We start from the raw sequence: 57,671 nt of genomic DNA, 5'->3' as shown, positions 1-57,671 counted from the left end.
GAGCAAAGATGCTTCAGCTATTTGGAGATGTAGCTACAGAACTTTTGATTAGAAATGATGGAGATGAAGGTCTTTTTAAAGCATATGACAATGTTGAGTTTTTAGCACCTGTCTATGCGGGTGACTATATAGAGGCATATGGGCGTATAGTGAGTGAAGGCAATTCTTCTAGAAAGATGATATTTGAAGCTAGAAAGGTTGCAGTTCAAAGACCAGATATAAATGATTCTGCTGCAGATATACTAGATGATCCTATAGTTGTGTGTAGAGCAAGTGGAACTTGTGTTGTTCCAAAAGATAAGCAGAGAAGATAAGGAGGTAAAATATGGATAAGTTAATTATAACTGCAGCTATATGTGGTGCAGAGGTTACAAAGGCTCATAACCCTACGGTTCCGTATACTGTTAAAGAGATAGGAGATGAAGCGCAAAGGGCTTATGAAGCTGGAGCCAGTATAATACATCTGCATGTAAGAGAAGATAATGGACAACCAACTCAAAATATAGAAAGATTTAGAGCTTGTATAAATGAGATTAAAAATAGATGCCCAGACGTTATAATACAACCGTCTACTGGTGGCGCAGTTGGTATGAGTAATGAAGAAAGACTTCAACCTATATATTTGGATCCAGAAATGGCAACACTTGATTGTGGAACATGTAATTTTGGAGGAGACGATATATTTGTAAATTCTGAAAACACGATTAAAGAGTTTGCAATTAAAATGAAAGAGATTAATATAAAGCCTGAAATAGAAGTATTTGACAAAGGTATGATAGATACAGCTATAAGGCTTTTTAAGAAAGGATATATAGATGACAATATGCATTTTAACTTTGTTATGGGAGTTAATGGAGGAATAAGTGCAAGTTGTAGAGATTTATTATTTTTAAAGGGAAGTATACCTAAAAATGCGACTTTTACTGTTGCTGGAATTGGAAGATATGAATTTGAAATGGCAGCTCTATCAATACTTTTAGGCGGTCATGTTAGAGTTGGGTTTGAAGATAATGTGTACATATCAAAAGGTGTTTTAGCTAAGTCAAATGCAGAGTTAGTTGAAAAGGCAGTTAAAATATCTAAAGTATTAGGAAGAGAGATAGCTTCTTGTGATGAAGCTAGAAAAATACTTAAACTCAAGGGGTGAGAATATGAATAAGGTAGTTGATGTAGATTCTTTAAAAAGCTTATTCAAAGATGGAATTACTATTATGATAGGTGGATTCTTAGGATGTGGAACACCAGAGAAACTGATTGATCTATTAATAGATATGAATATAAAAGATTTGACTATTATAGGTAATGATACAAGTTTTGTTGACAAAGGGATTGGAAGACTTATTGCTAATAATCAAGTAAAAAAAGTTATAGCATCTCATATAGGAACTAATGCTGAAACGGGAAGATTGATGAATGAGGGAAAAATGGAGGTTGAATTATCTCCACAGGGGACTTTGATTGAAAGAATAAGAGCTGGTGGGTTTGGCCTTGGAGGTGTACTTACTGAGACTGGGATTGGAACTTTAGTAGAAGAAAATAAGCAGAAAATAAATATACATGAAAAAGAATATTTGTTAGAGCTTCCTCTTAAGGCTGATATAGGTCTGATTAAGGGAAGTGTCGTAGATGAATTTGGGAATACATATTACAAAGGAACTACTAAAAACTTTAATCCTATGATAGCCATGGCTTCAGATAAAGTTATTGTAGAAGCACAGTCTTTAGTAGATACAGGAGAGATAAATCAAGAATCAGTAATGACACCAGGGGTTTTGATTGATTACATAGTCAAAGGAGATGAATAGATTTATGATAGATCCAAAAGAAGCTAAGGAAATAATTGCGAAAAGAGTAGCTAAGGAGTTAAATGATGGACAATTGGTGAATTTAGGAATAGGTCTTCCAACTAAGGTTGTAAATTATATACCTGATAATATTAATGTTACATTCCAATCTGAAAATGGAATGGTTGGAATGGGAAGATTAGTTAGAGATGAAGGTATAGATGAGAATATAACTAATGCAGGGGGACAGTTTGTTTCTATACTAAATGAAGGAGCATTCTTCGATAGTTCTATGTCGTTTGGATTAATAAGAGGAGGACATGTAGATGTTACTGTTTTAGGAGCTCTTCAGGTTGATGAAAAAGGAAATCTTGCAAATTGGATAATTCCCGGGAAATTAGTTCCTGGTATGGGTGGAGCTATGGACTTAGTAGTAGGAGCAAAAAAAGTTATAGTGGCAATGATACATACAGCAAAAGGAAAGCCAAAAATACTAAAAGAGTGTAGTCTTCCATTTACGGCAAAAGGAGTAGTTGATTTGATTGTTACTGAATATGGGGTTATAGAGGTTACAAATGAGGGACTTGTATTAAAAGAGATAAATAAAGATATTACAGTTGAGCAAATACAAGAATTAACTGATGCGAATCTTAAAATTTCAGAAAATTTAAAATATATGAACTAAATTAAAGGGGGATAAACTATGAAATTATGTAAATATGGAACACACAGAGTAATTGAGCCAAAAGAAGTTTTGCCACAACCAGCAAATAGAATATCTAATGATATGAATATATACGATAATGAGATACTAATAGATGTTGATGCTCTTAATATAGATTCTGCAAGTTTTACTCAAATAGAAGAAGAATGCTCAGGAAATGTAGAAAAAATAAAATCTAGAATACTTCAAATAGTAAATGAAAAAGGAAAAATGCAAAATCCAGTAACAGGATCAGGTGGAATGCTAATTGGAAGAGTTGAAAAAATAGGGGACAGTGTAAGTGATAAAGTAGATTTGAAAGAAGGGGACAAAATAGCAACACTAGTTTCACTTTCTTTAACTCCACTTAAAATAGATGAAATTATAGACATAAAGCCTGAAATAGATAGAGTTGAAATAAAAGGAAAGGCTATATTGTTTGAAAGTGGCATATATTCAGTCTTACCAGATGATATGGAGGAAACTCTAGCTCTTGCAGCTCTTGATGTAGCTGGAGCACCTGCACAGACTAGAAAATTAGCTAAAAAGGGAGAGACGGTACTTATATTAGGTGCTGCTGGAAAATCAGGATTACTTTGTTGTTATGAAGCTAAAAAAGCTGTTGGTCAAAATGGAAAGGTTATAGGGCTTGTAAGAAATCAAAAAAGCAAAGATCTTCTCAACTATACTGGATTTTGCAATGAAATAGTAGTTGCAGATGCTAAAAATCCAACTCAGGTTTTAAATGAAGTATTAAGAGTTAATGATGGAAAAGAAGTAGACATATCTATTAACTGCGTAAACGTAGAGAATACAGAAATGTCTAGCATATTACCAGTTAGAGATGAAGGTATAGTATATTTCTTCTCAATGGCAACAAGCTTTACAAAAGCAGCACTTGGGGCAGAAGGTGTAGGCAAAGATGTAACTATGATAATAGGTAATGGATATACCAAAAAACATGCTGATATAACATTAGAAGATTTAAGAGAGTGTGACACACTTAGAAACATATTTAAGGATTTATATGCTTAAAGTAAATTTAAATATATATAAGGGTATAGAAGGGGGATATTATGAAAAATAGTAGAAGGTTTGAGTTATTTGAAAATGTTACAGATGAGCAGTGGAATGACTGGAAATGGCAGTTAAAAAACAGAATAGAGACAGTTGATGAACTAAAAAAATATATACCTTTAACAGAGGAAGAAGAAAAAGGTGCCATTAAGTGTCTTGGAACTCTAAGAATGTCTATAACACCATATTATTTATCTTTAATAGATATCAATGACGTGAATGATCCTATAAGAAGGCAAGCAGTTCCAACATCGCTTGAACTTCATGAATCTGATGCTGATTTACTCGACCCTCTGCATGAAGACGAAGACTCTCCTGTTGAAGGATTAACTCATAGATATCCAGATAGAGCTCTTTTATTAGTAACAGATCAATGTTCTATGTACTGTAGACATTGTACAAGAAGAAGATTTGCAGGTCAAAACGATTGTACCCTTCCTATGAAACAAATAGATAAAGCTATTGATTATATAAAAGAAACACCTCAGATAAGAGATGTATTATTATCTGGTGGAGATGCTTTATTAATATCTAATGACAAACTTGAATATATAATCAAGAGATTAAGGGAAATACCTCATGTTGAAATAGTTAGAATAGGATCTAGAGCGCCTGTTGTTATGCCACAAAGAATAACTGAAGACCTAGTAAACATGCTTAAAAAATATCATCCTATTTGGTTGAATACTCATTTTAATCATCCTAATGAGATAACTCCAGAATCTAAAAAAGCATGTGAGATGCTAGCAGATGCAGGTATACCTCTTGGAAACCAATCGGTTCTATTAAGAGGGGTAAACGACTGTGTTCATTTGATGAAAAAACTTGTAAATGAATTAGTAAAAATAAGGGTTAGACCATATTATATATATCAATGTGATTTATCTATGGGACTTGAGCATTTTAGAACTAGTGTATCAAAGGGAATAGAAATAATTGAAGGATTAAGAGGGCATACATCGGGATACTGTGTACCTACATTTGTAGTTGATGCTCCTGGAGGTGGAGGAAAGACACCTGTTATGCCAAACTATGTAATTTCTCAAAGCAATAACAAGGTAATACTTAGAAACTTCGAAGGAGTAATTACAACATACCAAGAGCCAGATAGTTATATTCCATCATGTTCATGTGATGTTTGCAAATCAGGCAAAAAAGTAGAACTGGTAGGAGTTTCAGGTCTTTTAAATAATCAAAAGATGGCACTTGAACCAGAAGGCCTTGAGAGAAAGTTAAGAGGTCATAAAAATCATGAAGAATCTAATAAAAACTCTTAAAAATTATAATAGTATATCCATAATAGGCATGGATAAAAATGTTGGTAAAACTACAACTTTAAATTATATATTGAGTAAAACCAAGGGTAAAACAACCCTTGGTCTTACTTCAATAGGTAGAGATGGAGAAGAAAAAGATGTAGTTACAAGCACTCATAAGCCACAAATATACATTTCTAAAGGTACGTTTATTGCAACTAGTAAAATGTGTTTTTTAAGTAGTGATGTAACAAAGGAAATATTAAATACTACAGGTATAAATACTCCTATGGGACAGGTTATATTATTTAAATCTTTAAGTGATGGATATATAGAATTAGCTGGAGCATCTTCTAATAAAGATATAAAGACTATATGTGATAGCCTTATAAAACTGGGGGCTGAACTTGTATTAGTAGATGGAGCCTTATCTAGAAAGACTTTTGCATCTCCATCTATTACAGATGCGACAATACTTTGCACAGGTGCTTGCGTATCTAAAAGTATGAATGACGTTGTGAATAAGACTGTACACACTGTCAAAACTCTGTCTTTAGGTATGGAAGAAGATAAGAATATATTAAAGACTGCAAATAGCATATCAAAGGTCGGGATTATATATAAAAACTTAGAATTTAAAGATTTAAACTTATTAACTTCAATAGACTCATCAAAATATATAGTACAAAATCTAAATGAAAGTGCAACTCATATAGTTATAAAAGGTCTACTTCTTGATAAGTTAATTCAAGATATAATGAAATCTACTGATTTATATAATGGGATAACTATATTAATACAAGATGCTACTAAGTCGTTTGTGAGTGAGAGTACAATGTATAGATTCTTAAAAACGGGTGGAAGTATAAAAGTTATAAACAAAATAAACTTAATAGGAATAAGTGTGAATCCTAAATCAATATATGGATATGAATTTGATAAAAATAAATTCTTACAAAAAATAAGAACACAAGTTGAACTACCTGTATTTGACGTTATCGGAGGTGGCTAATATTAGATTTTTGGATGATAGTCAAAGAGAAGTGATAGGTTTTAATTATATAATGAGAAATTTAGATGTTTCAACACCTTATGGATTACAGATGAAAAAGGATGTAAAGACTTATAAAAAAAATCAAAAAGATATTCTAATAAAAGAATTAAACTACATAGAAACTATGAAAGAAAGCTTTACAAAGAATAAAGATTATCATATGAAAATAGATAATTTACTATATAAATTTAAAGATATAAGAAAGTCTCTTAAAAGGTGTGAAAGATCAAATGTTTTAGATGAGGTTGAAATATTTGAGATAAAATGCTTTTGCATTTTGATTGAGGAGTTAATAGATATATATAAAGAAATGGATATAAATATATATGATATAAACTTTAAATCACCAGATAAGATAATAGATTTATTGGATCCAGAAAAAAGAAGAATACCTACATTTTACATATACGATTCATATAGTGATAATTTAAGAAAAATAAGATATAGAAAACGGGAAATAGAGCAGAAAATATTTAATCAAATAGATGAAGAAATAATATACAACTTAAAGGAAGAAAGATTAGGAATTGTAATACTTGAGGAAAAAGAAGAACTAAGAATAAAGAAATATTTATCAGATGAAATAAATAAATTTGTAGATGATATAAAAATCAACATAAATTCTTTAGCAAAACTTGATTTTTTGATAGGAAAAGCAAAATTAGCACTTAAGTATGAATCAGTAAAGCCTGAAATTTGTGATGATATGAATATAATCATAGAGGAGAGTATAAATCCATATGTAAAAGATATTGTTGAAAAAAACAATAAAAAATTCGTACCTATAAGCATAGATTTGAACAGCGGATCAACAGTAATAACTGGAGCTAATATGGGGGGAAAGAGTATTAGTTTAAATACTATAGTATTGAATTTGATGCTTGGACAAATGGGGTTCTTTGTATTCTGCAAAAAAGCTGTATTCCCAATACTAGATTTTATATATTTTATATCTGATGACATGCAATCTGTTACTAAGGGACTTAGTACATTCGGAGCTGAAATACATAAGTTAAAAGAAGTTGTAGAGTCTATAAAAAGAGGAAATGGATTTGTTGCTCTTGATGAATTTGCAAGAGGTACAAACCCAAAGGAAGGATCTATATTAGTAAAATCTGTTTGTGAGTATCTAGAAAATTTTAAGAGTATAAGCATAATATCTACTCATTATGATGGCGTTGTGGATTATAATACAGTTCATTATCAAGTTATAGGACTTAAAGATGTAGATTTTGATTCATTAAAATATAAAATTTATTTGAATAAATCAAGATCTATACAAATAATACAGGACAATATGGATTACAGGTTAGAAAAAGTTACAAGTGATTGTGAGGTTCCAAAGGATGCACTAAATATATCTATTCTTATGGGGCTTGAAGAATCAATAGTTAATATAGCAAAAAAATACTATTAAATAATTGCTGGGGGGATGAAAATAAATGAAAAGCAAAGTTAATTTAAACTGGGAGGTTGTAGATAAAGCTAGGCAGTGTGCAAAAAATATAGCAAATGATGTGCAAAACTTTATAAACGGTCATACTACAGTGGCAGTTGAGAGAACTGTGTGTAGGTTATTAGGAATAGATGGGGTTGATGAATACGGTGTACCTCTTTCGAATATAGTTGTAGACAGTATAAAAAGTCAGAATATGTTATCTTTAGGGGCTGCTTTATTTGTTGGAAATGCAATGTTAACTTATGAAATAAGCGCACAAGAGGTAGCAAATAGAATTAGCAAAAAGGAAATGGATATAACTAAAATTCCTATTCATGATTTGTTCGATATAAAGATGAGTTTAGTACCTACGATAAAGGCTACTATGGATAAAATAGACGCTAACAAAATGAAAAGAGAAGAGTATTTAAGTAGATTTTCAGATAAGGAAGGACCATATTTATATGTAATAGTGGCTACTGGAAATATATATGAAGATATAATTCAAGCAAAGGCTGCTGCAAAACAAGGAGCGGATATAATAGCAGTTATAAGAACTACTGGTCAAAGTCTACTCGATTATGTACCATATGGTGCAACTACTGAAGGATTTGGAGGAACTTATGCAACTCAAGAAAACTTTAGGCTTATGAGAGCGGCTCTTGATGAGGTTGGAGAAGAGCTTGGAAGATATATAAGAGTTTGTAATTATTGTTCAGGGCTTTGTATGCCAGAAATTGCGGCCATGGGAGCGATTGAAAGATTAGATGTAATGTTAAATGATGCCCTTTATGGAATATTATTTAGAGATATAAATATGAAAAGAACTATGATAGATCAATACTTCTCAAGAGCTATAAATGGATATGCAGGAGTAATTATAAATACAGGTGAAGACAATTATTTGACTACTGCTGATGCCGTAGAAGAAGCTCATACTGTACTTGCATCTCAATTTATAAATGAACAATTTGCTTTGGTTGCAGGACTATCAGAGGAACTTATGGGACTGGGCCATGCTTTTGAAATGAATCCTGATATAAAGGATGGTTTTTTACTAGAACTTGCACAAGCACAAATGGCTAGAGAAATATTCCCTAAGGCTCCGTTAAAATATATGCCACCTACAAAGTTTATGACTGGAAACATATTTAAAGGTCATATACAAGATGCTATGTTTAATATGATAACTATAATGACAAATCAAAAGATACATCTTTTAGGTATGCTAACAGAAGCGTTACACACACCTTTTATGTCAGATAGAGCACTTTCAATAGAAAATGCTAGTTATGTATTCAATGCAATGAGTTCTTTGGGGGAAGAGATAACGTTTAAAAAAGATGGAATAATAGAAAATAGAGCTAATGAGGTATTGAACAAAGCATACGAATTATTAAAAGAAATAGAAGTACAAGGATTATTTAAAACATTGGAGAAAGGAACTTTTGCTGGAATAAAAAGACCTATGGATTCAGGTAAAGGTATTGATGGAGTTATAGAAAAGGACAAAAAATATTTTAATCCATTTATAGATATTATGTTAGGAGGGAAGAGATAATGAGCGGTGGACTTTACTCGATGGATAGTAAGGAGTTTGATAAAACTCTTGATCTAACAAAAATAAAGCCTTATGGAGATACCATGAACGATGGAAAGGTTCAATTAAGCTTTACTCTTCCTGTTAAAGATGATGAAAAGGGTATAGAGTGTGCAAAGATACTTGCTTCAAAAATGGGACTTAGCGATCCATCTGTAGCTTATCATGGTAGTTTAGATAAAGACTTTACATATTATGTTGTATATGGAAGTCTAAATCATACTGTTGATTATACTAGTGTGCATGTTGAAACTGTAGAAGTAGATACAATGTCTATGAAAGAAGTAGATGAATATATAAGAGATAATATAAAGAGAAAAGTAGTGGTTGTAGGAGCTAGTACTGGAACTGATGCTCATACTGTTGGAATAGATGCAATAATGAATATGAAGGGATATGCAGGACACTATGGCCTTGAAAGATACGATATGATAGAAGCCTATAATCTTGGAAGTCAAGTTCCAAATGAAGAGTTCATAAAAAAAGCTATAGAGCTTAAAGCAGACGTGCTTTTAGTATCTCAAACTGTAACTCAAAAAAATGTACATATAGATAATTTAACTAATTTAGTAGAGATATTAGAGGCTGAGGGATTAAGGGATAACGTTGTTTTAATATGTGGAGGAGCTAGAATAGATCATGAATTAGCTAAAGAACTTGGATATGATGCTGGATTTGGTGCTGGAAAATACGCAGATGATGTAGCAACATTTGCAGTTACAGAGATGGTTAATAAAGAAATTGTATAGGGGGGATATTATGGAAAATTTATTATATGAAAAAATTAATGATAATATAGGTATTTTAAAAATAAACAGAGCTAAGTATATGAACAGTTTAAATAGAAATACTTTGACTGAGTTAAATATACTTTTAGATGAAATAGAAGCAGACAAAAATCTTCATGTTTTAATAATATCTGGAGAAGGCGAAAAGGCTTTTGTAGCTGGAGCAGATATTAATCAGATGAAAGATATGGGATGTGTTGAAGCTATGAGATTTTCAAAGCTTGGAAACAATGTATTCAAAAAAATAGAAAACTTACAAATGGTTGTAATAGCTGCTATAAATGGATATTGCTTAGGTGGGGGATTAGAACTTGCACTAGCTTGTGATATTAGAATAGGAAATGAAAAGTCTAAATTTGCTCAACCTGAGGTTGGTCTTGGTATAATTCCAGGATTTGGAGCAACTCAAAGACTATCAAATGTCATAGGGATTTCAAAAGCTAAGGAGATGATATATACAGGGAATATGATAGATTCAAAAGAGGCTTTAAGTTTAGGGATTTTAAATAAAATAGAAGAAGATCCTATAAAAGAATCAATAGAAATGGCAAATAAGATAATAAAGAAAGCTCCTATTGCTGTAAAACAGGCTAAGAAGGCTATTAACTTTGCCTATAATAAAAATCTATACACTGATTATGAGGTTGAATGCTTTGCCTCTTGCTTTAGCACAAGTGATCAAAAAGAGGGAATGGTTGCATTTGATGAAAAGAGAAAGCCAAACTTTGAAAATAAATAGGGGGTAAGTTTTATGAAGATAGGGGTAATAGGAACTGGAACTATGGGAAGTGGAATTGCACAGGTTTTTATAGAAAGAGGATACGATGTTATATTAAATGGAATTAGTGAAAGCGAAATAAAAAACGGACTTAATATTATAGATAAAAATTTAGATAGAAAAGTTAAAAAAGAAAAAATCACATTAAAAGATAAGGAAGATATACTAAAAAGAATCGACACTTGTTTAGAAATCAATGAATTAAAAGAATGTGATATTGTGATTGAAGCTATAGTTGAGAATATAGAGTTAAAAAAAGAATTGTTTAAAAAATTAGATGAAATAGTAAAAGAAGATGCAATACTTGCAACCAATACATCATCTCTTAGCATAACAGAAATAGCCCTTTCAACAAAAAGACCTGATAAGGTAATAGGGATGCATTTTTTCAACCCGGCTCCTGTTATGAAATTAGTTGAAATAATACAAGGAATAGCATCGTCAAAAGAGACTGTAGATAAGGTGAATGAAATATGCATTCAAATAAGTAAGGATTCTGTTATGGTCAAAGAGGCTCCTGGATTTGTAGTTAATAGAATATTGATTCCTATGATTAATGAGGCTATAGGTATTTTAGGTGATGGAATAGCTACTAATGAGGAGATAGATAAAGCTATGAAGCTAGGTGCTGGTCATCCTATGGGACCGCTTGAGTTGTCTGATCTTATAGGAAATGATGTTGTTTTATTCATAATGGAGATACTACATGAAGAATTTGGGGATGACAAATATAGACCACATACTCTTCTTAAAAAGATGGTCAGGGGGAATTTATTGGGAAGAAAAACAAAGAACGGATTTTATAAATATTAAGGGGGATTTTATATGAGAGAAGCTGTAGTTGTCTCGGCAGTTAGAACACCTATAGGAAATTATGGAGGATCACTTAAGGATGTAGAAGCTAAGCAACTTGGAAGTTTGGTTATTAAAGAAGCTTTAAAAAGAGCTAATGTGAGTTCAAATTATGTAGATGAAGTTATATTTGGATGTGTTCTTCAAGGGGGTCTTGGTCAAAATATAGCTAGACAGTGTTCACTAGGTGCCGGTATGCCTGATAGTATTCCTGCAATGAGTATAAATAAGGTATGTGGATCAGGCCTTAGAAGTGTATCACTTGCTGCACAAACTATATTATCAGGAGATAATGATATTGTTGTAGTAGGTGGAGTTGAGAATATGTCAAAATCACCTTATTTACTCGAGAATGCTAGATGGGGATATAGAATGGGTGATGGAAATCTAAAGGATGTTATGATAAAAGATGGACTTTGGGATGCTTTTAATGACTATCATATGGGAATTACAGCTGAGAATTTGGCTGAAAAGTACTCTATAACTAGAGAAGAGCAGGATGAATTTGCAGTTAAATCTCAAAATAAGGCTGAAAAGGCACAGTTAGATGGAAAGTTTGATGATGAAATAGTTCCTGTTGTTATTCCTCAGAGAAAAAAAGACCCTATAGTATTTGATAAAGATGAGTTTATAAAGTATGGATCTAAACTAGAAAAATTACAAAAACTAAGACCTGCATTTAAAAAGGATGGAACGGTAACAGCGGCAAATGCATCTGGAATAAATGATGGTGCAGCAGCTCTTGTTATAATGAGTAAGGAAAAGTGTGAAGAGTTAGGGCTTGAACCTTTAGCAACTATAGTTAGTTATGCATCAAAAGGAGTAGACCCATCTATTATGGGAATAGGACCAGTTGATGCTGTCAAGAAAGCTCTTGATAAAGCTAACTTAAGTATTGATGATATGGATTTGATAGAAGCTAATGAAGCTTTTGCAGCACAGTCTATAGCAGTTGCAAAAGAATTAAATCTTGATATGAATAAGGTAAATGTAAATGGTGGAGCAATAGCACTAGGTCATCCAATAGGAGCATCTGGAGCTAGAATATTTGTGACATTACTTCATGAGATGAGAAGGAGAAATTGTGGTTATGGGCTTGCTACTTTGTGCATTGGTGGTGGAATGGGTACTGCTGTTGTAGTTAAAAGATAATTCTAAATGAGGGCTTTGATGTTGCTATACATCAGAGTCTTTTTTTGTTCTTAATCTCAAAATAATACACATTAAAATGACACTACTTCGTTAACATTTTAATGTGAATTATTTTGGAATGGTGTTTTTGCACTATAAAAGTTATTTCCAAAATTTATATATCATATTTTTCCTGCAAGTTGTAGATCAGGTTTTATTCCATTTTCACCAGGTTGCCAATTTGCTGGTGTACCTTCATTACTTTGAGAATTATATTGTATTGCTTTTAATGCTCGAATTGTTTCATCAATATTTCTACCTACAGTAGAAGGATAGACTTCCCATAGTTTTATTTTCCCATTGGGATCAATGATAAAAGTAGCTCTGTAGGATGATGCACTTTTATCGTCCAAAACACCATAGGATCTAGAAATATTAAGGGTTCTATCAGAAAGCAAAGGATACATTACTTTTTTTGCACTTGGAGAAACTTCATGAAATACTTTATGAGAATAAATACTATCTGTACTGATAGCTAAAACATCTGCTCCAAGCCCAGTGATTTCAGTATATTTATCAGCAACTGCTGCCAATTCTGTTGGTCAGACAAAAGTGAAGTCACTGCCATAAAAAAAGAGTATAAGCCATTGTCCTGCATAGTCTTTAAGGGAGATCTGTTTTTGGATTCCATTTACATACCCTTGTGCTGCAATAGGTGGTGCCAACATATCTAATGAAATTTGACTCATTATATCACTCCTATGAATTATATATCTTTTAATAGTCTTTCAAGGACAAAAGAATTATATACAATAGTAAATATGTTAAATTTTTGAATAAGGCAATATAGTAAGACGTTAAATGAAAATTAGCCTAACATTTTAATGTGCATTATTTTGTAAATTACATTTTGTATTTCATTACAAAAAATTCATATATTTCATGTATAATAATGATATAGAAAAAATTAGATACATTATGTCTATCATGGGAAGCTCGATTGAACTTGTTAAATAGATTGATTATAACAAATTACTTGGTGAAGGGGCAGATAATAATGTTTAAAAAGATAATAGATGAAGATATTGAATTGAAGATCTTAGAAGAGATACATACAAAAGAAGATTACTTATTGATTGATAAGAATAGAAATTATTTAAGACAATGGCTACCTTGGGTAGATAATACCAAGAGTTGTGAAGATGTCAATAAATTTATTAAATCATGTCTTGAGCAGTTTGCTAATAATGAAGGTTTTACAGCAGGTATATGGTATAGAGGTGAGTTTGCAGGTGTAATTGGATATCATGAACTGAATCGCTCACATAAAAAAGTGAATATTGGATATTGGTTAGGTTCTGAATTTACTGGTCTTGGCATAATGATAAGATCTTGTAAAGCTATGGTTGATTATGCTTTTTCAGAGTTGGGCTTACATAGAGTTGAGATAAGGTGTGCAGAAGGGAATGTAAAAAGTAGAGCAATACCAAAGCAATTGGGATTTAAGAATGAAGGAATACTAAGAGAAGTAGAATGGCTATATGATCATTATGTGAGTCATGTTGTTTATAGTATGTTAGATATTGAATGGAATATTACTAAGTAATTGATTTGAAGTTAATTGTTAGGAGGATTCTAAAGTAGAATTTATAAAATACTGTGGTTTTCCAATAATAATTCATGCGAATTTAGACATTAACGAATTTGAAGAACATGCTCATACGCTAGTAAAGGCAGCAAAATTACTTAATAACAAAGATTTAATAATTCATCTGATTTGTGAAAGTGAAATAATTGATTCAAATACAGTGATGAAACTTTCAGGTGAAATTAGAAAAGTAGTAAAAATATTTAAAGAGAATGGAATTAGGTTATAAATGCATTTTCAAAGAAATACTGCCTGATTTTGATGGAACAATTATATTAGAAATTGTCCAAAATGATAAATCAATAATCAATTCAAAGAGCAAAATATTAAATATTGTAGAATATTAAAAGAAAATATATATCTGTAAATAAAATATTAAAGTTAAGATATACTTTTTTTATTATAATAAAAATATAGAATAATTTGGTTAGAGTCGATATAGTATTTATATAAATGATAATCTATATTGGAAGGAGTTATATTAATGAATTCAACTCTGACATATATAAGTGGAAATAATTTGTTGATAAAGATTTTTTGGACTTTTTTAGCTCTTATAGCTATTATGTTAAGTATTAAAGTTATTAATCATATTCTTTATACTAATATTAATGATAAGAATAAGTATTATTTAGTTAGAAAAAGAGTTTATTATTTTTTTAGTTCTATTTTTGTTATTGTTTGTATATTTCTTTGGTCGAATTCTACAACTAGTTTAACAACCTATTTAGGGCTTGTATCAGCTGGTATTGCTATTGCTTTAAAAAATCTATTTTCAAATATTGCAGCATGGGTATTTATCATTATTAGAAAACCATTTAAAGTAAGCGATCGAATAAGTATAAATAAACAAAAAGGTGATGTTATTGATATAAGGGTGTTCCAATTTAGTTTAATGGAGGTATCATCATTTGAAAATGGGGAGCAGAGCACAGGGCGGATTATTATTATTCCAAATTATTATATTTTTTCACACTCATTAGTTAACTACAATAAAGGATTTAAATATATTTGGAATGAAATAAAGGTTCTTATTACTTTTGAAAGTGATTGGGAAAAGGCTAAAAAGATTTTAACAGATATAAGTAATAATCATTCTTTGCACTTATCTGATGAGGCCTCTAGAATGGTAGATAAAGCAAAGAAGGATTATATGATCCATTATAAAAAACTAACTCCGATTGTATATACAGATGTTAAAGAAAGTGGTATACAGTTAACTATAAGGTACCTGTGTCTACCACGTCAAATTCGTAATACCGTGAATGATATATGGGAAGATATTCTTCGTATCTTTGGAGAGGAAGAGGATATTCAATTAGCATATCCAACAACAAGAATTACTAATAATTAGAAATTTTAACCAATTCAAAAATGAAAACATATAAATTGTTTAAAAAAATAGACAGAAATTATTTGAATGCAGTAGTGAAATTAAAAAAGTAATAAAAATATTTAGATAAAATATGTTTCTTAGCTTGATGGATATGCGACTAAGTGGTAAATTTAATATATATTAAATTCTGTATAGAAGAGAATTATAAATTTTAAGGAGTGATTTCTGTGAAAGAAATAAAATATAATGAATTATCTAAAGAACTTTTAGATCAGCTTCAAAAGGGAGCATTTTTAAATGTTAAAGATAATGAAGGAAATGTAAATACAATGACAATAGCTTGGGGAAATATAGGCTTTATGTGGAATAAGCCTGTTTTTACTGCCATGGTAAGATATTCAAGACATACATATAAATTAATAGAAAATGCTAAAGATTTTTCTGTAAGCTTTCCAATAAAAAGTCAGTTAAAGGAAGCATTGAGTATATGTGGAACTAAATCAGGAAGAGATATAGATAAATTTAAAGAATGTAATATAAATGCAGTAGATAGCAAAAATATAAATTCGCCTATAATAGAAGAATGTGACCTTCACATTGAATGTAAAATAGTTTACAAACAGGAAATGGATCCTAAATGTATAATTGATAGTGAAATAAAAGAAAAAAAATATTCAAATGATGACTATCATGTATTATATTATGGGGAAATAGTAGGGACTTATATAAATGAATAATTACTATATAATTAGTTGAAAACTTAAATTCAATAGAATCAGTAGTGTCTGAATTAAATGATTCAAAAAAACTAGATGCGAATTAAAAAGCATGTAAGAAATAAATAAACTTTGACTATATAAAAAGAAGTGGAATTCTAATATTCCACTTCTTTTTGTATCTATAATATTGACGTAGATATAATATGAGTATATCCGATTGAGTTTATTAAACAATGATTGTAGAACAATATCCAAAGATGAGAATAAATTAAAATGGGAGATTTGATGTATACTAAATAAATAATATAAATCTAATTTATTGTTTATAGAGAATTTGAATGGTTTGATTAAGGGTATATTAACATATAGTTAAATATACAAATAAGGAGAGAGGACATATGAGTTTAAGTAGAAATGATAAATGTTGGTGTGGTAGTGAGCTAAAATATAAAAAGTGTCATATGGATTTTGATGAGAAATTAAAAAAATTAAAGCAACAAGGATATAGAGTCCCAACAAGAAAGATGATTAAGAGTAAAGAGCAAATTGAAGGTATAAGAAAAAGTGCTAAAATTAACAATGATCTCTTAGATACTATTAATAAGAATATTAGAGAGGGAATGAGTACAGAAGAAATAAATACATTAGCGCATGAGTACACAGTATCTCGTGGAGGAACACCAGCAGATCTTAATTATAATGGTTTTCCAAAGAGTATTTGTACATCAATTAACAATGAAGTGTGCCATGGCATACCTAGCAAAGATACAATTCTTAAAGAGGGAGACATCATAAATGTTGATGCAACAACTATGCTTAATGGATACTATTCAGATGCATCAAGAATGTTTGAAATTGGCAAGGTGAGTGACGAAGCTAGAAAAATTGTTGATGTAACCAAAGAGTGCTTATATAAAGGAATAGATGAGATTAAACCGTGGAAAACTTGCTTAGGGGATGTAGGAGCAGTTATTCAAGAACATGCAGAAAGTAATGGATACTCTGTAGTTAGGGAGTTTGGAGGGCATGGAGTTGGAATTGATATTCATGAAGAACCTTTTGTATATCATTTTGGAGAAAGAGGAACAGGTATGCTTTTAGTACCAGGTATGGTATTTACTATTGAACCTATGATAAATGGTGGAAGTAATAAAATAATTATAGATAAAAAGAACGGATGGACAGCATTTACAGCTGATGGAGCACTTTCAGCACAATGGGAACATACAATTCTTGTAACTGAAGATGGAATAGAGATAATATCCAAATAAAACGACGAACCGTATACAAATATTTACACTAAAGTATAAATTGAAAAATCGTAGAATTAATATTCAATTAAGACTATTGGAAGTATTTCATAATAAAAAAGTGTGTACCTTCCTTTCATGGAAAGTGTACACACTTTTTTTTATATTACCGTGTTAAGATAGCTCATTTTAAAGATTAATCTTCAACTTCTATTTCTACAATAATATTATTTACTACTTTTACTTCAACTTCTGAACCTACTTTTAAATCCTCAAATTCACCATCTTCATCATCAAATTCTATTTCTACATCTTCATCTACTTCGAAAGTTTTAGTATCTTCATCTATTTTAATAGTAAGCTTATTTACTTTTCCTTCGATTTTTTCTATTAATTTTCCTTCATATTCTTTGATTATAGATTCAGCATTTATTTCGATAATTTTTCCATCTTTTAATTCTACTTCTACTTCCATTCCTTCTTGTAATTCGTCTAATTTTACATTTTCTTCATCTAACTCAATATCTGCATCTTCGTCTATTTTAAAAGTTTTTTCAGTGTTATTTACTTTTATTTTTAGTTCATCTTTATCTACATTAACACTTAAAATAGTTCCTTTATATTCTTCTTCATTATAGTAAGCATATACCTTTACTACTTTTTCATCTTCTACTATAATTTTAACGTTCATTCCAACATATAAATCTTCAATATCTTCTTTTTCACCATCTATTTTTATAACTGTATTATTCTCTATTTCAAATAATTTTTCTTTATTGTCTACTTTTACAACAATCTCTTCATCTTTTAAGTCTAATTCAGTTATTCTTCCTTTGAAGATTTCTTTTGTTTCTACTTCATCTTTATCATCATCATCTTCGATTTCTTCATCATTTAACTTTTCATCTAAATTATCAATTAATTTAGCCATTTCTACTCTTTTGACAGATTGATTTGGTCTAAATGTATTATCTGGATATCCTGACATAATTTCTTTTTTATCAATTAAGTAGATATATCCTACATTTCCTATTTGAACTGCTGATGTATCTTTAAATCTAAGGTCTTCCTTCATATATTCCTGTGCTTCTTCTTCATATCCTAAAGCTCTTATAATATATTTAGCTACCTCTTGTCTTGTTGCAGGTGCAGTAAAATTATCCTGCCATATATCAACTTCATCAATTATTCCCTTATCAAGAGCCACTTCTATGTACCCTTTTCCCCAATCTTGCAATTTTTTTTCTAATTTATCATCTTTTTTACCTTTTTTTATTAAATTAAGGCATTCATTAGCTTCATCATCCCATCCCATTGTACGAATAATCATTGCTAATGATTCTATTTTAGTAACATTTTTAGAAGGAGCAAACTCATTGTCATTCATTCCTTTTATTATACCTTTTAAGTACATTCTTTCTATAGATCTTTGAGCCCACTCGTATTCACCAATATCTCTAAACTTTTTTGCTATTCCCGGTGGTAATCCTCCTTTTTTGGCTAATCCAGGTGGAATAAAACCATCTTTAGATTTAGCATAACTTGGTGTTAAAGTCATTGGAAGTACTAACATAACTGCCAATATAAAACTAACTATTTTTTTCATAATTTTACCTCCCTTATTTATTAATCTATTATACAATACGCATCATATATATTTTTTTAGTACCTTTATTTAAAAAAATTTTAAATTTTATTCATATTTGGGAAAAAATTGGAATGAATTTCATTTTATGTAAAGCAGATATATAGATAAATAAGAATGTAATTATAAGTTTAAATTTTAAAATCTTTTATAGTAATAGCATTTAGTTTTTCGGCAACCATTAGGATGTCGTTGACTATCAGAGCAATAAATATTTATGTCATGTGGCAGCTTTATATTAAGATATTTTTCAGCAAGATTACAACTTAAAGTTAATGAAGTACGCATAAAATTTTTACAGCAGCATGGACCTGTTTCATTAGCAATTGCATCAATTACTTGAGAAACAATATGCATAGTATCAGCAGTTTCTTTATCTTTAGGACATGCTGCACCTAGAATAACGCTAAAGCAAGCGCCTATAGCAGGGGCTATTCCACAAATACCTGTTAACCCACAATAAGCACCTATTGCTTGTTTTTTTGTACGAGTTAATGCTTCCTTAATTTGATTATCTGTAATTTTAATGCTTCCATGATTTCTTATAGCTGCTAAAAATGATCCTGCAGTAATCCAAGCATGCTCACAGCCTAACATAGGAATAGAGGATACATTTAATATTTTTTCTGCAATAATTAAAGGGTTAGATTCTTTTGAAGAAAAAGATAGTTTTTGGATTAAATCAAAAGCATCTTTGCCATGGCAATCATCACAAATATAATGATTATTAGGACAATAAACATATCCATTTTCTTTTTCGCCACATCTTATACATGTAAACTTCTTTCCAGTTTCTAGATATTCAAGCTTACTATTACAAATTAAACAGTTTTCTTTACTATGATCAAGGTATTCACTAATACCTTCTTTGTTAGGACCTCAACAAGCAGATGCATTTTTTAACTTTTCATTAGACATGATTTTCCTCCTTAAGCTTAGTTGAATAGCTTTACTTAAATTTAATTGACCAAAATTTCAACATATTTGTAATTTTATATCTATATCGTAACATAAATAGTAATTTATATAAATCGTTACTTATATATTAATAAATATATTAAAAGTTGAGTTGTGTTACAATAAAAATCTATTTAAATTACCAGGACCTTTTAGTATGTGGTAAAATTATTATTATAAAAATTTAAAAAGGAGAAAAACAATTAATGATAGATAAAACTCTAAAACAATCTTGTTGAGAAACTAAATTACAATCTATCAGTAAGATAGAACAAGATAACTTATGCCCTGTATGTAATAAAGTAGGTAATGGAGTAAAAAATATTACAGTAAATCATATTGTATCTGAAGATAAAAGAAAACAGGTTGGAGAAGAAAATTATTATTTATGTATGAATGAAGAATGTGAGGTTGTTTATTATAATCTAAAATTAGATGTTAGATTTAATAAAGATGATATGAATGTACCAATATGGTTTAAGAAATATGCTGACCCTAAGTATGTTTGCTATTGTAATAAAGTAACAGAAAAACAGGTGATATATTCAGTATTAAATGATGGAGCAAGAGAAATGAAAGATGTAATTAAATTGACAGGTGCTATGAAGAATGGGCAATGTGAGACTAAAAACCCTTTAGGTAAGTGCTGTCATTCTTTAGTGCAAGATGCAATAGATAAAGGTTTATCTATGATTGCTAATAAGTTGAACCCATAAAAACAACTATATACACTATACATTTACATGGCTTAAATAGAAGATGATTTAGTTAATCATCTTCTTTTTAAATTATATCATTTCTTTTTTCGTCAACACATACAGAAGAATAAATCCTACTATTATAAACGAAATCGTAAAAATAGCCTCATAAAGTAAACTCATCTTAATTCACCTCATTAAAAAATTTTTATTTAAGTATAGTATTCTCAAATAGTAGCAAAATAATATATGTAAGTTGAATTTTATACAGTTTTAGATTTCACACTTATTAGAAGAGATTAATATGCTTAATAAATTTATATAGGAGTTGGTTTAAATTGAAATTATATTTAGAAATCATTATTCAGACATTTTTAGCTTTTTTTGCGATATTGTTCATTACTAGGCTTTTAGGAAGACAACAGGTTGCTCAATTAACATTTTATGAATATATAAATGGTATAACTTTTGGTTCAATCGCTGCAACATTAGCTACTGATCTTGATAATAATACGATGCAGCATTTTACTGGGCTTATTTTATTTGGATTACTTACAGGAGTTTTTTCATTAATTTCACTGAAAAATAGAAGTTTTAGAAAAGTAACAGAAGGTGAACCTATATTAGTTATAGAGGATGGTAAAGTACTTGAAAATAATTTAAAGCGAATTCGATATAATATAGATGAAATTACTGTGCTTTTGAGACAAAATAATTGTTTATCGCCAGAAGATGTTGCTTATGGCATATTAGAAATGAATGGAAAACTAAGCGTTTTTAAAAAAACTGAGAAAAATACTGTGACATTGAAAGATTTAAATATAAAAGCAAAAGCTGAGTCTATTCCTACCGAAATCATTATAGGAGGTCAAGTTATATATGAAAATTTAAAGAAAAAAAATTTAAGTGGTAAAGATCTCATGAATAAACTCAGAGCTTATGGGGTAAAAAGGACTGAAGAAGTAATGTATGCAACGATAGATGAAAATGGAAAAATGTATGTTGATAAATATCATGATAAATTAAAAAATAATATTGATTTTAGTGAAGATAATAAAAGGGTATAAGGCTGAACTGCCGATTTGGTTAATTAAGAAAATTTCATAATTCGATTATACAAATAGAGGGATGCCTAATGGCTCCCTCTATTTGTATTAATTCAATAATATACAATAATGCTTAGAGCTTAGTAGTATATAAAAAAAATGTTGAAATATGTTTTAGGTGATGATATACTTTAGGTAAACGTTTTAGTAAAACGTTTACCTAAAGTGGAGGTAAAGTATAATGGGTATTACAATAAAAGACATTGCAAAACTGGCAGGTGTATCTACAACAACAGTATCAAAAATACTTAATAATAAAGATAAGGATATAAGTGATTCTACAAGAGAAAGAGTACTGAATTTAATTGAAGAACATAATTATAGACCTAATAAAATAGCTAAAAGTTTAGTTACCAAAAAAACAAATACTATAGGTCTTGTAATACCAGATATAAGAAACCCTTTCTTCCCTGAACTTGCAAGAGGAGCCGAAGATAAGGCTAATGAAAAAGGGTATAATATGATATTTTGCAATACAGATGATGATTCAGATAAAGAAGAAGAATATATTAATATGCTAGTTGAAAAAATGGTAGATGGAATAGTATTTACAGCAGCATCTGAAAGAGGAAAAGGTTTTCAAGGTAAGAAAAAATCAGTTGTTCCAATAGTCTTAGTTGATAGAGATGTAAATATAGACGGGATAATAGGAAAGGTTACTGTAGACAATTTTATGGGAGGATATGAAGGAACTAAACATTTACTACAATTAGGACATGAAAAAATACTATACTTATCAGGTCCATTAGAAAGTAAGACGGCATCGGATAGATTAAAAGGATACAAAAAAGCTTTAAGTGAGTTTGATGTAGAATTCAAAGAAGAGTATATAAGAGAAGGAAGTTACAAAAGTGAATGGGGATATAAAGTAATAAAGGATATAGGAACAGAGCTTGAATACACTAGTGTATTTTGTGGAAATGACTTGATTGCAATAGGAGCAATTAAAGCTTTAAAGGAAATGAAATTAGATGTTCCAAGTGATGTAAGTGTAGTAGGGTTTGATGATATATATATGTCAAATTTGATTGATCCAGAACTTACTACAATTAGACAACCTAATTATGAAATGGGATATAAAGCTATTGAGATACTTATAGATGCAATTGAAAATAAAGAAAAAAATATAAAACACATAGATTTGTCTACACAGCTTGTAGTTAGAAAATCTACTTCAAAGAGGTGAAAAGTATGAAAAAAATTACTGTAGTAGGAAGTTTAAATATGGATTTAGTTGTTAATGTAGAGAAAATGCCAAAAGTCGGACAAACAGTAATTGGATCAAATTTTAAAGAAGTTCCAGGAGGCAAAGGTGCAAATCAAGCTGTTGCCATGGCAAGACTAAATGGAAAAGTAAATATGATAGGAAAAGTTGGACAAGATGGATTCGGAAAAGAATTATTAAATTCTCTTAAAAAAGATAAAGTAAATGTAGAGTATGTAAAAGAAGAAAAAAATATATCATCAGGTGTTGCAATGATTACAGTTAATGAAGATGCAGATAACAGTATCGTAGTTGCTCCAGGTGCAAACTATGAACTTAAAGAAGATGATATAGATAATTGTATAGATGTAATAAAAGAATCAGATATAGTAGTAGTTCAACTTGAAGTACCAATAGATACAGTGAGATATACACTTCAAAAGTCGAAAAAGTTAAATAAATATACAATATTAAATCCAGCTCCAGCAGTTAAATTAGGAGATGAAATAATAAAAAATGTAGATCTATTAACTCCAAATGAAACAGAACTTGAAATATTAAGTGGAATTGAAATAAAAAAAGATGAAGATATATTAGATGCAGCAAAAGCACTGATGAATAAAGGAGTTAAAGAGCTTATAGTTACTCTAGGATCAAAAGGAGCTTTATATATAAACAAAGATATGAACAAGATGTATAAAGCATACAAAGTAAACGCAGTAGATACAACAGCAGCAGGAGATAGTTTTACAGGAGCAGTAGCAGTTTCTCTAGCAAATCAAGAAAATATAGATAAGGCTATAGATTTTGCATCAAAAGTTGGTGCACTTAGTGTAACAAAAGAAGGAGCACAAAGCTCATTACCATATTTAGAAGATGTTATAAACTTCAAAGGAGTGAATGACTAATGAAAAAAGGAAAACTTATCAACAGCGAAATATCTTATACCATATCTAAGATGGGACATACAGACATGCTAACTATTTGTGACAGTGGTCTTCCTATTCCACAAAATACTCAAAGAATAGATTTAGCTCTGAAAAATGGAATTCCTTCATTTTTAGATACATTAGACATAGTATTAGAAGAATTAAAAGTTGAAGAAATTATCGTAGCTTCTGAAATGGAAGAGGTAAGTCCTAAGTTATATGAAGAAATATTAAAGAGATTTAGTGATATAAAAATAGTAAAAGTAAAACATGAAGAATTTAAAAATATAACAAAAGATTCTATGGCTGTAGTTAGAACAGGAGAGTTTACACCATATGCTAACGTGATATTAAAATCTGGAGTAGTCTTTTAAGAGGTGAAAAATATGAAAAAACCAATTTTAGAGATGAGAGGCATAACTAAAGAATTTCCAGGTGTAAAGGCTTTAGACGGAGTTGATTTGAAGTTATACACTGGAGAAGTAATGGCATTACTTGGAGAAAATGGAGCAGGTAAATCAACATTAATGAAAATATTAAGTGGTGTATATAAGAAGAATGATGGTGAAATGTATTATGAAGGACAGAAAATAGAACTTAGAGGACCTAAAGATGCACAAGAAAAAGGAATAGCAATAATACATCAAGAGCTTAATTTAATTCCTCAGTTAACGATAGGTGAAAATATATTTCTAGGAAGAGAACCTTTAAATTCATTCGGGAAAATAGATTGGACAAAGCTTTATAAGGATGCTGAAGTACTTTTGAAGAAGTTAAGAGTAGATAAAAGTCCTAAGGAACTATTGGGGAACCTTAGTTTAGGACAACAGCAAATGGTTGAAATAGCAAAAGCTCTTTCTTTGAATGCAAGAATAATAATAATGGATGAGCCTACAGATGCTTTAACAGATAAAGAAACAGTAAGCTTGTTTAAAGTTATAAATGAACTTAAGAATGAAGACAAGGCAATCGTTTACATTTCTCACAGATTAAAGGAAATATTTGAAATATGTGATGATATCACTGTTTTAAGAGATGGAAAGTATATAGGTGAGGAAAAGGTTTCTAATTTGGATGAAGATAAAATAATTGAAATGATGGTAGGAAGAAAACTTACAGAACAGTTTCCAAAAGTACATGCTTCAACTGGAGAGACAGTATTGAAGGTTCGTAATCTTAGTAACCAATATGTAAAAGATATAAATTTCGAAGTCAAAAAAGGAGAAATACTTGGAATTTCAGGACTTATGGGAGCTGGAAGAACAGAACTTGCAAAAACTTTATATGGAGCGATAAGTAAAGATGCAGGTGACATTTTTATAAATGGTAAAAAGGTGAGTATAAATTCTCCAAAGGAAGGACTAAAAGAAGGAATAGCTTATGTATGTGAAGACAGAAAATCAGAAGGATTAATACTAGGACTTTCTGTAAAGGAAAATATGACTATATCTTCTTTAGATAAAATTTCAACTTTAGTGAGGATAGATAAAACTAAAGAAGGAAGCGATGTAAAAGATTATATAAATAAAATGTCTATAAAAACTCCAAGTATAGATCAAATAATTAAAAATCTAAGTGGAGGAAATCAACAAAAAGTAGCTATTGCAAAAGCTATTATGACACAACCAGAAGTTTTAATATTAGATGAACCTACTAGAGGAGTAGATGTAGGAGCTAAAAAGGAAATTTATGATCTTATAAATATATTAAAGAAACAAGGAAAAGCAATTATAATGATATCTTCAGAAATGCCTGAAATTTTAGGAATGAGTGATAGAATACTGGTACTTCATGAAGGTAAAATTACAGGAGAATTTAGTATGAATGATGCAACTCAAGAAAAGATAATGAAGAGTGCAGTAGGTGTAAAGGAGGCTTAATAATGAATAAAGAAAAACTTATGAAATTTAAATCCATAATAGGACTTATAGTGTTTTCTATAATAGTTTCCTTTTTGAGTCCTAGATTTTTAACAGTACCAAATATGCTAAATGTATTTAAACAAACATCCATAAATGCTGTTATTGCAGCTGGTATGACATTTGTAATACTAACTGGAGGAATAGATCTTTCTGTAGGTTCTATACTTGCATTTTCGGGAGCTATTTGTGCAAGTTTAATAGCTTCAGGCATGAATGTATTTTTAGCTATTATAATAGCACTTGCAGTAGGAGGAGGAGTAGGGGCATTAAGTGGATTAATTATAAGTAAAGGAAAAATTCAACCTTTCATTGCAACTCTTGCAATGATGACAATACTTAGAGGAGCTACTTTAGTTTTTACTGAGGGAAGACCTATAGGATTAGGAAATAGCAAAGGTGCTATGGCTTTTTCTAAATTAGGAGCAGGTCAATTATTAGGGATACCAGTACCTGTATATTTTATGATATTAGTATTTGCTATATGCTACTATATATTAACTCAAACAAGATTAGGTAGGTATGTATATGCAGTAGGTGGAAATGAAGAAGCTTCAAGATTGTCAGGACTTAATACTACTAAATTAAAGGTATGGGTTTATACAATAAGTGGAATATTAGCATCATTATCAGGGATTATAGTTACTTCAAGACTTTTTTCTGCTCAGCCAAATGCTGGTTCAGGATATGAACTAGATGCTATTGCTGCTGTAGTTTTAGGAGGAACAAGTCTTGCAGGAGGACAAGGAAGTATACTTGGAACAGTTATTGGGGCTTTGATTATAGGAATATTAAACAATTCACTTAACCTGCTTAACGTATCTTCTTATTATCAAATGATTGCAAAAGGTGCAGTGATATTAATAGCAGTACTTTTAGACAGAAAATCAAAATAGATATTATGGTGAATACCTTAATATAAAATTAAAGAGGGAGGAAATATAAATGAAAAAAATATTTTCAATTTTGCTTGTTGCTATTTTAACTTTAGGAATGCTTGCTGGATGTGGAAACCAACAAGAGGATACAGGACAAGAAGGTGGAAAGAAAATAGGATTAGTATTATCAACTCTTAACAATCCATTCTTTGTAACATTAAAAGATGGAGCTGAAGCTAAGGCTAAAGAATTAGGTTATGAACTTGTTGTACTTGATTCTCAAAATGACCCTGCTAAAGAAATTGCAAATATGGAAGATTTAACTACAAGAGGAGTATCTTTAATAATGATAAATCCTGTTGACTCAGATGCAGTAGTAAATGCTGTTCAAACTGCAAACAATGCTAATATTCCAGTTATAACATTAGATAGAGCTGCTAATGGTGGAGATGTTGTAACACATATAGCTTCTGATAATGTAGCTGGTGGAAAAATGGCAGGAGAATATATAGTAGAAAAATTAGGTGGAAAAGGTAAAATGGTTGAACTTGAAGGGATACCAGGAGCTTCTGCTACAAGAGATAGAGGAAAAGGTTTTAACGATGCTATAAATACTAGTGAAATAGAAGTAGTAGCAAAACAAGCTGCTGACTTTGATAGAACAAAAGGACTTTCAGTAATGGAAAATATGTTACAAGCTCAACCAGAGATAAAGGCAGTATTTGCACATAATGATGAAATGGCTCTAGGAGCTTTAAAAGCTATAGAGACAAGTGGAAAAGACATTATGGTTGTAGGATTTGATGCAACAGATGATGCTGTAGCAGCTGTAAAAGAAGGAAAAATGGCTGCGACAGTTGCTCAACAACCAGATCAAATAGGTTCTTTAGGTGTTGAGAATGCAGATAAAGTAATAAAAGGTGAGAGTGTAGAAAACTTCATACCTGTTGAATTAAAGTTAGTAACTGAATAATAATACTAAGAAAAGAAGGTGTTTAGCCTTCTTTTTTTTGTTTTTGTGTATTTACAAAATAAAAAGTGTAGTATATAATTGTTACTGTACTACATATAATAATACAGATAACACACATAATACAGATATAACGGAAGGAGGGTAATAATGTTTGAATTAGACTTAAGAAGCAGATTACCTATATATGAGCAACTAGTAGAGAAATTTAAAGAACTTATAATTAGTGAGGTTCTAAAAGTAGATGAAAAACTACCTTCAGTACGTACACTTTCAAAACAGCTTACAATTAATCCAAATACTATTCAAAAAGCATATAGAGAGTTAGAAAGACAAGGATATATATATTCTATAAAAGGGAAAGGAAGTTTTGTAATGTCATCAGCTCAAATTACAAATTCTGAAAAGTTAACAACTATAAAAAAGGAATTAGTTAAGAATTTATCTGAAGCTATTTATTTAGGAATTAATAAGGATGAAATTATAGATATGATTTCGGAAGCAGAGAATTTAGTTAAAGGAGGAGAAGAAAATGATTGTAGCAAAGAATGTAAGTAAATCTTTTGAAGGATTTGAAGCTTTGAAAGATGTTAGTTTAAGTGTAGAAAAAGGTTCGGTATACGGGTTAGTAGGTTCAAATGGAGCTGGAAAAACTACACTTCTAAAGCTTTTATCAGGTATTTATAAACAAGACAGTGGAGAAGTATACATAGATGATAATGAAGTATATGAAAATATAGATATAAAATCAGACATGATATTTATGCCTGATACTCTTTACTTCTTTTCTCAATATACAATAAAAGAAATGTCTAAATTCTATAAAAGAATTTATGCAAATTGGAATGAGGATAGATTTAAAAAATTAGAGCAAGTTTTTAATATAGATATTAATAAAAGAATAAATAGTTTATCTAAAGGTATGCAAAGACAAGTTGCATTTTGGCTTAGCTTATCTACAATGCCAAAGGTTATGATTCTAGATGAGCCAGTAGATGGGTTAGATCCTGTTATGAGAAAAAAAATAAAAAATTTAATTATTCAAGATGTAGCAGAAAGAGAAATGACAGTATTTATTTCTTCTCACAATCTTAGAGAACTTGAAGATATATGTGATCACATAGGAATACTTCACAAAGGAAGTATGATAATTCAAAAAGATTTAGATGATTTAAAATCTGATGTTCATAAAATACAAGTTGCTTTTGATGAAATACCAAAAGATATTTTGGATAATATAGATGTGCTTTATAAGGAAGAAAGAGGAAGTATTGTTTTATTAATTGTTAGGGGCAAAAGAGAAAATGCAATATCTACATTAGAAAAGTATGAACCAAAGATTTTAGATGTTTTACCACTAACATTAGAAGAAATATTTATTTACGAAATGGGGGGAATCGGGTATGAAATTGAAAACATCATTTTTTAATAGAGGAGTAATATTTAATGATATAAAAAGATTTTCTTGGGTAGGAGTAGTCTACTTATTAGGTCTATTACTTACTATACCAATGGGAATGCTTATGATAAATAGTGAAGTTGAAAATTATGGATACTATAGAGAAAATCCAATAAAAAGGATATTTGATTTTGAAACTGGGCAATCAATAATATTAATAGGGGTTATACCTATTATTCTAGGTATTCTATTATTTAGATATATGCATGTAAAAAAATCATCAGATATGATTCACTCTCTTCCTATAAAAAGAGGGAATTTATATAATAGCCATATCTTTGTAGGTATATTACTTTTAATAATTCCGGTAGTTATTACTACAATTGCTTGTGTTATATTGAATTCTACATTATCTTATAATGGGTATTATAAAGATATTGTATATACAGTAGATATTCTAAGATGGGGCGGAATAACTATAATTTTAAGTATATTAATTTTTATGTTTACAGTTCTTGTAGGAATGATTACAGGAATATCAGCTGCTCAAGGGGTATTAACGTACATATTTTTATTTTTACCAATAGGTTTAACTGGTTTAATAGTTTATAATACGGGAATTTTTATTTATGGATTTGATGGTGATTCGTACTTGAGGGGAGATTTATTCAAATTATCTCCATTAAGCATTGCGCCTTTAGTACCAAATGAAGATCTTATGAGTGTTAAAGCAATGTTAATATATATAGTAAGTTTTGTTATTATATATATTGTATCAAAAATTTTATATAATAAAAGAAATCTAGAATCAGCATCTCAGTCTATTGCTTTTAGAAGTTTTAAGCCTATATTCAAGTATGGAGTAACATTTTGTACTATGCTATTAGGTGGATTGTATTTTGCTGGATCAAGAAATAATATTCATTGGGTACTATGTTGGTATATTATTATGTCTGTAATAGGATATTTTACTGCAGAAATCATTATAAAAAAATCTTTAAGAGTATTTAAAAATGTAAAAGGATATTGTATATATGCTGGTATAATAATACTGCTTTTATTAGGAATGAAGTTTGATATTATTGGATATGAAAAATATGTTCCAGAATTAGGCAAAGTAGAAGGTATATACCTTGATAACAGTTTCTATAGATTAAATGATTCTGAAGAGAAAAGACTCTATTATGATGAAGATAATTGGAATAGTATTCAACAATTTCATAAGGAAATTATAAATAATAAAGATAAGAATTTAGACACAGACAATACAAATCAAGCTGTTGCTATTGCATATAAATTAAAAAGCGGAAGAGAAGTAAGAAGAAGATATTATATTTTAAAAGAAGATTATATTAAATATCTAAAGCCAATTTATGAGTCTAAAGAGTATAAAGAAATAAACAATAGAATTTTTGAGGCTAATTATTCAGATATTGAAAAAATAACAATTAGACCTGTAGAAAATAGCAATAAAGTAACTTCTATAACTGATCAAGAAGATATTAAGGAATGTTTAGCTATTTTAAAAGACGAAATAAGCAATCAAAAATATGAAGATATGACAGATAAGAAAGTAGATTGGGCAGATATAAATATTTCATTAATAGAAGATAAAAATAAAAAAGAAGATGATGAAGATTGGATAGAAGGTAAGTATGACAATAGCATAAATTTAAGATGGGATAAATCTTTTGTTAAATTTGAAAAATGGCTAGAAGAGAAAGGTTATATAAAGAATTCAAGAATTACTCCAGAGGAAATAGCTTATGCTACCGTTGAAATAAAGAAAGATAAAGATGATACACATATAGATCAGTATGATAGATATATGAACCATGATAATAAAAATATAAAGAGATTAGATATATTCGATAATGATAAAATAGAAATCTGTTTAAAAAATTATGAAAATGAGTATCATCGTTTAGATTCAAACGCAAAGTATATTATAGGGTTTTACTCAGAGGATAAAAATAATATAGCTTATGGAAGTTTTGATGAAGACAGCGCTCCTGATTTTATTAAAGAATTTTTTAAATAAAAAATTTGCGTTATGTTATTTAATATGTTCATATCCTCAACAGAGTTTTGAAACTCATTCTTTGAAATTTGCGTGGCTTAGATTAGTTTATAATTTCATGATAATTCAAAAATAGGGGCTGCCTCGAAATGGGAATTAATTTCTGTGGAGAGGCAGTTTTTATAAATAATTAAAAAAATATACAAATTATTCCAATTGCATTGTATTTCGTATATAATATTTGTGGAGATTGTATTAAAAAGAAAAAATAAAGGGGGACTTTTTATGAATAGAAAAAGCAAATTATTGACTTTTTTATTATCAATATTACCAGGACTGTCTTATGTATATCTTGATAATATACAAAGGGGAGCAGTATTTTTTGTAAGCTTAATTACTAATTTGTTTATAATGTTTTTTACAATTGAAATTTTAGGTATATATCAGGGGGAAGCATTAGTAATAATATTTCCTATCATATGGCTGATAGGTATGGTTGATAGTATGATTTTAGTTGATAAAATAAATAAAGGATATATTAATAATGTTGAGGACTATAATAAAGAATTTGCTCTAGAATGGGGAAGTAAGATTCCAAATAAACAAGTTATAGCCATGGCATTATCTATAATTCCAGGAGCAGGACATATGTATCTGAATTTAAAAGGACAAGGTATTCAGTTAATGGGAGCTTTTTTCTTACCATTTTTTCTTACTGATCTTTTGGAAATTAATTTTTTGATGTTTTTAGTACCTATGGTTTGGTTCTATAGCTTATTTGATGCTATGCATAAAGCATCAGAAGAAAATTTAAAAGATACAAATATTCCTATATTTAGTTCTTTAAAAGAAAATACATTTTTAATAAAAGATAAAAGTAAAATACTTGGGTATTTATTGATTACTATAGGCTGTATAGCAATATTTCAAAATATACTAGTGGATGGATTTGATGCTCTAATTAAGCATTTAGGTATTACAAAATATATAAGTATTTATGAAATAAAAAGATATCTAACAACAGGGATTGTAGGCATTATATTTATAATAGGAGGTATAAAGCTTCTTCATGGTAGTAAAAAATATAATCTAAATAAAGAGGGGGAAATATAATGCGAAGATGGAGAGTGGGAAACCTATCTTCAGGTGTAATGTTTATTATACTAGGGCTAGTTCTATTAACATCTTTATTAAAGGGAGTAGAAATAACTGAATACATATTTAAGTTTTGGCCTGTAGTTTTAATAATACTTGGATTTGAAATTATAGCTCATGTTTATTTTTCAAAGGAAGAACAATCAAAAGTAAAGTACGATATTTTAAGCATGTTTATGATTATATTAATAGGAATATTTAGCATAGGTGCATATACAATATCTTCACTTGATATAATGCCAAAGCTGTCAAGTTGTATAAATAGACAAGAATATAGTACTTTGATTAATGATAAAGAAATTAATATAGATAACAATATAAAAAAAGTGATAGTGGATTACCCAAGACACTATACATATGCAACATTGAATATAAAAGAGGGGGTTAAAAGTAAAATTATAGTTTCAGGAAAAGCAACAGTTTTAGCAAGTTCAAAAGAAAAATCAGAAAATATTATAAATAGTTCAAAAATAAAGTCAAGAGAAGTTGGAGATGATTTATATATAGAATTTGAAGATTTAGCAAAAGCTGAAAATTTAAATCCAGGAGTTACTAGAGTTGAATATACAATCTTTTTACCGGGAAATAAAAATATTGAAATAGAAGCAAATAATCAGAATATAGATATAAATGGAGATGCTGTGAAAAATAAGTGGGTTATAAAAAGACCTTTAGATGTAGATATAAATGTAGACTTAGATGATAATTTAGATATATTTGCAACAGTGGAAAATTCTAATGGATTAAAAGGAAATGTAGAGTGGAATAAAAATAATGATTTCCAGGATGAAGAATCAGATAGTAGATATACCAGAGGAAATGTTAAACTTAAAGAAGGGTTAAATAAAATTTATATAATGGAATGTGAAGAGGTTAAAGTAAATACTTTATATTAGGACTATATAAGAATATAGTCTTTTTTTGTTTTCTATCAATTATTTTTTATTCAGTACCTTGCAATATACAATACCATATAATATACTATATATAAACCAAATTTATACAGGAAAGGGAATAAACATGAATATTCAGTTTAAAAAAGGTGTTTTAGAATTATGTGTTCTAGTTTTACTCAGCAAAAATGATTGTTATGGATATGAATTAGTAGAAAAGATATCAAAATATATAAATATATCTGAAGGAACAATATATCCTTTATTAAGAAGGCTTCAAAAAGAAGGATATTTTACAAGCTATCTTAAGGAATCGACGGAAGGACCACCTAGAAAATATTATAAAATAACAGATGAAGGTAAAAAAATAAAAAATGAATTGATAAATGAATGGAATCATTTTGTTAAGGGAGTTAATAGTATTATAAATGAGGAGGATTTAAATGAATAAAAAGGAGTTTATAGATATTTTAAAAAATCAACTTTATGGATTACCTAAGGAAGACATAGATGAAATACTTTATGATTATGAAGAACACTTTAGTGTAGGTTTGGGAAGAGGAAAATCAGAAGATGAAATATCAAAAGAATTAGGCGATCCTAAAAAAATAGCTAAATCATACAAAGCCAATATTGTCATTGAAAACGCACAAAATAATCCAACGCCAACTAATATAGTAAAAGCAGTTATTGCTACAATAGCTCTTGGATTATTTAATTTGATTTTTGTTTTAGGGCCTTTTATAGGATTGGTAGGAATTTTAATAGGATTATTTGGGGCAGCCTTGGGAGTGACTTTTGGTGGAATAGGGATGTTTATTGGTGCACTATTTGGACCTTTATTTGGAGGGAATGTTAGTATTAATGCTAATCCTATAGGTGCTGCATTTATAGGTCTAGGAACAACTGCTTTAGGTATATTGTTTTTTATTTTTAATATTCATTTAATAAAGATTGCATATAAAGGTACTACAAAATATTTGAAATATAACATTGATATTATTAAAAAATAATTGGGAGGGAATTTTATGAGTATTAAAAAAATCATCACATACTTATTAGTTATAATGCTAATTTGTTATGGGATAGGGTTTACTATAATATCTTTGACTGGGGGATTTAAAGGTAACTTTAATATTTCATACAAAAATAAAGAAACATATAATAATCTAGATCAAGAGAAAATTGAAAAAATAGATACGATAAGTCAAATTTCTATTGATATTTTAGGTTGTGATATTAATATAATTCCTGAGGATAGAGAAGATGTTAAAGCTCATTTTTATGGAAATGCTACTGCAACGTTTAAGCCAGAACTTGAAACAAAAATAAATGGAAAAGAACTTCTAATATTTATAAAAAGACCAAAATCATATAGTATATTTAATTCTGATTTAAAGCTTGATGTTTCTGTTCCTAAAAATTACAAAGAAAATATAGATATAGATTCTTCTTCTGGAAATATAAAGATCCAAAATGAATTAACATTAAATAATCTTTTTATAGATGTTAGTTCAGCAAACGTGAGTTTAAAAGATCTAAATATTAAAAATTTAAAATACGACAGTTCTTCAGGATCATTAATAGGAGAAAGTATAGTTACAGATTCTACATTTATAGATGTATCTTCAGGATCTGTAGAGCTAAATAATTTTACAGGGGATTTAAAAGGTGACTCATCTTCTGGAACAATAGAAGTAGATTATAATATATTCGATAATAATATTGAATTAGATACTTCTTCAGGAAATGTAAATATAGGACTACCAGATGATTCTAAATTTTATTTAGATGCTGAGTGTTCTAGTGGAAATATAGAATGTGATTTTCCTATAGTCGTAAGAGGTAAGCATGAAGATAATACTTTAAGAGGAACTGTTGGAAATGATAAAAACAAAATAAAAATAGATACTTCATCAGGAAATATAACTATACTAAAAAATTAAATAGGAGTGATTTGATTTGAAAAAAATATTCGTTATAGGGATTATTTTGATGTTTTCTTTCTCTGTACTAATAGGTTGTGAATCTAGTGAAGATAAGAGTGTAAATAGTACAAAAAAGATAAATATTGAAAAATTAATAGAATATAGAGATTCTTATGTTGGAGATAATAGCGCCGTAGGTGGTATTTTATATAACTTACCTGGGAATATGTATGTAAAACAGTTTTCATTACAAACAAATAATACACCATATAGTATAAAAGTAGATTATGGATTAGATAAAAATTCAAATTTAAAAAAAGAAGATTTTAATAAGTTTTGGGATAGTGAAAGTGTCAAAAATATATTTTTAAATAATGCTACTACATTATTTATATTAGTTAAGAATGTAGACGAAGTTGAGTTCAATCTTGATACTCCAAATAAACAATCGTTTAGTATAACAAGAAAAGAACTTGAAACTTTCTACGGAAAAGATTTGAGAGAATATAGCAATGATATTTCAGTTTGGAAAAAAGAAATTATAGATTCGAGTGAAAAAAAAGAAGATTTATTTAAAAATCATAGTATAATTACAGCTGAATAGAAAAAATTAAATTGGTTATTTTGCCATGGAATCTATGAACTTTGTAATAAGGTACTGATGTATATATATCAATACCTTATTTTGTTATATAAGAAATCATTTTTATAAGTTCGGAGTATTGTTTACAAATATTATCAAAAAAGTTATAATGAAGAAGATTTGCCGGGAGGGGATTTAAAGTATGGAAAAAGTATATCAAACTGAAAATTTAGTACTTAAAGTTTTAAATAAAACTCATGCAGAGTTGGTTTTAGATTATTATTTGAGAAATAAAGAGTTTTTAAAAGAATGGGAGCCTATAAAAAGTGATGGGTTTTATACAGTAGAGTGTCATCAGCAACAATTAGAAAAAGAATCAATTAATGTAAAAAATAAAGATTCTCTTAGACTATGGATTTTTAAAAAAGACGATGATAAAAGGATAATAGGTTGTATTGCATTTACCAATATTGTTATGGGGGCTTTTTTATCATGTTATCTTGGATATAAGCTTGATAAAGATGAAATAAATAAATGATATATAAGTGAAGCTATAAAAAAAGGTATAGATATTATTTTCAATCAATATAAACTACATAGAATTGAAGCAAACATTATGCCCAAAAATAAAGCATCTTTAAGAGTGGTTGAAAAATTAGGGTTTTATAATGAGGGGTTAGCATTAAAATATTTAAAGATAAATGGAAAATGGGAAGACCATATACATATGGTTTTGCTAAATGACAAATTATAGCAATTAAAAACAAAAAAATGGATTGTCATAAAATAAGAAATATATTATACAAACATGTTTCTTTAATAAATTAAGGAGATATAAAATAATGAGAAATAGGTATTTGAAATGTATTTTTTTTATTATATGCATTTTTATATTTATTACAATATTAAAATATAGTTTAATATTGAAACGATATAATAAAGTTGATTGTAATGGATATAACACCTGGTCTATGACACAACATCCATTTTATAATAAAAATGATAGTATAGATTTTTTTATAGATGATGGTGCTAAAGTGGATCTAAAGCTATGGTGGGAGAGTTTGAGTGGACATATTGAATTGAGAATAACAGATGAAGACGGGAATATTTATTTTACTAAAAAATCGAGTCAAATGAAAAACGAATACTCTATACCCTTAAAAAAAGGAAAATATAAGTTAAATATTAATAGTTCTAATTTTACAGGTGCTATGGTTTTAGGTTATAAAAATGTTATTAAAGTAAATAATTTTCCAAATGATAATTACAGCATTATTTCAAGCAATCCATCATATGGCTTTCAATGGGAATACATATTATATATACCTGATAAAGTAAGTAAAAATAATCTTCTTGTAGTACCTAATAATACCGGGATAGTTTCTGATAATATAGATATTCATAAAGAAGAAGCAAAAGGGTTAGTATTACATAAATCTAAATTAGCAAAAGAGTTAGAAGTACCTTTGTTAATACCTATTTTCCCAAGACCTAAAACTCATCAGGAAATATACACTCATGCACTTGATAGAGCGACTATACTTACAGATATTGATGAATTAAAACGTTTAGATTTACAACTTATAGCTATGATTGATTATACTAAAAATATTTTATTGAAAAAGGGAATCAGACTTGATAATAAAATCCTTATGTCAGGATTTTCTGCATCTGGAGATTTCACTGACAGATTTACATTTTTACATCCTGAAATTGTAAAAGCAGCAGTTATTGGAGGATGTGACAATATAGTTCCTTATAAAAGATTGAATGGTCAAAATCTTCCTTATCCAATAGAAATTTATGATTATGAGAAAATAACAGGTAAAGAATTAGATATTAATTTAATAGATGAGGTTTATAGATATATTTATAAAGGTGAAGATGATGAAGGTGGATGGATAATAAGCGAAGAAAATGGAGAAGTAACTACTTATACTGGAAAAGAATACTTTAACAAATTTGAATCACCTAAGATTATTGAAAATATTAGACAAAATAATAGTCCAATATATACTGATGGAGATTTAACCGATATACAAGAAAAGGAAACATCATTTAGAGTGTATAATGGTAAAATTCTAGTTGATAAATATTTACTAATTAAATCTATTTTTGATGAGCTAAATTTGGATAAAAGTCAATTTGTCGTATACAAAGGAATTGGACATGATATAAACCAAGAGATTGAGCAGGATGAGTTAGAGTTTTTCAAAAAGGTACTGGATAATTGAGATTATAAAAAAACTATCTGTGGGGAGTAGAGGTAGCTATAATGAATAAAATGTTTTCAAATAAAGTATTTCTTCAAATTACTAGTGTAGTACTATTAATAATATCCGTTAATTTATTTATTCTAAATCGTAATTCAAACAAATATGTTTATGAAAGAGTGGATAGAGATTTAAAGAAAGCTATAACTGAATTAGAGGATATAAATGAAGTTGTATTTGACATGTATATGCAAGGAAATTTTAAAAAAGATTACAAGATAGATACTGAGTATATTTTTGCTTTAGATAGACAAGATAGAGAAATAGAAAAAATATATAGTATAGAACATGGTCCTTTTAACTGGTTTGGTTTAGATTTTATAACTTTTAATATTATAAAAATAAAAGATAAAGGGAATTTAAATAAAGAGGATGAAGAATATTTAAAAGGTGTACATAAATATAATAAGCAGTTAATAAAAGCTTATTATAAAGTATTAAATGATAATGAGATGAGAGTAGATCAAGACGATGGGAAACTCAAAAAAATATATAAGGAATTTATAATAGAGGCTAATAAAATTTCTGGCGAGAAAGAGTATAGTAAATTAAGAGAATATAAGGTTAAAAGATCAGAAACTATAACAGAAAATGAAGAGCATAAAGTCAGCTTAGAAGAAGCCAAAAAATTAACTACTGAAGTACTGGAAAAAATATTTAATGAAAAACCAGCAATAATAGAGGAAGAAGATTATAATGAAGATGAATATGAATTTTACAATAAATGGGAAGATGGAAAAGATAAAAATTTATATAGTATAAGTATAGGAAAAAAAGATGGTTCTTTTATGATGTATAGAAGAAGTCAGTTAACAATGGCTGTTCTATCAGAGGATAACTTAGATAAAAAAGCTAGAGAGATTAAAGATATAGTAGTACCAAAAGATTATATATGCTATGAAAGGGAAAAAATGTTTCGTGAAGGAAAGCTATATGCAATAAACTATAACTTTATAAGAAAAGTAGATAATGTATACGATGAATCACATAAAATAGAAATTGGAATGAATTGTTATGGATATCTTAGTGACCTACGTATATCAGATCCTCTAAATTATAAAAAGGTAAATATAGAAGAACCTAAAGTTGTAAAGAAATATATACTATCTAAATTAGCTAAAGGTGATATTAAAAATGTTATATTAGCACAAAATAAGGACGGAAAGTTAGAATATAGAGTTTTTATTGAATTAAATAAAGAATTATATACATATACCTTTGATGCTAATACTGAAGAACAAACAGATTATAGGAAAAGTGATAGAATGTATTTTGAAAGAGTAAGTGATATATAAAACTTATACTTGGAAAAAATAATAAATTATTTAAATTTAATATTTTGGGTATATATAATACAAAAGTTAAATGAAATAGTATTGGAGGAAAAAAATATGCTTGAATGGTTATCACAATTCTCACCAGTAACACAAGCTCTAATTGGGACATTATTCACTTGGGGTGTTACAGCACTTGGTGCATCTTTAGTGTTTTTCTTTAAAACAATTAACAAAAATTTATTAAATGGTATGTTAGGATTTGCAGCAGGGGTTATGATTGCAGCTAGTTTTTGGTCACTATTAGCGCCAGGTATTGAAATGGCAGAAGAATTAGGCCAAACAGCTTGGTTGACGGCTGCTATTGGTTTTTTAGCTGGAGGAGCTTTTTTATTTTCTGTAGACAAGTTATTGCCTCATTTGCATATAGGGAAAGATACTTCTCAAGCAGAAGGTGTGAAAACAAGCTGGCAAAGAAGTGTACTTCTTGTGTTAGCTATTACACTGCATAATATTCCTGAAGGTCTTGCAGTTGGAGTTGCTTTTGGAGCGGTTGCTTATGGACTACCTTCAGCTTCATTAGCGGGAGCAGTTGCTTTAGCAATAGGAATTGGTTTGCAAAACTTTCCAGAGGGTGCTGCGGTTTCAATACCACTTAGAAGAGAAGGCTTTTCTCGTAAGAAAGCATTTTTATATGGACAGGCATCGGGCATAGTTGAACCTATTGCAGGTGTTATTGGAGCAGTAGCTATTATAGGGATGCGTCCTTTATTACCATATGCATTAGCATTTGCTGCTGGAGCAATGATTTATGTTGTTGTAGAGGAATTAATACCAGAGGCTCAACAAGGTGAAGAACACATAAGAACGGACATTGCAACAGTTGGATGTATGGTTGGTTTTGCTGTAATGATGATCCTAGATGTTGCATTAGGTTAATTAATTTCAAAAATTAAATGCATGATATTTATAATAAGGTATTGATGTTTTATATAAAACATCAGTACCTTATTTTTATTTTGTAAGTATGGAATTTCATTTACTTCAAATTTATTTTTTAACAAACAATAAGAACTATAGAAAAAAACTATATATACATATACAGGAATAGGTAATATCTATTAGACTGATAGTATCTAAAGTGCTACAATTATTGCGAGGACTACAATTATTTGACGGTTATTGACAGTATAGTATAAAAATAAACATTTAATAATAAGAATTGTTAATTTTATAACTAAAAATAAAATACTTTAGTTACAAAGGAGGTTTATATTGAGTATTAATATAAATATAATTTCTGGATTTTTAGGAGCTGGAAAGACTACGTTTTTAAAAAAAATTATTCCCAATATGGAAGGGAAAATTGCTTTAATTGAAAATGAATTTGGTGATATTGGAATTGATGGGGATTTGATTAATGACAAACTTCCTGTTAGAGAAATTTATGCAGGATGTATTTGTTGTACTCTTGTACAAGACTTTAAAAAAAATATAGAAGAGTTAATCTTAGAATATAGACCAGACCATATATTGATAGAGCCATCTGGTGTTGGAAGTCTATCTGATATTATAAAAGCTTGCGAGGAAATTTCTAAAAATTCTAATTTCGATATAAGAATAAATAATTTGATAACGATTGTAGATGTAAGTGCATTTGACGATTATATACAAAATTTTGGATCTTTTTATTTAGACCAAATTCAAAATGCTCATATGATTTTTTTAAGCCATTTGGGCAAAATGGACCAAAAAGAAATTGAAAAAGTAATTTCTAAAATAAAGTTAAATAATCAGGAAGCATTTATTCTTAATGAGGATTGGTATGCCTATAATGGTGAAAAAATAATTGAAATACTAAATACGATTGAAAGTTGTAAAATCGATTCAAAAGAAAAACCTGTACTGACGCCTGCTGATAAAGTATTTAGCACTGTATCTGTTAACAATCCAAGAATTTTCTTAGATAAAGAGGTTGATAAAATATTAGCTTCTTTAAATGATGAGGAATATGGTTCTATTTTGAGAGCTAAAGGAATTTTAGAACTTGATACAAATCAATTTGTTTACTTTGATTTTACGCCATATCACTATCATTGGGAGTATATAGAAAAATTCAAGAGAACGAAGGTAGCTATCATTGGTAGTAATTTAAGGAATAAAAAAATATTGGAATTGTTCCATTAATAAGTTGGAGGGATCAGTATGGGTAAAATTATTGATTTTAAGTGTACATATAATAATTCTATAGGGATTAATAAAGAAGTTACACGAAAAGTAGATTTACAATTTCCTGAAGCTTATAAAAATTCGAATAGTATGGCTTTAATATCTAAAGAGTTGAAAAAACATGATAAAACAACGTTTTGTGAACTACCATTTTGCCATACAGTTGAAGGGGAAGCAATGGGTGGAAGCATTAATTTTGGGGATGAAAACATAGGGCCAAGAGCTAAGGACTATATCTGCACAACTGCACAAGAAATATTGGACTTACCAGAAATCGATTATTCAAAAGGACGTATATCAGAGGTTTTAAAAGCCTGTAAATATTTGAGGGATCAAGGAGAAAATGTACTTTTATATATTTCAGGACCCTTCACGATTATGAATGTTTTAATAGATCCACGCCATGTTTTTAAAACATTTAGAAAAAATCCGGATATCATGAAAGATATTTTTGATAAATTCCAAAATGAAATATTACGTTTTGTTGAAGAAGCTCAAAAATCAGGAGTCAATATGATAAGTTATGCTGATTCTTCTGGAGGATTAAATATTTTAGGTCCAAAATTCTCAGAACAAGTGGTAGAAATGTTTACTTACCCATTATTAAAGCGAATGGAAGAACTTATTAATGATGAAACAATTGTATTGCTTTGCCCAAAAACTACTTTTGCATTACTAGGAACAGATAAAGCTGAATGGAAAGATATTTCATTAGAAGGCCCTACAAAATATTCTGAAGCCTGTATGAAAGTGATTGGTCAGACAAAATTTGTTGGACAAACGTGTATTAAAAATAAAGAATTTCAATTGAAAAATGGAATAATCAAAACAATTGATTTATTTTAACATGAAAGGTAATAACGATAAACTGTTATGAAGGTACATTTAGGATCATTTTAAATAGATATCTAAGTATCTTAAAAGTTATAACAATAAGTGAATATTTTAGAAGGAAATTAATTTGTAAAGGGAGGATATTATATGCACAAAGATGATCAAATGACACCAAACGAACGATTGGCTGCATTTATGACAGGAAAACCTATGGACAGAATTCTAGCTATGCCAGTTGCTTGCTCTATGTCTGGACTAGCATTAGGAATTACTCATAAGGAAAAAAGAAGCAGTGCTTTAAATGAAGCGAGAGCACAGATTGCTTGTTATGAAAGATTTGGAAATGATTTAACTATTATTGAATATGGTTTGCATGGAGTAGGGGCAGCTCTAGGGAGCCAAATGAGTGATCCAGAGGACTCAGTACCATCAATTATGAAGTATGCTTTAGATGATCTAAATGATGTTGATCAACTAGATATGTCAAAATTGGAGCTAAAAAACGATAAAGCATTTCAATTACATATAGAAGCTACTAATATTTTAATTGATAAAGTAGGGAAAGAGGTTCCAACTGGAGTTTTGATATCTGGACCATTTACTGCTGCTGCAAGTATATATAAAACAGAAAACTTATTAAGAGCAACTAGAAGAAATCCTGAAAAGTTACATCAATTGATTAAATTCTGCAACGAAGGATTAAAAATGATTTATAGAGAGTTTATAAAAGCAGGAGCTATTATTCTACTTTGTGATCCTATTGCATCAGGAACAATTCTTAATCAAAAACAATATTTAGAATTTGTTTTACCATACACGATAGATTTAATGAAAGATATTCATGACGCAAAAGGAATGGTTTGTTACCATATTTGTGGAGATACAACATCGATTGTAGGAGATATGGTGAAATCAGGTTGTGATATGCTCAGTATCGATAATAAGGTAGACTTGGCATATACGAAACAAGTAGTAGGAGATAAGGTTCCTATACTTGGTAATGTAGATCCAGTAGAGACGTTAATTTTAGGAAATACCAATGATGTAGATTTAGCTGTGAAAAATTGTATACAAAAAGGGTATGATAGTCCTTCAGGATATATTTTGGCATCAGGATGTGATCTTTCAGGAAACATTCCTTTGGAAAATATAGATCAGTTTATGGCTTCTGCTAGAAAATATGGAAAGTGGCCCTTAAATCCAAAAAATTTTTTATAGAATATAAATGTATTAAGAAATAAAAAATGGAGGGAAAAACAATGTCAGTATCAAAAGAAGAATTATTAAAAAGATTATCTGATGGTGTAGTAGATATGGAAGAAGAAGATGTGATTGAAGCATGTAACGAATATGTACAAGCAGGATATAGAATATTTGATGGTATTATGGAAGGGCTTGTAGATGGTATGAACCGTGCAAGTCAATTATATGATGATGAAGAATACTTTGTTACAGATGTATTACTATGTTCAGATGCAATGTATGAAGGTCTATCAATCTTAAGACCACATCTTCCTTCAGATGAAGTAGAAAAAGAAAAGCCAAAAGGAGTAATCGGTGTTGTAGAAGGGGATACGCACGATATAGGAAAAAACCTAGTTAAAATTATGTTAGAAACAGCTGGATTTGATATGATTGATTTGGGTAGAGATGTTCCATTGCGAAATTTTGTAGATAAGGCTAAAGAAGTTAATGCTTCATTTGTATGTATGTCAACATTAATGACAACAACAATGGACGGAATGAAGACCGTTATAGAGTTATTAAAAGAGGCTGGAATAAGAGAAGAAGTTAAAGTTGTTATAGGTGGAGGACCCATTTCAAAAACATTTGCCGATATAATCGGTGCAGATGGTTATTCTCATAATGCAGTTGAGGCAGTTAAGTTAGTAAAAGGTCTGCTTGATATAGCATAAAAAGGGGGAAAGGAATATGTTGTCGCCAAAAGAACGATTAAATAAGGTGTTGAACAGAAAAAGCGTTGATAGACCACCGTGTATTTGTCCTGGAGGCATGATGAATATGGTTACAACAGAGTTAATAGAAAAAGTTGGAATAGAATTTCCAAAAGCACATATGAATGCACAAATGATGGCTGATTTAGCAAGTGCAGTATATGAAAAAGGTTGCTTTGAGAATTATGGAGTTCCCTTTTGTATGACGATTGAGGCAGAAGATTTTGGAGCAAAAGTCGATATGGGAACAAATATTTATGAACCTCATGTTGTAGAATATTCAATTAATTCTGTGAAAGAATGGAGAAAAATTCCTGAAATTAATTATCAACAAGGAAGAGCAGGGGTAGTGGTTGATGCAATTAAACTTTTGAAGTTAAAAAGTAAAGATGTGCCTATTATAGGGAATTTAACTGGACCTATAAGTACAGCAAGTTCTATAATGGAGCCTACTATATTTTATAAAGAATTAAGAAAAAAAAATAGTGAGGCACATGAATTTATTGAGTTTGTTACAGATCAGTTAATTATATTTGCAAAAAAACAAATAGAAGCAGGAGCAGACATAATTGCCATTTCGGATCCTAGTGGTACAGGTGAAATTTTAGGACCGAAGCTATTTGAAGAATTTGCTGTCAAATACATTAATAAAATTATTGATAGCATACAAAGTGAAAATACAGGAACAATTGTACATATATGTGGACAAATGAAGAATGTATATCAAGAAGTGAATAAAATAAAAAGTGATGTCCTCAGTTTTGATTCTATAGTTAATATGAGTTATGCAAGAAAGAACTTAGGAGATAGATTGCTAATGGGGAATTTAAGTACTTATACAATTGAATTTGGACAGGCAAATAAAATTGCTGATCTAACTCAAAAATGTGTAAAAGATGGGGCAAATATCATATCACCTGCATGTGGGCTTGGAATGAGATCGCCTTTAAAAAATGTAAAAACAATTATAGAATCTTTAACAAAAGGAGATGCAGTTGTAGATGCCTAAGATTTCTATTAAGAACCAGAATCAAATGTTTGAATATGTACCGGATAAAAACTTATTACAACTTTTACTAGAAAATGAAATTTTCGTTGATAACCCGTGTAATGGAAAGGGATCATGTGGGAAATGTAAGGTTAGAGTTGTTGAGGGAAATCTACCTGACATCTCAGAAACAGAACAGAAATTTTTAAAAAAGGAAGAAATTAATGAAGGTATAAGACTATCTTGTCTTGTAGTACCACGAGAAGACATTGTAATTGAAATTTTACAAAAAGAAAGAAAGCATGAGATACTTACAACAGGGTATATGCCTGATTTTGAGTTTAATCCTTCCATCCATAAAAAAGCTTTCCAGATAAGAAAACCTACATTAGAGAATCAAAGTTCATTTGAGGATTCTGTATGCAATACATTTGGTATTGAAAAGTTTGATTGGCTATTATTACAGCAAAATAAAATTACAGATGAAAAGGTAACAGGAGTTTTTAATGATGAAGAGTTGATTGGAATTGAGTCGGGTGATACGACTGGATTTCTTTATGGATTAGCTATTGATATTGGAACTACAACAGTTGTAACGTCACTGATTGATATGAATACTGGTAATGAATTGGCTACTGCGTCAATGATTAATGCACAAAAGAGGTTTGGTCTGGATGTTTTAACTAGAATTACTTATGGACTAGAGAACCCAGAGGATTCTAAAGAAAAGCTGCAACATGCAATTGTAAATTCTATAAATGAAATGATTGAAGATATTTGTAATAAATCGAAAATAAATAGAAAAAATATTTATGAGATTTCTATTGCAGCAAACTGTACAATGATGCATTTTCTTTTAGGGATAGATACAAAATCCATCGGAAAGTCTCCGTATGCACCAGTATTTGTAAAATCAAAAAATATATTAGCAAAAGATATTGGTTTAAAGGCATTCTCAGGGGCAAGACTATACTGTCTTCCATCAGTTTCATCTTACATAGGTGCTGATATTGTAGCAGGTGCATATGTGTGTCAATTACATAAAGCCAAGGAAAACGTTTTATTTATAGATATTGGAACTAATGGAGAAATTGTTTTATCCAATCATGGGAAGCTATTATCATGTTCTTGTGCTGCAGGGCCAGCTTTGGAGGGAATGAATATTAGTTCAGGTATGAGGGCAGCAGAAGGTGCAATTGAAGATGTAAAAATCACTGACAAAGGAATCGAAATTAAAGTTATAGGGGAGCAAGAAGCAATTGGAATTTGTGGAAGTGGTATATTAGCAGCTGTGAAAGAGCTTATTCGTACAGGAATTGTGAAAAAAGATGGAGCATTTATAAAAAAAGAAAAACTAAAAAAATCGGATTATCGCTATGATATGATTCAATTAGATGGAAGAAAGCGAGAATTTATTTTAAAAAGCAATCCAGAACAATTATTAATTACACAATCAGATGTTCGCCAAGTACAATTAGCAAAAGGAGCTATTCTTTCTGGGTTTTATGCGTTACTAAAACAAGCTAATATTGATATGAATCAACTTGATAAAGTTATTATAGCAGGACAGTTTGGAGCTCACTTGCCTGTTGATAGTTTGGTTGGAACTGGTATTTTACCAGAAGCTATTAAGGACAAACTAGTATATGTGGGTAATTCTTCTAAAACAGGATCATATATGGCACTCATGTCTGCTAAAGCAAAGCAAGAAATTGAAGAACTAGCTAATCAAATAGATTATATGGAGCTAGGAGCATCTGAAGGATATGAGAGACTTTTTGCTCATAGCCTTTTATTTCCAAATTTTAAAAGTATTTAACTATATGTAGATATAAATGCTTATTTATAAAATATTTTAACTAAATAATAAAATTCTGATTTTTAGCTCACAGACTATGGCTGTGAGCTTTTTTCTTAAAAAAAGAAAAAGTGAAATCATATAAGTTAATTATTATAGAAAAAGGTAGTGAATAGTAAGTTTGGGATTTTATTTACAAATATTAGAAAAAAAGTTATAATGAAGAAGATTTGAGAGGGGGGATTAAATAATGGAGAAGTTATACAAATTAAATAACAGAAAAATGATTATATTCTTATTAATATTTTTATTAGCATCAAGTGTTCTTACATATATATCTATAAAAGATAATATAGAGCAACAAAAAATATTAGAAAAATATGATGATAGTATAAAACGCGGTGGTCTAAATATCTTAGAACCAAATTTTACTGAGAAAATGAACTACAATAAAGATAGTCAAAAACACAGTTTGGGAATATTTAGAACTATATTAATATGTGGTATTGAAATTATAATACTATACTTATATTTTTTGAAAAATAGTAAGATAGTTATAGATGAAAATGGAATAAAAATATATAACTTATACAAAAGAAAGCCGAGTAACATATATAATTGGGAAGGTATTGAGAATATAAGTTTCCAATATGCAGAAGATATAAGAGGGTTTATACCTGCATATGGAATGAAAATAAAGATGATTAAAAGAGAAAGTATTTTTATTCCTATTGAAAAGTTCTTGAATTATGAAGAAATTTCAGATGTAGTAATGAATTATTATGATAATATAGAAATTATTGATAATAATGAAGAAACTTATAGTATTACTAAGCTTTTAAAGGACTCATATGAAGAGTATAAAAGTGGGTTTGATATTTATATAAAATACAGCTTTATTATACTTACATTTGATTTATTAAAAGAATTAATAAAAAATCCAATTGTAGATTTGATTGTACTCATAGCTCAAATATTCTTTGGATATAGAGCATTAATAGCTTTGAATTATAGAGTTTATATGTCTTATAATGGAGAAAATATAGATTTTGATACTGGATGGGAGTTTGCCAAAGATAAGATAGGAAGGTATTTTGGAGCAGGTTTGATTTTAGAAATATCTATGCTTATATTTATAGGAATAGAGTATCTTTTTATAACTAGTAGTTTAGAATTTAATTATAAAATTATTTTGAGTATAGTCCTAGTGATAGTATGTATAATTAGTATATCTAGAATATATTTAATAACTTATATAGCTAGCATAGTTGATACAAATGAGTCGTACATGTCTTTAAATGGAATTGTAATCAAAAAATATTATAAACAGGTTATATTTATGTTTTTTATATCAAATATCATATTGATACCTATTATAATTTTGGGAATTATGAATTACAAAGATTTATATAGTTTTATTGATATAGTAGGAAAGATAAGTTATATAAGAATAGCCTTAGATTTGTTTATAACACCTTTTGTAAGCTGTTATTTTATGAAACTTTTAAAAGATTTACCTATAAGTGTTAGAGATGGTTACAATGAGTAAGCTGTTTTCAAATAAAGTATTTCTTCAAATTTTAAGTATAGTTATGTTAGTACTAATGATTAATTCGTATATGATGAATAAGAATGTTAAGGAATATGCTTACAAAAATGCACATATAAGTTTGAAGAATAATATTGATAAGCTATCTGATATTAATAAGGTTATATATGCTATGTATAACGACAATGATTTTGAAAAAGAGTTTCGTATAGATCATATATGGACTTTAGATACATTAGATATGGAAGTAAACAAAATGTTTGGTATAGATAGAGCAGTATTTAATTGGTTCAGGCTGGAACTGATGTGGATTAATATTCTTGATATAAAGAAAAAAGAAAGATTGAGTAAAGAGGATGAAAAATATTTAAAAAGTGTACATATGTATAATCAAGATTTAATAAAGGCCTACTATAGAGTAACAGAAGGAAAAAATATAAACAAGGATTATAAAAAAGCTAAACAGGAATATAAGAATTTTATAGAAGAGGCTAATAAGATAACTGTTGACGAAAAATATAAAGGAATATTTAAACATAAAATTTAATAAATAAAAAATTATTTGTAAAAATATGCAAATGATTTCACCTGATTTGAGTTTTAGATAATAAGATAAGACCTAAGTAATAGATACTTTTCAAGTTGCTATTGCTTAGGTTTTTTATTGTCAAAAAATTATAATTGTTTACTATTATGACAAACACTATATATTGTATTTTGAATAGAAAAATAAAAAAATAAACACAATATAATGAGAAATGTGTTTAGCTGAATACTATTGTTGGTATATATAGTTTGAATGCATCATTATTTTAAGTAGGAGCTGAATTTATGAATATAAAAAATTTAATTAAAAGATATTATACAAAAGAGTTAGAAAAAAACAAGAATTTAACTGTATATGATTTATTCAATTGGAAAACAGTTGAGGTGAAAATGTTTGATTATAAAAACAACAATATATTATTCCAAGAAGAAGATTTAGAGTTTCCTGTATTTTATAGTCAAAACGCTTGTGATATTATTGCTAGTAAGTATTTTAGAAAAACTGGTGTGACTAATAAATATGGATATGAAAAATCTTTAAAAGAAGTTGTTCATAGAATGGTGAATTTTTGGACTGAAAGTGCTTTAGATGAAGGTCTAATAGACGAGAAAAATAAAAATATATTTTATGATGAAGTTTCTTATATGCTTATAAATCAGATGTTTGCACCAAATTCTCCACAGTGGTTCAATACTGGACTTAAGTTAACTTATGGAATAGATAAGGAAGCGGAAGGTCATTTTTATTATGATATAAAAAAGGAAAAGGTAGTAAAATCTACGGATGCTTATACAAGGACACAAGGTAGTGCTTGTTTTATACTTAATATAAAGGACACATTGCTTGGAGATAAATCTATAACGGATCAAATAGTAACTGAAACAAGACTTTTTAAACATGGATCAGGAACAGGAACCAATTTTAGTAGTATTCGTGCAAAAGGTGAACTTTTATCTGGAGGAGGAACATCATCAGGTATTATGAGTTTTCTTAAAGTATTTGATGCTAATGCAGGAGCAATAAAGTCAGGTGGTACAACACGAAGAGCAGCTAAAATGGTAATCATGGATGGAGATCATCCTGAAATTTTAGATTTTATAAAATGGAAAGCAAAAGAAGAAGATAAAGTAGTAGCACTTGGTAAAATGGGATATGATACTGATTTTAATTCAGAGGCATATTCAACTGTATCAGGTCAAAATTCAAATAATTCAATTAGAATTACAAATAAGTTGATGAACAAAATGATAGGAAAAGATAAAAATTATTCTTGGGAGTTAAAGGGAAGAGTAGATTCAAAAGTAAATAAAGTTATAAGTGCAAAAGACTTATGGAATGAAATAAACTATTCATCATGGAGATGTGCAGATCCAGCACTTCAATTTCACGATATAATAAATGATTGGAATACATGTCCTTTAGGCGAAAATGGTGAGAATGAAGAAATAAGAGGATCAAACCCATGTAGTGAATACCATTTTTTGGATGATACTGCATGTAATTTGGCTAGTATAAACATAGTTAAATTTTATGATTCAAAAAATAATAAATTTGATATAAATGGATATTTACATACAATAAGTCTTGTTCAATTAGTTCTTGAATCAACTATTCATTGGGGTCAATTTCCAACAGAAGATATTGCAAAAAGATCACATTTCTTTAGAACTACAGGACTTGGAATTGCAAATACTGGTTCTCTTCATATTATGATGGGACATCCTTATGATTCAGATAATGCAAGAACAATAGCAGCTGCTTTGGTTGGAGTTATGACGGGTCAATCTTATTATGTATCATCATTAATGGCAAAAGAAATAGGAAGTTTTTCTAAATACGAAATAAATAAAAATCATATGCTAAAGGTTATAAAAAATCATGCTATAGCTGCTGGATCAATCCATTCTTCTTATGAAGGTTTAGGGTATACTCCGGCTAAAGTAAATCATGAAATATTAATACATGAAAAACAAGATGATTTAAGTGAGACTTTAAAAAATATATGGAAAAAGGCAGTTGAAGGTGGAGAAAAATATGGATATAGGAATGCTCAAGTGAGTGTTATTGCTCCAACTGGAACTATATCTCTTGCCATGGATTGTGCTACTACTTCGATAGAGCCATTCTTTGCACATGTAGTATATAAAAAGTTAGTAGGAGGAGGATTCATGGAATTTATAAATCCATATATTCCTACAATACTTCAAAAGCTAGGGTATAGTAAAGAACAGATAGAAGACATAGTGAACTATGTAATGAAAAAAGAAACCATCAATGAAAATGGATATGAATATGAAAAAATAATAGATGGAAAAATAGAAGGAGCACCTCATATAAAAGAAGAGCATCTTCCTATATTTGATACAGCCAATAAATGTGGAAGTGGAAAAAGATTTATATCACCAATGGGACATGTTAAGATGGTAGCAGCTTTGACACCATTTGTTTCAGGAGCAATAAGCAAAACTGTTAATCTTCCTAATGAAGCTACTATAGATGATTTTAAAAATGTATATAGTAATGCATTTGAATTAGGAGTAAAATGTATTTCTTTATATAGAGATGGCTCTAAGGCTAGTCAGCCACTTAATCAAGCTAAGAGTACGAAAGATAAAAAATTAGAAGATATGACGTATAATGAACTCTTAGAATATGTTAAAGCATTAAAAGAAGATAATAAACAAAATCTTATAAAGATAGATGAGAAGAAAAATTCAAAAGAATACAAGAAAGTAACATGCTCAAACTGTTCAAGTACTAGTATTATACCTAATGGAACTTGCCATATTTGTAGAAATTGTGGTACAACAACAGGATGTAGTTAAAAAATGAATGATATAATATATTAATGCTATCAATTTCATTTATAGAATTAAGCTTTAATACTATAAATCTTTGAAACTATAAGTAATTTATCATGTTAGGGTCAAAGGTTCTTTTTGAATTTAAAAATGAGTTGATTATAGTTATTGAACTATACATGATTTTTTTGTTATTGTATGTAGGAGTTATAGTATAATAATAGTGTAGGATTATAAAAAATTAAAAATCAGTAAAGATGGCTATGTATAAATAGGTTTAAATGCTAAAAATCAAGAAATCATAGATAAAATGGAGGGTTTTAATATGGCTTATCTAAATAAACCATTAAATGTAAGTAAGCTTGAGCTCAAAAACCGCTTGGTAATGCCCCCGATGGCTACTGCAAAGTCAGAAGGGGATGGTAATGTAAGCCAACAGATTATTGATTATTATAAAGAAAAATCAGATGGAGGGTATATTTCTCTTATTATAATTGAACATAGTTTTGTTTCTCAAGAAGGAAAAGCAAGTAAAAACCAATTATCTGTTGCAGATAATACTACGATTGAGGGTCTTAAAAGGCTAGCAGATGTAATTCATAAAAATGATTCAAAGGCTATAATGCAGATTAATCATGCAGGAAGTGCAGCTGATCAAGAAATTATTGGAACAACACCAGTTGGACCTTCAGTTGTTGCTAATCCTCGCCTAGGGAGAGTTCCTCGTGAACTTGCAAAACATGAAATCTTAAATATTGTAAAAGAATTTCAAAATGCCGCACTAAGAGTTAAAGAGGCAGGTTTTGATGGTGTAGAGATACATTCAGCGCATGGCTATTTTTTAAATCAGTTTTTATCTCCTCTTACAAATAAAAGAACTGATGAATATGGTGGAAGTATTTATAATCGAATACGTATACACCTACAAATTATTGAAGCAATATCCGAGGTTGTAGGTAAAGATTTTCCAATATTATTGAGGTTAGGAGCCTCAGATTTTGTTGACGGAGGAACAACTATTGAAGATAGTAAAATTGCTGCTTGTGAATTTGAAAAAGCAGGAGTAAGTATTCTTGATATTTCTGGAGGATTTTGTGGATATAATTTAAATGGAATAAAAGACCAAGGATATTTTGCCCCACTTACTGAAGCTATCAAAAAAGTAGTTTCTATCCCAGTTATATTAACTGGTGGAATTACTGAGGCTCAGGCGGCAGAAGAGCTTTTATTAAAGGGAAAAGCAGATCTTATTGGTGTAGGAAGAGCATTACTTAACAATTCGGATTGGGCAAAGAACGCAATCGAAAAATTAAGCTGATATGGGAGTATCATTGAAACTTTAAGAGCATAAAAGGTTAAATAGTTTAATAAAATCAAGAGAAAAAGAAAATCTGTAAATCTCAGTGATTTATGGATTTTTTTCTTATTTATAAACTTTAAATAAAAGTAGTATAAACAAACACAATATCGTTAGATAAAGAGTAATAATGTTAATAGAGTATACATAAATAAATGATACAACTATACAAAATATGGTAAAATAAAACTGATAAAGATTTGATTGTAAGTGTATCTAGAGTCAATTGTTTAAGGGGGATAAACATGAGTGCTATAATACAAAAGGATGATAGGCAAGGAAGAGTTCCATACGAATACATAAAAAATATATTTAAAAATACTGATCCATCGCAAATGGCAGAATTAACAGGAAATAAATATGACGAAAATGCACAAATATTTACAGTTAAACTTATGGGAAAAAATTATACTGTAAAATATCCTAGTGGAGATATTTATAATCAAGACAATAAATTAGTAGAGTCCTATATAACTAGAATTATGTTTCTAAGATATCTTGTAAATGGAAAAGGGGTTCCTCCTACTGGAAAAGATATTACTTTTAAAGACATACCGGGTGGACATGTGTATTATCATAATTTCCATAATAGAACTATTTTAAGGTTAGCTAACTTATATGGAAATAAAGTAGAAGATTTTGAAGAAAGTTTTAAGAATATAGATAGCGAAAAAATAAAACAAGGGGACTTAGGATATAAATTTGAATTTCTTAAAAATGTATTCTTTACATTTATAGTATGGGAAGGCGACGAGGAATTTGCTCCTTCAGCTAGTATTTTATTTGATAGTAATATTGAATACTATTTTGATGCAGAAGATTTAGCAGTTGTTGTAGATATAGCAATAAATTTTCTTAAAAATAAAGGAGAGCTTCCTGTTGATATAGGTTTGTACAGTTTTAACTAGATTTACTTGTTATAAAAATGTTATACTCTTTAATTTGATTAGTTTTTAATGTTAATTTAAATACAAAAAAATCCGCAAATCTCACGATTTGCGGATTTTTTATACTATATATGTTTTGCAAATTCCTTACCGAATTCTACACATTGATTTAAAGTATCTTCTGATGGTGAGAATTTCTTTGTTACAGACTCAACAGGCATCTTAAAGCCCATTATCTTAATCATAGATTCAGCCATCTTGATTCCTTCGCCACTCCATCCAAATGAACCAAATACTCCACCTATTTTACCCATATTAGCCATAGGATCTATTATAGATAAAGCATCCCACATAGGTTTAACCATAGATTTATTTATAGTAGGAGAGCCAAGTAAAAGACCCTTAGACATATTTATTACATCATGAATAGTCTCTAAGCTTTCGTTTTCTATGTCTAAAAACTCTACTGCAACGCCTTCAGACTCTAATCCTTTCTTTATCTTCTCAGCCATTAAAACAGTGTTTTTATAAGCGGATAAGTAAAGTAGGGCTACTTTCTTTTGATTTGAAGTCTTAACTACTTCATTAGACCACTCCGTATATTTTTCTATATTGTAGCTTATATCTTCAGATAATATAGGTCCATGAGAAGTAAGTATTGTATCTATTTCAAAGTCTTTAACTTTATTTATAGCACTTAAAGCATGTTTTGCAAAAGGTTTTACTATACAGTCATAATAATGTTTAAATGATTTCTTGTAATCTTCAGTATGAACAACTTTAGGATCTACACTTGCATAGTGAGAACCAAAAGCATCACATGAGAATAATACTTTATCAGCTTCACTGTATACAAACATAGTGTCAGACCAGTGAAGGAATGGTGCTGTTACAAATTTTAATTTTTTGCTTCCAATATCAAGCTCTTCTCCATCTTTTATAACATGACATTTGAACTCTTTATTTACTTGTTCTTTTAAGAATATACTGGCAGCTTTAGTACAATATATTTCTATATCAGGATTTATTTCTAGTAAGTACTTTAAAGATCCAGAGTGATCTGGCTCAGTGTGATTTATTATAACGTAATCTATGTTTTTAATATCAGTTAATTTAGATAATTTTTCAAGATATTCATCTTTGAAATTTGCTTTAACAGTATCTATTAAAACTTTTTTCTCATCGTCTATAAAGTATGAATTGTAAGTGCTTCCGAACTCTGTCTTCATTATAATATCGAATACTTCAAGACCTGGGTCTAATACTCCTGTCCAATGAATATTGTTTTTTATCTTAAATGATTCCATGTATAAAATACCTCCCGAATTTAATTATATTTGATATGTACCCGCACAATACTAATTTAATCACAAAATATGGAGAAATTCTAGATTAAATTTTGCTACATAAGTTAATTATTAAAATAATATAGGAATAATATTCATACAATTAAATATAAGGTTATTACATAAGTGTTACAGAGTTATCTATTTAAGTGTAAATTAAGAATTTAATGCATATATTAAGGAGGGGTTGTTATGATTAAAAAAAATAAGTTTAAAAGAAATTTAAGAAAAAATAGGTTTAGAAAAAAGGGATTTAATAAAAATAAAAATATAGTCAATAAAGTTTTGATACAGTTTATAATTTCATGTATAATTGTTTTATTGGCTTTTGGGACAAAATTAAATATATATGACAGTCAAAGGTATACAAATCAGGTTAAAACAGTCTTGGAATATAATATGGACTTTAAAGAATATTCAAATGTAATACACAAAAAAGTGACGGAGGTATTAAAAATATATGACCAAAAAGGTGAACTTAGATAATATATTAATGAAGGTTGAAAAGCCTTCAAGATATTTAGGAAATGAAATAAATTCTTATCATAAGGATACATCAAAGAAGGATTTAGTTAGATTCGGTTTCTCTTTTCCTGATGTATATGAAGTAGGAATGAGCCATTTAGGGCTTCAGATATTATATGGAGTTTTAAATGAAAGAGATGATATTTTTTGTGAAAGAATATTTTCTCCAGCCATTGATATGGAAGAAAAAATGAGAGAAAATGATATTCCAATGTTTGGATTAGAATCAAGAGAGCCTATTACTAACTTTGATTTTTTAGCATTTACATTACAATATGAGCTTTCTTATACAAATATATTAAATATATTAGATTTAGCTAAGGTTGAAATTTTAGCTAAAGACAGAAAAAGGAATGATCCTTTTATATTAGTTGGAGGTCCATGTGCTTACAATAGTGAGCCTCTAGCAGATTTTGTTGATATAGTTTCTCTTGGAGAAGGAGAGGAAGTTTTATTAGAAGTAGTAGATAGATATAAGCTGTGGAAAGATACAGATAAATCTAGAGAAGAATTCTTATATGATTTAGCTAAAAATGTAGAAGGTATATATATTCCTTCTTTATATGAGGTTGAATATAATGAAGATAATACAGTAAAAAGTGTTAATACATTAAAAGATGATATACCTAAAAAAATTCCAAAAAGAATAATAAAGAATCTAGATGAATGTTTTTTCCCGGAAAAAATAGTAGTTCCTTTTATCGATATAGTACACAATAGAATAATGCTTGAGTTATTTAGAGGATGTACAAGAGGATGTAGATTCTGTCAAGCGGGAATGATATATAGACCTATAAGAGAAAGAAGTGTAGATAGATTAAAAGAAATTGCTAAAAAATTGATTGAAAGCACTGGACATGAAGAAATGTCTTTAGCATCTTTAAGTACTAGTGATTATTCGAATCTTGCAGAGATAACAGATCATTTGATTGAAGAGTATTCTAAAAAACAAAGAGTAGCTCTATCTCTTCCATCTTTAAGACTTGATAACTTCTCTTTAGAGCTTGCACATAAGGTTCAAGAGGTTAGAAAAAGTGGATTGACATTTGCACCAGAGGCTGGAACCCAAAGACTTAGAGATGTTATAAATAAAGGGATTACTGAGTTTGATCTTGAGAATGCAACTAGAAAAGCATTTGGAAAAGGATGGAATAGCGTAAAGCTTTACTTTATGATAGGACTTCCTACGGAGAACTATGATGATTTAGATGGTATAAAGGATCTTGCTTATAAAGTGATAGATATATACAGAGATGTTCACGAAGGGAAGTTAACTAGAAACTTTGGAGTTACAGTGAGCACATCTACATTCGTTCCAAAACCATTTACTCCATTCCAATGGCATGGACAAGACACTCAAGAAGAAATTAGGGAAAAACAAATACATTTAACTAAAAAATTAAAAAATAGAAATATTAAGTACAATTACCATGATAGTAAGACTAGCTTATTAGAGGCTGTAATGGCAAGAGGAGATAGAAAAATAGGTAAGGTTATTTATGATGCCTATAAAAAAGGATGTAAGTTTGATGGATGGAATGAGCACTTTAAGTTTGATTTATGGGTAGAAGCCTTTGAAGAAAATAATATAGATATAGATTTTTATG

56 protein-coding genes (2 of these 56 running past the window's edge) are annotated in these 57,671 nt (G+C 29.1%); 52 read left to right on the top strand and 4 right to left on the bottom strand.

What is annotated here, in order from left to right; genetic code table 11:
- The 13 genes in view from kal to M2214_RS11645 are tightly spaced (at most 41 nt apart) and all read left to right on the top strand, a layout consistent with a single transcriptional unit that may run on beyond the window.
- Positions 1–314 carry the 3' portion of a 3-aminobutyryl-CoA ammonia lyase gene (gene kal / locus M2214_RS11705; RefSeq protein ID WP_248478285.1) on the top strand. Its footprint begins 67 nt before the window's first position, so only the last 314 of its 381 coding nucleotides appear in the window; the start codon falls outside the window, past its left edge; its stop codon occupies positions 312–314.
- An 11-nt stretch (positions 315–325) separates the two neighbouring features.
- The gene (kce, locus tag M2214_RS11700) at positions 326–1,147 is read left to right on the top strand and encodes a 3-keto-5-aminohexanoate cleavage enzyme (protein ID WP_248478276.1); all 822 of its coding nucleotides are present in this window, start codon (positions 326–328) and stop codon (positions 1,145–1,147) included.
- Positions 1,148–1,151: 4 nt separating this feature from the next.
- Positions 1,152–1,805 (top strand): 3-oxoacid CoA-transferase subunit A, encoded by a 654-nt coding sequence (locus tag M2214_RS11695; protein ID WP_248478274.1) that lies wholly within the window; start codon positions 1,152–1,154, stop codon positions 1,803–1,805.
- Positions 1,806–1,809: 4 nt separating this feature from the next.
- Positions 1,810–2,469, top strand: a complete 660-nt coding sequence (locus M2214_RS11690; protein WP_248478272.1) for a 3-oxoacid CoA-transferase subunit B — start codon at positions 1,810–1,812, stop codon at positions 2,467–2,469.
- Positions 2,470–2,487: 18 nt separating this feature from the next.
- Positions 2,488–3,522 carry an L-erythro-3,5-diaminohexanoate dehydrogenase gene (kdd, locus tag M2214_RS11685; protein ID WP_248478270.1) on the top strand — a complete coding sequence of 345 codons (1,035 nt, stop codon included), beginning with the start codon at positions 2,488–2,490 and terminating at the stop codon, positions 3,520–3,522.
- A gap of 41 nt (positions 3,523–3,563) precedes the next feature.
- Entirely contained in the window at positions 3,564–4,841 is a 1,278-nt protein-coding gene (kamA, locus tag M2214_RS11680; protein WP_248478268.1) for a lysine 2,3-aminomutase, read from the top strand.
- The gene (gene kamB, locus M2214_RS11675) at positions 4,816–5,832 is read left to right on the top strand and encodes a lysine 5,6-aminomutase reactivase subunit KamB (RefSeq protein WP_248478266.1); all 1,017 of its coding nucleotides are present in this window, start codon (positions 4,816–4,818) and stop codon (positions 5,830–5,832) included. Before kamA ends, kamB begins: the two co-directional genes overlap by 26 nt.
- Positions 5,833–5,842: 10 nt before the next feature.
- Entirely contained in the window at positions 5,843–7,291 is a 1,449-nt protein-coding gene (kamC, locus tag M2214_RS11670) for a lysine 5,6-aminomutase reactivase ATPase KamC (protein ID WP_248478264.1), read from the top strand.
- A 25-nt stretch (positions 7,292–7,316) separates the two neighbouring features.
- Positions 7,317–8,873 carry a lysine 5,6-aminomutase subunit alpha gene (gene kamD, locus M2214_RS11665; protein ID WP_248478262.1) on the top strand — a complete coding sequence of 519 codons (1,557 nt, stop codon included), beginning with the start codon at positions 7,317–7,319 and terminating at the stop codon, positions 8,871–8,873.
- Positions 8,873–9,661: a lysine 5,6-aminomutase subunit beta gene (kamE, locus tag M2214_RS11660; protein ID WP_248478260.1), complete on the top strand. Its 789-nt coding sequence runs from the start codon at positions 8,873–8,875 to the stop codon at positions 9,659–9,661. The genes kamD and kamE overlap by 1 nt, the downstream gene beginning before the upstream one ends.
- Positions 9,662–9,671: 10 nt before the next feature.
- Positions 9,672–10,439, top strand: a complete 768-nt coding sequence (locus tag M2214_RS11655) for an enoyl-CoA hydratase-related protein (protein ID WP_248478250.1) — start codon at positions 9,672–9,674, stop codon at positions 10,437–10,439.
- 12 nt (positions 10,440–10,451) lie between these two features.
- A complete protein-coding gene (locus M2214_RS11650) occupies positions 10,452–11,291 on the top strand; it encodes a 3-hydroxybutyryl-CoA dehydrogenase (RefSeq protein WP_248478248.1) in 840 nt (279 codons plus the stop codon).
- Between the two features lie 12 nt (positions 11,292–11,303).
- On the top strand, positions 11,304–12,482 hold the full coding sequence (locus M2214_RS11645; RefSeq protein ID WP_248478246.1) for an acetyl-CoA C-acetyltransferase: 1,179 nt from the start codon (positions 11,304–11,306) through the stop codon (positions 12,480–12,482).
- A 161-nt stretch (positions 12,483–12,643) separates the two neighbouring features.
- Here the strand turns inward: M2214_RS11645 and M2214_RS11640 are convergent, their stop codons facing one another.
- Positions 12,644–13,189: a peroxiredoxin gene (locus M2214_RS11640; RefSeq protein ID WP_248484844.1), complete on the bottom strand. Its 546-nt coding sequence runs from the start codon at positions 13,187–13,189 to the stop codon at positions 12,644–12,646.
- A gap of 329 nt (positions 13,190–13,518) precedes the next feature.
- On the opposite strand from M2214_RS11640, the gene M2214_RS11635 reads away from it, so the two are divergent.
- The 4 genes from M2214_RS11635 (at position 13,519) to M2214_RS11620 (ending at position 17,435) form a co-directional block, all read left to right on the top strand.
- Positions 13,519–14,067, top strand: coding sequence for a GNAT family N-acetyltransferase (locus M2214_RS11635; protein WP_248478228.1), 549 nt, complete (start codon positions 13,519–13,521; stop codon positions 14,065–14,067).
- A 526-nt stretch (positions 14,068–14,593) separates the two neighbouring features.
- A complete protein-coding gene (locus M2214_RS11630) occupies positions 14,594–15,463 on the top strand; it encodes a mechanosensitive ion channel family protein (protein ID WP_248478221.1) in 870 nt (289 codons plus the stop codon).
- A 209-nt stretch (positions 15,464–15,672) separates the two neighbouring features.
- Positions 15,673–16,182 carry a flavin reductase family protein gene (locus tag M2214_RS11625; RefSeq protein ID WP_248478219.1) on the top strand — a complete coding sequence of 170 codons (510 nt, stop codon included), beginning with the start codon at positions 15,673–15,675 and terminating at the stop codon, positions 16,180–16,182.
- Between the two features lie 380 nt (positions 16,183–16,562).
- Complete coding sequence (locus tag M2214_RS11620) at positions 16,563–17,435, top strand: methionyl aminopeptidase (RefSeq protein ID WP_248478217.1); 873 nt, start codon at positions 16,563–16,565, stop codon at positions 17,433–17,435.
- A 175-nt stretch (positions 17,436–17,610) separates the two neighbouring features.
- On the opposite strand, the gene M2214_RS11615 is transcribed toward M2214_RS11620, so the two are convergent.
- Entirely contained in the window at positions 17,611–19,020 is a 1,410-nt protein-coding gene (locus M2214_RS11615; RefSeq protein WP_248478209.1) for an S-layer homology domain-containing protein, read from the bottom strand.
- 177 nt (positions 19,021–19,197) lie between these two features.
- Complete coding sequence (locus M2214_RS11610) at positions 19,198–19,977, bottom strand: DUF5714 domain-containing protein (protein WP_408648292.1); 780 nt, start codon at positions 19,975–19,977, stop codon at positions 19,198–19,200.
- A gap of 245 nt (positions 19,978–20,222) precedes the next feature.
- On the opposite strand from M2214_RS11610, the gene M2214_RS11605 reads away from it, so the two are divergent.
- From M2214_RS11605 to M2214_RS11450, 33 genes are all read left to right on the top strand, one after another.
- Positions 20,223–20,732: a Csac_0668 family 2Fe-2S cluster-binding (seleno)protein gene (locus tag M2214_RS11605; protein ID WP_326521596.1), complete on the top strand. Its 510-nt coding sequence runs from the start codon at positions 20,223–20,225 to the stop codon at positions 20,730–20,732.
- A gap of 320 nt (positions 20,733–21,052) precedes the next feature.
- Positions 21,053–21,781, top strand: coding sequence for a YetF domain-containing protein (locus tag M2214_RS11600; RefSeq protein ID WP_248478207.1), 729 nt, complete (start codon positions 21,053–21,055; stop codon positions 21,779–21,781).
- 220 nt (positions 21,782–22,001) lie between these two features.
- Positions 22,002–23,006 carry a LacI family DNA-binding transcriptional regulator gene (locus M2214_RS11595; protein ID WP_248478205.1) on the top strand — a complete coding sequence of 335 codons (1,005 nt, stop codon included), beginning with the start codon at positions 22,002–22,004 and terminating at the stop codon, positions 23,004–23,006.
- A 5-nt stretch (positions 23,007–23,011) separates the two neighbouring features.
- Positions 23,012–23,932, top strand: a complete 921-nt coding sequence (gene rbsK, locus M2214_RS11590) for a ribokinase (RefSeq protein WP_248478203.1) — start codon at positions 23,012–23,014, stop codon at positions 23,930–23,932.
- Positions 23,932–24,327, top strand: a complete 396-nt coding sequence (rbsD, locus tag M2214_RS11585) for a D-ribose pyranase (protein WP_248478201.1) — start codon at positions 23,932–23,934, stop codon at positions 24,325–24,327. Before rbsK ends, rbsD begins: the two co-directional genes overlap by 1 nt.
- Before the next feature lie 12 nt (positions 24,328–24,339).
- On the top strand, positions 24,340–25,833 hold the full coding sequence (gene rbsA / locus M2214_RS11580; protein ID WP_248478199.1) for a ribose ABC transporter ATP-binding protein RbsA: 1,494 nt from the start codon (positions 24,340–24,342) through the stop codon (positions 25,831–25,833).
- A 2-nt stretch (positions 25,834–25,835) separates the two neighbouring features.
- A complete protein-coding gene (gene rbsC, locus M2214_RS11575) occupies positions 25,836–26,768 on the top strand; it encodes a ribose ABC transporter permease (protein WP_248478197.1) in 933 nt (310 codons plus the stop codon).
- 49 nt (positions 26,769–26,817) lie between these two features.
- On the top strand, positions 26,818–27,723 hold the full coding sequence (gene rbsB, locus M2214_RS11570; RefSeq protein ID WP_248478194.1) for a ribose ABC transporter substrate-binding protein RbsB: 906 nt from the start codon (positions 26,818–26,820) through the stop codon (positions 27,721–27,723).
- Between the two features lie 147 nt (positions 27,724–27,870).
- Positions 27,871–28,278, top strand: coding sequence for a GntR family transcriptional regulator (locus M2214_RS11565; protein ID WP_248478193.1), 408 nt, complete (start codon positions 27,871–27,873; stop codon positions 28,276–28,278).
- Positions 28,253–29,149 (top strand): ABC transporter ATP-binding protein, encoded by an 897-nt coding sequence (locus tag M2214_RS11560; protein ID WP_248478184.1) that lies wholly within the window; start codon positions 28,253–28,255, stop codon positions 29,147–29,149. The genes M2214_RS11565 and M2214_RS11560 overlap by 26 nt, the downstream gene beginning before the upstream one ends.
- Positions 29,124–31,160, top strand: coding sequence for a DUF6449 domain-containing protein (locus M2214_RS11555; RefSeq protein ID WP_248478182.1), 2,037 nt, complete (start codon positions 29,124–29,126; stop codon positions 31,158–31,160). Before M2214_RS11560 ends, M2214_RS11555 begins: the two co-directional genes overlap by 26 nt.
- A gap of 264 nt (positions 31,161–31,424) precedes the next feature.
- Positions 31,425–32,252, top strand: a complete 828-nt coding sequence (locus tag M2214_RS11550; RefSeq protein ID WP_248478181.1) for an NADPH-dependent FMN reductase family protein — start codon at positions 31,425–31,427, stop codon at positions 32,250–32,252.
- Positions 32,252–33,190 carry a LiaF transmembrane domain-containing protein gene (locus M2214_RS11545; RefSeq protein ID WP_248478179.1) on the top strand — a complete coding sequence of 313 codons (939 nt, stop codon included), beginning with the start codon at positions 32,252–32,254 and terminating at the stop codon, positions 33,188–33,190. The genes M2214_RS11550 and M2214_RS11545 overlap by 1 nt, the downstream gene beginning before the upstream one ends.
- Positions 33,191–33,314: 124 nt before the next feature.
- The gene (locus M2214_RS11540) at positions 33,315–33,638 is read left to right on the top strand and encodes a PadR family transcriptional regulator (protein WP_248478176.1); all 324 of its coding nucleotides are present in this window, start codon (positions 33,315–33,317) and stop codon (positions 33,636–33,638) included.
- Positions 33,631–34,200, top strand: coding sequence for an HAAS signaling domain-containing protein (locus M2214_RS11535; RefSeq protein ID WP_248478174.1), 570 nt, complete (start codon positions 33,631–33,633; stop codon positions 34,198–34,200). The genes M2214_RS11540 and M2214_RS11535 overlap by 8 nt, the downstream gene beginning before the upstream one ends.
- A 15-nt stretch (positions 34,201–34,215) precedes the next feature.
- On the top strand, positions 34,216–35,133 hold the full coding sequence (locus M2214_RS11530) for a DUF4097 family beta strand repeat-containing protein (RefSeq protein ID WP_248478172.1): 918 nt from the start codon (positions 34,216–34,218) through the stop codon (positions 35,131–35,133).
- A 16-nt stretch (positions 35,134–35,149) separates the two neighbouring features.
- Positions 35,150–35,719 carry a DUF4825 domain-containing protein gene (locus M2214_RS11525; RefSeq protein WP_248478162.1) on the top strand — a complete coding sequence of 190 codons (570 nt, stop codon included), beginning with the start codon at positions 35,150–35,152 and terminating at the stop codon, positions 35,717–35,719.
- 181 nt (positions 35,720–35,900) lie between these two features.
- Positions 35,901–36,236, top strand: coding sequence for a GNAT family protein (locus M2214_RS18330; RefSeq protein ID WP_330651492.1), 336 nt, complete (start codon positions 35,901–35,903; stop codon positions 36,234–36,236).
- A gap of 3 nt (positions 36,237–36,239) precedes the next feature.
- Positions 36,240–36,452 carry a GNAT family N-acetyltransferase gene (locus tag M2214_RS18325; protein ID WP_330651588.1) on the top strand — a complete coding sequence of 71 codons (213 nt, stop codon included), beginning with the start codon at positions 36,240–36,242 and terminating at the stop codon, positions 36,450–36,452.
- A gap of 217 nt (positions 36,453–36,669) precedes the next feature.
- Positions 36,670–37,935: a hypothetical protein gene (locus M2214_RS11515; protein ID WP_248478160.1), complete on the top strand. Its 1,266-nt coding sequence runs from the start codon at positions 36,670–36,672 to the stop codon at positions 37,933–37,935.
- 41 nt (positions 37,936–37,976) lie between these two features.
- Positions 37,977–39,269: a hypothetical protein gene (locus M2214_RS11510; RefSeq protein WP_248478158.1), complete on the top strand. Its 1,293-nt coding sequence runs from the start codon at positions 37,977–37,979 to the stop codon at positions 39,267–39,269.
- Between the two features lie 96 nt (positions 39,270–39,365).
- Positions 39,366–40,187: a ZIP family metal transporter gene (locus M2214_RS11505; protein ID WP_248478156.1), complete on the top strand. Its 822-nt coding sequence runs from the start codon at positions 39,366–39,368 to the stop codon at positions 40,185–40,187.
- A gap of 336 nt (positions 40,188–40,523) precedes the next feature.
- On the top strand, positions 40,524–41,435 hold the full coding sequence (locus M2214_RS11500; RefSeq protein WP_248478154.1) for a GTP-binding protein: 912 nt from the start codon (positions 40,524–40,526) through the stop codon (positions 41,433–41,435).
- 18 nt (positions 41,436–41,453) lie between these two features.
- Entirely contained in the window at positions 41,454–42,323 is an 870-nt protein-coding gene (locus tag M2214_RS11495) for a uroporphyrinogen decarboxylase family protein (RefSeq protein WP_248478151.1), read from the top strand.
- Positions 42,324–42,458: 135 nt separating this feature from the next.
- Positions 42,459–43,529, top strand: a complete 1,071-nt coding sequence (locus M2214_RS11490) for a uroporphyrinogen decarboxylase family protein (protein ID WP_248478149.1) — start codon at positions 42,459–42,461, stop codon at positions 43,527–43,529.
- Positions 43,530–43,570: 41 nt separating this feature from the next.
- Positions 43,571–44,227 (top strand): corrinoid protein, encoded by a 657-nt coding sequence (locus M2214_RS11485; protein ID WP_248478147.1) that lies wholly within the window; start codon positions 43,571–43,573, stop codon positions 44,225–44,227.
- 16 nt (positions 44,228–44,243) lie between these two features.
- Positions 44,244–45,275, top strand: coding sequence for a methylcobamide:CoM methyltransferase MtbA (locus M2214_RS11480; protein WP_248478145.1), 1,032 nt, complete (start codon positions 44,244–44,246; stop codon positions 45,273–45,275).
- Entirely contained in the window at positions 45,268–47,073 is a 1,806-nt protein-coding gene (locus M2214_RS11475; protein WP_248478143.1) for an ASKHA domain-containing protein, read from the top strand. Before M2214_RS11480 ends, M2214_RS11475 begins: the two co-directional genes overlap by 8 nt.
- Before the next feature lie 229 nt (positions 47,074–47,302).
- Positions 47,303–48,601 carry a hypothetical protein gene (locus tag M2214_RS11470; RefSeq protein WP_248478134.1) on the top strand — a complete coding sequence of 433 codons (1,299 nt, stop codon included), beginning with the start codon at positions 47,303–47,305 and terminating at the stop codon, positions 48,599–48,601.
- Positions 48,576–49,148 carry a hypothetical protein gene (locus M2214_RS11465; protein ID WP_248478132.1) on the top strand — a complete coding sequence of 191 codons (573 nt, stop codon included), beginning with the start codon at positions 48,576–48,578 and terminating at the stop codon, positions 49,146–49,148. Before M2214_RS11470 ends, M2214_RS11465 begins: the two co-directional genes overlap by 26 nt.
- 284 nt (positions 49,149–49,432) lie before the next feature.
- Positions 49,433–51,973: a vitamin B12-dependent ribonucleotide reductase gene (locus M2214_RS11460; protein WP_248478130.1), complete on the top strand. Its 2,541-nt coding sequence runs from the start codon at positions 49,433–49,435 to the stop codon at positions 51,971–51,973.
- 301 nt (positions 51,974–52,274) lie between these two features.
- Positions 52,275–53,267 (top strand): NADH:flavin oxidoreductase, encoded by a 993-nt coding sequence (locus tag M2214_RS11455; RefSeq protein ID WP_248478128.1) that lies wholly within the window; start codon positions 52,275–52,277, stop codon positions 53,265–53,267.
- Between the two features lie 284 nt (positions 53,268–53,551).
- On the top strand, positions 53,552–54,214 hold the full coding sequence (locus M2214_RS11450; RefSeq protein WP_248478126.1) for a DUF3786 domain-containing protein: 663 nt from the start codon (positions 53,552–53,554) through the stop codon (positions 54,212–54,214).
- 104 nt (positions 54,215–54,318) lie between these two features.
- On the opposite strand, the gene M2214_RS11445 is transcribed toward M2214_RS11450, so the two are convergent.
- Entirely contained in the window at positions 54,319–55,500 is a 1,182-nt protein-coding gene (locus M2214_RS11445) for an FprA family A-type flavoprotein (RefSeq protein WP_248478124.1), read from the bottom strand.
- Between the two features lie 231 nt (positions 55,501–55,731).
- Between M2214_RS11445 and M2214_RS11440 the strand changes: the two genes are divergently transcribed.
- Positions 55,732–56,025, top strand: a complete 294-nt coding sequence (locus M2214_RS11440; protein WP_248478116.1) for a hypothetical protein — start codon at positions 55,732–55,734, stop codon at positions 56,023–56,025.
- Positions 56,000–57,671 carry the 5' portion of a TIGR03960 family B12-binding radical SAM protein gene (locus tag M2214_RS11435; protein WP_248478114.1) on the top strand. Its footprint extends 179 nt past the window's final position, so the window shows 1,672 of its 1,851 coding nt (coding positions 1–1,672); its start codon is at positions 56,000–56,002; the stop codon falls past the right edge of the window. The genes M2214_RS11440 and M2214_RS11435 overlap by 26 nt, the downstream gene beginning before the upstream one ends.

The sequence above is a fragment of the Tepidibacter aestuarii genome (assembly GCF_934924865.1).
In the GTDB taxonomy this organism is placed as follows: Bacteria; Bacillota; Clostridia; order Peptostreptococcales; family Peptostreptococcaceae; genus Tepidibacter_A; species Tepidibacter_A aestuarii.
This window is presented reverse-complemented; position numbering and strand designations above follow the sequence as displayed.

Bases quoted from the DNA above. Each gene is read 5' to 3' on its own strand.
- kce (WP_248478276.1), top strand. From the start codon at position 326: ATGGATAAGTTAATTATAACTGCAGCTATATGTGGTGCAGAGGTTACA.
- M2214_RS11695 (WP_248478274.1), top strand. From the start codon at position 1,152: ATGAATAAGGTAGTTGATGTAGATTCTTTAAAAAGCTTATTCAAAGAT.
- M2214_RS11690 (WP_248478272.1), top strand. From the start codon at position 1,810: ATGATAGATCCAAAAGAAGCTAAGGAAATAATTGCGAAAAGAGTAGCT.
- kdd (WP_248478270.1), top strand. From the start codon at position 2,488: ATGAAATTATGTAAATATGGAACACACAGAGTAATTGAGCCAAAAGAA.
- kamA (WP_248478268.1), top strand. From the start codon at position 3,564: ATGAAAAATAGTAGAAGGTTTGAGTTATTTGAAAATGTTACAGATGAG.
- kamB (WP_248478266.1), top strand. From the start codon at position 4,816: ATGAAGAATCTAATAAAAACTCTTAAAAATTATAATAGTATATCCATA.
- kamD (WP_248478262.1), top strand. From the start codon at position 7,317: ATGAAAAGCAAAGTTAATTTAAACTGGGAGGTTGTAGATAAAGCTAGG.
- kamE (WP_248478260.1), top strand. From the start codon at position 8,873: ATGAGCGGTGGACTTTACTCGATGGATAGTAAGGAGTTTGATAAAACT.
- M2214_RS11655 (WP_248478250.1), top strand. From the start codon at position 9,672: ATGGAAAATTTATTATATGAAAAAATTAATGATAATATAGGTATTTTA.
- M2214_RS11650 (WP_248478248.1), top strand. From the start codon at position 10,452: ATGAAGATAGGGGTAATAGGAACTGGAACTATGGGAAGTGGAATTGCA.
- M2214_RS11645 (WP_248478246.1), top strand. From the start codon at position 11,304: ATGAGAGAAGCTGTAGTTGTCTCGGCAGTTAGAACACCTATAGGAAAT.
- M2214_RS11635 (WP_248478228.1), top strand. From the start codon at position 13,519: ATGTTTAAAAAGATAATAGATGAAGATATTGAATTGAAGATCTTAGAA.
- M2214_RS11630 (WP_248478221.1), top strand. From the start codon at position 14,594: ATGAATTCAACTCTGACATATATAAGTGGAAATAATTTGTTGATAAAG.
- M2214_RS11620 (WP_248478217.1), top strand. From the start codon at position 16,563: ATGAGTTTAAGTAGAAATGATAAATGTTGGTGTGGTAGTGAGCTAAAA.
- M2214_RS11615 (WP_248478209.1), bottom strand. From the start codon at position 19,020: ATGAAAAAAATAGTTAGTTTTATATTGGCAGTTATGTTAGTACTTCCA.
- M2214_RS11595 (WP_248478205.1), top strand. From the start codon at position 22,002: ATGGGTATTACAATAAAAGACATTGCAAAACTGGCAGGTGTATCTACA.
- rbsK (WP_248478203.1), top strand. From the start codon at position 23,012: ATGAAAAAAATTACTGTAGTAGGAAGTTTAAATATGGATTTAGTTGTT.
- rbsD (WP_248478201.1), top strand. From the start codon at position 23,932: ATGAAAAAAGGAAAACTTATCAACAGCGAAATATCTTATACCATATCT.
- rbsA (WP_248478199.1), top strand. From the start codon at position 24,340: ATGAAAAAACCAATTTTAGAGATGAGAGGCATAACTAAAGAATTTCCA.
- rbsC (WP_248478197.1), top strand. From the start codon at position 25,836: ATGAATAAAGAAAAACTTATGAAATTTAAATCCATAATAGGACTTATA.
- rbsB (WP_248478194.1), top strand. From the start codon at position 26,818: ATGAAAAAAATATTTTCAATTTTGCTTGTTGCTATTTTAACTTTAGGA.
- M2214_RS11565 (WP_248478193.1), top strand. From the start codon at position 27,871: ATGTTTGAATTAGACTTAAGAAGCAGATTACCTATATATGAGCAACTA.
- M2214_RS11560 (WP_248478184.1), top strand. From the start codon at position 28,253: ATGATTGTAGCAAAGAATGTAAGTAAATCTTTTGAAGGATTTGAAGCT.
- M2214_RS11555 (WP_248478182.1), top strand. From the start codon at position 29,124: ATGAAATTGAAAACATCATTTTTTAATAGAGGAGTAATATTTAATGAT.
- M2214_RS11550 (WP_248478181.1), top strand. From the start codon at position 31,425: ATGAATAGAAAAAGCAAATTATTGACTTTTTTATTATCAATATTACCA.
- M2214_RS11545 (WP_248478179.1), top strand. From the start codon at position 32,252: ATGCGAAGATGGAGAGTGGGAAACCTATCTTCAGGTGTAATGTTTATT.
- M2214_RS11540 (WP_248478176.1), top strand. From the start codon at position 33,315: ATGAATATTCAGTTTAAAAAAGGTGTTTTAGAATTATGTGTTCTAGTT.
- M2214_RS11535 (WP_248478174.1), top strand. From the start codon at position 33,631: ATGAATAAAAAGGAGTTTATAGATATTTTAAAAAATCAACTTTATGGA.
- M2214_RS11530 (WP_248478172.1), top strand. From the start codon at position 34,216: ATGAGTATTAAAAAAATCATCACATACTTATTAGTTATAATGCTAATT.
- M2214_RS18330 (WP_330651492.1), top strand. From the start codon at position 35,901: ATGGAAAAAGTATATCAAACTGAAAATTTAGTACTTAAAGTTTTAAAT.
- M2214_RS11515 (WP_248478160.1), top strand. From the start codon at position 36,670: ATGACACAACATCCATTTTATAATAAAAATGATAGTATAGATTTTTTT.
- M2214_RS11510 (WP_248478158.1), top strand. From the start codon at position 37,977: ATGAATAAAATGTTTTCAAATAAAGTATTTCTTCAAATTACTAGTGTA.
- M2214_RS11505 (WP_248478156.1), top strand. From the start codon at position 39,366: ATGCTTGAATGGTTATCACAATTCTCACCAGTAACACAAGCTCTAATT.
- M2214_RS11495 (WP_248478151.1), top strand. From the start codon at position 41,454: ATGGGTAAAATTATTGATTTTAAGTGTACATATAATAATTCTATAGGG.
- M2214_RS11490 (WP_248478149.1), top strand. From the start codon at position 42,459: ATGCACAAAGATGATCAAATGACACCAAACGAACGATTGGCTGCATTT.
- M2214_RS11485 (WP_248478147.1), top strand. From the start codon at position 43,571: ATGTCAGTATCAAAAGAAGAATTATTAAAAAGATTATCTGATGGTGTA.
- M2214_RS11480 (WP_248478145.1), top strand. From the start codon at position 44,244: ATGTTGTCGCCAAAAGAACGATTAAATAAGGTGTTGAACAGAAAAAGC.
- M2214_RS11475 (WP_248478143.1), top strand. From the start codon at position 45,268: ATGCCTAAGATTTCTATTAAGAACCAGAATCAAATGTTTGAATATGTA.
- M2214_RS11470 (WP_248478134.1), top strand. From the start codon at position 47,303: ATGGAGAAGTTATACAAATTAAATAACAGAAAAATGATTATATTCTTA.
- M2214_RS11460 (WP_248478130.1), top strand. From the start codon at position 49,433: ATGAATATAAAAAATTTAATTAAAAGATATTATACAAAAGAGTTAGAA.
- M2214_RS11455 (WP_248478128.1), top strand. From the start codon at position 52,275: ATGGCTTATCTAAATAAACCATTAAATGTAAGTAAGCTTGAGCTCAAA.
- M2214_RS11450 (WP_248478126.1), top strand. From the start codon at position 53,552: ATGAGTGCTATAATACAAAAGGATGATAGGCAAGGAAGAGTTCCATAC.
- M2214_RS11445 (WP_248478124.1), bottom strand. From the start codon at position 55,500: ATGGAATCATTTAAGATAAAAAACAATATTCATTGGACAGGAGTATTA.
- M2214_RS11440 (WP_248478116.1), top strand. From the start codon at position 55,732: ATGATTAAAAAAAATAAGTTTAAAAGAAATTTAAGAAAAAATAGGTTT.